This is a genomic window from Granulibacter bethesdensis CGDNIH1 (assembly GCF_000014285.2).
Lineage (GTDB): Bacteria > Pseudomonadota > Alphaproteobacteria > Acetobacterales > Acetobacteraceae > Granulibacter > Granulibacter bethesdensis.
The window spans coordinates 2602501-2660171 of record NC_008343.2 but is presented as its reverse complement, the minus strand read 5'-3'; the positions used below and the strand labels follow the sequence as shown (position 1 = coordinate 2660171).

Annotated in this window: 45 protein-coding genes, 1 tRNA gene and 3 riboswitches (1 of these 49 running past the window's edge); of the genes, 24 read left to right on the top strand and 22 right to left on the bottom strand. The window is 60.7% G+C overall.

What is annotated here, in order from left to right; translation table 11 throughout:
• Positions 1–73: 73 nt before the first annotated feature.
• From GBCGDNIH1_RS24480 to GBCGDNIH1_RS24440, 9 genes are all read right to left on the bottom strand, one after another.
• Positions 74–3046, bottom strand: a complete 2973-nt coding sequence (locus GBCGDNIH1_RS24480; protein ID WP_011633090.1) for a glycosyltransferase family 2 protein — start codon at positions 3044–3046, stop codon at positions 74–76.
• 147 nt (positions 3047–3193) lie between these two features.
• Positions 3194–3562 (bottom strand): hypothetical protein, encoded by a 369-nt coding sequence (locus GBCGDNIH1_RS24475; protein ID WP_011633089.1) that lies wholly within the window; start codon positions 3560–3562, stop codon positions 3194–3196.
• Between the two features lie 253 nt (positions 3563–3815).
• Positions 3816–4067, bottom strand: a complete 252-nt coding sequence (locus GBCGDNIH1_RS24470) for a DUF3126 family protein (RefSeq protein WP_080504554.1) — start codon at positions 4065–4067, stop codon at positions 3816–3818.
• 211 nt (positions 4068–4278) lie between these two features.
• The gene (locus tag GBCGDNIH1_RS24465) at positions 4279–4803 is read right to left on the bottom strand and encodes an NADH-quinone oxidoreductase subunit B family protein (protein WP_011633087.1); all 525 of its coding nucleotides are present in this window, start codon (positions 4801–4803) and stop codon (positions 4279–4281) included.
• A gap of 7 nt (positions 4804–4810) precedes the next feature.
• A complete protein-coding gene (locus GBCGDNIH1_RS24460; RefSeq protein ID WP_011633086.1) occupies positions 4811–6364 on the bottom strand; it encodes a nickel-dependent hydrogenase large subunit in 1554 nt (517 codons plus the stop codon).
• Positions 6361–7758 carry a formate hydrogenlyase subunit gene (locus GBCGDNIH1_RS24455; RefSeq protein WP_011633085.1) on the bottom strand — a complete coding sequence of 466 codons (1398 nt, stop codon included), beginning with the start codon at positions 7756–7758 and terminating at the stop codon, positions 6361–6363. The genes GBCGDNIH1_RS24460 and GBCGDNIH1_RS24455 overlap by 4 nt, the downstream gene beginning before the upstream one ends.
• A complete protein-coding gene (locus GBCGDNIH1_RS24450) occupies positions 7755–8456 on the bottom strand; it encodes a hypothetical protein (protein WP_011633084.1) in 702 nt (233 codons plus the stop codon). The genes GBCGDNIH1_RS24455 and GBCGDNIH1_RS24450 overlap by 4 nt, the downstream gene beginning before the upstream one ends.
• Positions 8453–9379: a hypothetical protein gene (locus tag GBCGDNIH1_RS24445; RefSeq protein ID WP_011633083.1), complete on the bottom strand. Its 927-nt coding sequence runs from the start codon at positions 9377–9379 to the stop codon at positions 8453–8455. The genes GBCGDNIH1_RS24450 and GBCGDNIH1_RS24445 overlap by 4 nt, the downstream gene beginning before the upstream one ends.
• Positions 9376–11466: a formate hydrogenlyase subunit 3 gene (locus tag GBCGDNIH1_RS24440; protein WP_011633082.1), complete on the bottom strand. Its 2091-nt coding sequence runs from the start codon at positions 11464–11466 to the stop codon at positions 9376–9378. Before GBCGDNIH1_RS24440 ends, GBCGDNIH1_RS24445 begins: the two co-directional genes overlap by 4 nt.
• Positions 11467–11694: 228 nt before the next feature.
• Between GBCGDNIH1_RS24440 and GBCGDNIH1_RS24915 the strand changes: the two genes are divergently transcribed.
• Positions 11695–11865 (top strand): hypothetical protein, encoded by a 171-nt coding sequence (locus tag GBCGDNIH1_RS24915; protein ID WP_157692038.1) that lies wholly within the window; start codon positions 11695–11697, stop codon positions 11863–11865.
• 19 nt (positions 11866–11884) lie between these two features.
• Here the strand turns inward: GBCGDNIH1_RS24915 and fhuF are convergent, their stop codons facing one another.
• Both fhuF and GBCGDNIH1_RS24430 read right to left on the bottom strand, forming a co-directional pair.
• The gene (gene fhuF / locus GBCGDNIH1_RS24435) at positions 11885–12643 is read right to left on the bottom strand and encodes a siderophore-iron reductase FhuF (protein ID WP_011633080.1); all 759 of its coding nucleotides are present in this window, start codon (positions 12641–12643) and stop codon (positions 11885–11887) included.
• Positions 12636–13919, bottom strand: a complete 1284-nt coding sequence (locus GBCGDNIH1_RS24430; protein WP_011633079.1) for an MFS transporter — start codon at positions 13917–13919, stop codon at positions 12636–12638. The genes fhuF and GBCGDNIH1_RS24430 overlap by 8 nt, the downstream gene beginning before the upstream one ends.
• Before the next feature lie 46 nt (positions 13920–13965).
• Here GBCGDNIH1_RS24430 and GBCGDNIH1_RS24425 point away from each other — a divergent pair, with 46 nt between their 5' ends.
• The 4 genes from GBCGDNIH1_RS24425 to GBCGDNIH1_RS24410 are packed head-to-tail and all read left to right on the top strand — an operon-like array spanning position 13966 to position 20100.
• Entirely contained in the window at positions 13966–15858 is a 1893-nt protein-coding gene (locus tag GBCGDNIH1_RS24425; protein WP_011633078.1) for an IucA/IucC family protein, read from the top strand.
• The gene (locus GBCGDNIH1_RS24420; RefSeq protein WP_011633077.1) at positions 15855–16901 is read left to right on the top strand and encodes a GNAT family N-acetyltransferase; all 1047 of its coding nucleotides are present in this window, start codon (positions 15855–15857) and stop codon (positions 16899–16901) included. Before GBCGDNIH1_RS24425 ends, GBCGDNIH1_RS24420 begins: the two co-directional genes overlap by 4 nt.
• On the top strand, positions 16898–18775 hold the full coding sequence (locus GBCGDNIH1_RS24415) for an IucA/IucC family protein (RefSeq protein ID WP_125911055.1): 1878 nt from the start codon (positions 16898–16900) through the stop codon (positions 18773–18775). Before GBCGDNIH1_RS24420 ends, GBCGDNIH1_RS24415 begins: the two co-directional genes overlap by 4 nt.
• Positions 18775–20100: a lysine N(6)-hydroxylase/L-ornithine N(5)-oxygenase family protein gene (locus tag GBCGDNIH1_RS24410; protein ID WP_011633075.1), complete on the top strand. Its 1326-nt coding sequence runs from the start codon at positions 18775–18777 to the stop codon at positions 20098–20100. The genes GBCGDNIH1_RS24415 and GBCGDNIH1_RS24410 overlap by 1 nt, the downstream gene beginning before the upstream one ends.
• A 9-nt stretch (positions 20101–20109) precedes the next feature.
• Here the strand turns inward: GBCGDNIH1_RS24410 and GBCGDNIH1_RS24405 are convergent, their stop codons facing one another.
• Together GBCGDNIH1_RS24405 and GBCGDNIH1_RS24400 are read right to left on the bottom strand one after the other, a co-directional pair.
• Entirely contained in the window at positions 20110–20871 is a 762-nt protein-coding gene (locus tag GBCGDNIH1_RS24405) for a CbtA family protein (protein ID WP_011633074.1), read from the bottom strand.
• A 21-nt stretch (positions 20872–20892) separates the two neighbouring features.
• Positions 20893–21114: a CbtB domain-containing protein gene (locus GBCGDNIH1_RS24400; RefSeq protein WP_011633073.1), complete on the bottom strand. Its 222-nt coding sequence runs from the start codon at positions 21112–21114 to the stop codon at positions 20893–20895.
• A gap of 55 nt (positions 21115–21169) precedes the next feature.
• Positions 21170–21307, bottom strand: a riboswitch (cobalamin riboswitch).
• Positions 21308–21339: 32 nt separating this feature from the next.
• On the opposite strand from GBCGDNIH1_RS24400, the gene GBCGDNIH1_RS24395 reads away from it, so the two are divergent.
• The gene (locus GBCGDNIH1_RS24395; RefSeq protein WP_025319300.1) at positions 21340–21936 is read left to right on the top strand and encodes a histidine phosphatase family protein; all 597 of its coding nucleotides are present in this window, start codon (positions 21340–21342) and stop codon (positions 21934–21936) included.
• Positions 21937–21948: 12 nt separating this feature from the next.
• On the opposite strand, the gene GBCGDNIH1_RS24390 is transcribed toward GBCGDNIH1_RS24395, so the two are convergent.
• Together GBCGDNIH1_RS24390 and GBCGDNIH1_RS24385 are read right to left on the bottom strand one after the other, a co-directional pair.
• The gene (locus GBCGDNIH1_RS24390) at positions 21949–24165 is read right to left on the bottom strand and encodes a malate synthase G (protein ID WP_011633071.1); all 2217 of its coding nucleotides are present in this window, start codon (positions 24163–24165) and stop codon (positions 21949–21951) included.
• A gap of 69 nt (positions 24166–24234) precedes the next feature.
• Positions 24235–24326: riboswitch (glycine riboswitch) on the bottom strand.
• Between the two features lie 4 nt (positions 24327–24330).
• Positions 24331–24429: riboswitch (glycine riboswitch) on the bottom strand.
• A gap of 240 nt (positions 24430–24669) precedes the next feature.
• Positions 24670–25086, bottom strand: coding sequence for a hypothetical protein (locus GBCGDNIH1_RS24385; RefSeq protein ID WP_025319298.1), 417 nt, complete (start codon positions 25084–25086; stop codon positions 24670–24672).
• 177 nt (positions 25087–25263) lie between these two features.
• Between GBCGDNIH1_RS24385 and GBCGDNIH1_RS24380 the strand changes: the two genes are divergently transcribed.
• Positions 25264–25740 carry a hypothetical protein gene (locus GBCGDNIH1_RS24380; protein WP_125911054.1) on the top strand — a complete coding sequence of 159 codons (477 nt, stop codon included), beginning with the start codon at positions 25264–25266 and terminating at the stop codon, positions 25738–25740.
• On the opposite strand, the gene GBCGDNIH1_RS24375 is transcribed toward GBCGDNIH1_RS24380, so the two are convergent.
• Both GBCGDNIH1_RS24375 and mobA read right to left on the bottom strand, forming a co-directional pair.
• Positions 25737–26702 (bottom strand): alpha/beta hydrolase, encoded by a 966-nt coding sequence (locus GBCGDNIH1_RS24375; protein WP_011633068.1) that lies wholly within the window; start codon positions 26700–26702, stop codon positions 25737–25739. The genes GBCGDNIH1_RS24380 and GBCGDNIH1_RS24375 overlap by 4 nt on opposite strands.
• Positions 26699–27373, bottom strand: a complete 675-nt coding sequence (gene mobA / locus GBCGDNIH1_RS24370) for a molybdenum cofactor guanylyltransferase MobA (protein WP_043453217.1) — start codon at positions 27371–27373, stop codon at positions 26699–26701. Before mobA ends, GBCGDNIH1_RS24375 begins: the two co-directional genes overlap by 4 nt.
• Before the next feature lie 79 nt (positions 27374–27452).
• Between mobA and upp the strand changes: the two genes are divergently transcribed.
• On the top strand, positions 27453–28103 hold the full coding sequence (upp, locus tag GBCGDNIH1_RS24365; protein WP_011633066.1) for a uracil phosphoribosyltransferase: 651 nt from the start codon (positions 27453–27455) through the stop codon (positions 28101–28103).
• 385 nt (positions 28104–28488) lie between these two features.
• Here the strand turns inward: upp and GBCGDNIH1_RS24360 are convergent, their stop codons facing one another.
• Complete coding sequence (locus GBCGDNIH1_RS24360; RefSeq protein ID WP_043453213.1) at positions 28489–29508, bottom strand: dipeptidase; 1020 nt, start codon at positions 29506–29508, stop codon at positions 28489–28491.
• Positions 29509–29621: 113 nt separating this feature from the next.
• On the opposite strand from GBCGDNIH1_RS24360, the gene GBCGDNIH1_RS24355 reads away from it, so the two are divergent.
• Positions 29622–29698, top strand: a tRNA-Arg gene (locus tag GBCGDNIH1_RS24355).
• Positions 29699–29721: 23 nt separating this feature from the next.
• Here the strand turns inward: GBCGDNIH1_RS24355 and rsmI are convergent.
• A complete protein-coding gene (rsmI, locus tag GBCGDNIH1_RS24350; protein WP_025319292.1) occupies positions 29722–30729 on the bottom strand; it encodes a 16S rRNA (cytidine(1402)-2'-O)-methyltransferase in 1008 nt (335 codons plus the stop codon).
• On the opposite strand from rsmI, the gene GBCGDNIH1_RS24345 reads away from it, so the two are divergent.
• Positions 30714–31934: a penicillin-binding protein activator gene (locus GBCGDNIH1_RS24345; RefSeq protein WP_025319291.1), complete on the top strand. Its 1221-nt coding sequence runs from the start codon at positions 30714–30716 to the stop codon at positions 31932–31934. The genes rsmI and GBCGDNIH1_RS24345 overlap by 16 nt on opposite strands.
• A 110-nt stretch (positions 31935–32044) precedes the next feature.
• A complete protein-coding gene (locus GBCGDNIH1_RS24340; RefSeq protein ID WP_011633062.1) occupies positions 32045–33604 on the top strand; it encodes an ATP-binding protein in 1560 nt (519 codons plus the stop codon).
• A gap of 18 nt (positions 33605–33622) precedes the next feature.
• Here the strand turns inward: GBCGDNIH1_RS24340 and GBCGDNIH1_RS24335 are convergent, their stop codons facing one another.
• Positions 33623–34285: a malonic semialdehyde reductase gene (locus GBCGDNIH1_RS24335; RefSeq protein ID WP_025319289.1), complete on the bottom strand. Its 663-nt coding sequence runs from the start codon at positions 34283–34285 to the stop codon at positions 33623–33625.
• A gap of 233 nt (positions 34286–34518) precedes the next feature.
• Here GBCGDNIH1_RS24335 and GBCGDNIH1_RS24330 point away from each other — a divergent pair, with 233 nt between their 5' ends.
• From GBCGDNIH1_RS24330 to pbpC, 6 genes are all read left to right on the top strand, one after another.
• On the top strand, positions 34519–34971 hold the full coding sequence (locus GBCGDNIH1_RS24330) for an acyl-CoA thioesterase (RefSeq protein WP_011633060.1): 453 nt from the start codon (positions 34519–34521) through the stop codon (positions 34969–34971).
• Positions 34972–35007: 36 nt separating this feature from the next.
• The gene (locus tag GBCGDNIH1_RS24325; RefSeq protein ID WP_043453211.1) at positions 35008–38424 is read left to right on the top strand and encodes an acyl-[ACP]--phospholipid O-acyltransferase; all 3417 of its coding nucleotides are present in this window, start codon (positions 35008–35010) and stop codon (positions 38422–38424) included.
• Positions 38421–38666, top strand: a complete 246-nt coding sequence (locus GBCGDNIH1_RS24320; RefSeq protein WP_011633058.1) for a hypothetical protein — start codon at positions 38421–38423, stop codon at positions 38664–38666. Before GBCGDNIH1_RS24325 ends, GBCGDNIH1_RS24320 begins: the two co-directional genes overlap by 4 nt.
• A 188-nt stretch (positions 38667–38854) precedes the next feature.
• Entirely contained in the window at positions 38855–39166 is a 312-nt protein-coding gene (locus GBCGDNIH1_RS24955) for a hypothetical protein (RefSeq protein ID WP_157692037.1), read from the top strand.
• A 184-nt stretch (positions 39167–39350) separates the two neighbouring features.
• Entirely contained in the window at positions 39351–44330 is a 4980-nt protein-coding gene (locus GBCGDNIH1_RS24310; protein ID WP_011633056.1) for an alpha-2-macroglobulin family protein, read from the top strand.
• 3 nt (positions 44331–44333) lie between these two features.
• Entirely contained in the window at positions 44334–46388 is a 2055-nt protein-coding gene (pbpC, locus tag GBCGDNIH1_RS24305) for a penicillin-binding protein 1C (RefSeq protein ID WP_011633055.1), read from the top strand.
• 81 nt (positions 46389–46469) lie between these two features.
• Here the strand turns inward: pbpC and GBCGDNIH1_RS24300 are convergent, their stop codons facing one another.
• Both GBCGDNIH1_RS24300 and gmd read right to left on the bottom strand, forming a co-directional pair.
• The gene (locus GBCGDNIH1_RS24300; RefSeq protein WP_125911053.1) at positions 46470–46700 is read right to left on the bottom strand and encodes a hypothetical protein; all 231 of its coding nucleotides are present in this window, start codon (positions 46698–46700) and stop codon (positions 46470–46472) included.
• A 73-nt stretch (positions 46701–46773) separates the two neighbouring features.
• A complete protein-coding gene (gene gmd / locus GBCGDNIH1_RS24295) occupies positions 46774–47757 on the bottom strand; it encodes a GDP-mannose 4,6-dehydratase (protein ID WP_011633054.1) in 984 nt (327 codons plus the stop codon).
• A gap of 221 nt (positions 47758–47978) precedes the next feature.
• On the opposite strand from gmd, the gene truB reads away from it, so the two are divergent.
• The 7 genes from truB to GBCGDNIH1_RS24260 form a co-directional block, all read left to right on the top strand.
• The gene (gene truB / locus GBCGDNIH1_RS24290) at positions 47979–48902 is read left to right on the top strand and encodes a tRNA pseudouridine(55) synthase TruB (protein WP_025319284.1); all 924 of its coding nucleotides are present in this window, start codon (positions 47979–47981) and stop codon (positions 48900–48902) included.
• A 35-nt stretch (positions 48903–48937) separates the two neighbouring features.
• On the top strand, positions 48938–49207 hold the full coding sequence (gene rpsO, locus GBCGDNIH1_RS24285; protein ID WP_011633052.1) for a 30S ribosomal protein S15: 270 nt from the start codon (positions 48938–48940) through the stop codon (positions 49205–49207).
• 361 nt (positions 49208–49568) lie between these two features.
• The gene (gene pnp, locus GBCGDNIH1_RS24280) at positions 49569–51731 is read left to right on the top strand and encodes a polyribonucleotide nucleotidyltransferase (protein ID WP_011633051.1); all 2163 of its coding nucleotides are present in this window, start codon (positions 49569–49571) and stop codon (positions 51729–51731) included.
• A gap of 124 nt (positions 51732–51855) precedes the next feature.
• The gene (locus GBCGDNIH1_RS24275) at positions 51856–53268 is read left to right on the top strand and encodes an NAD(P)H-dependent flavin oxidoreductase (RefSeq protein ID WP_043453209.1); all 1413 of its coding nucleotides are present in this window, start codon (positions 51856–51858) and stop codon (positions 53266–53268) included.
• Positions 53269–53394: 126 nt separating this feature from the next.
• Positions 53395–55128, top strand: coding sequence for a ubiquinone-dependent pyruvate dehydrogenase (gene poxB / locus GBCGDNIH1_RS24270; protein WP_011633049.1), 1734 nt, complete (start codon positions 53395–53397; stop codon positions 55126–55128).
• Between the two features lie 155 nt (positions 55129–55283).
• The gene (locus GBCGDNIH1_RS24265; RefSeq protein WP_125911052.1) at positions 55284–56726 is read left to right on the top strand and encodes a carbohydrate porin; all 1443 of its coding nucleotides are present in this window, start codon (positions 55284–55286) and stop codon (positions 56724–56726) included.
• Between the two features lie 64 nt (positions 56727–56790).
• Positions 56791–57671, top strand: the 5' portion of a protein-coding gene (locus GBCGDNIH1_RS24260; RefSeq protein WP_011633047.1) for an NAD(P)-dependent oxidoreductase. It continues 43 nt past the right edge of the window; 881 of the gene's 924 nt are visible here — the first part of the coding sequence; it begins with the start codon at positions 56791–56793; its stop codon lies beyond the right edge, outside the window.

Below are 57671 nucleotides of genomic sequence, written 5' to 3'. Positions count from 1 at the left end.
TGCGAATCGTAAAAAAGGCCAGACAAAAGCGTCTGGCCTTTTTTGTATCCAGGTTTTTTTTGAAAGGATTAGATCAGGCTGGTATGGCGATTGGCGGTTGCCGCTTCTGTTTTCTGGCCGGTTTCGGCGATGCGGTTACAGGAGACGTGATTTCGGAAACCGGCTTTTCCGTCACCCGAACACTGAAATATTTGCAGCCATCGTCTTCACGCAGAACGTGATCCTGCGTCACATAGCTGAGATTGGGGTTATAGAAAGGATCACCGTTTTTCAGGATCGCAGCATGGCGTTGCAGAAGATAATCGGTGTCTTCCGGATGCATCACCTGCTTGGTCTGGCTGCGCGTGGCGCTTTCATAATGGAACAGGACCGTGGTGCCATCATAAAGTACTTTCAGATTGGCTTCCCGGACCCGTAAGCAAAGATCGGTATCGTTGAAGCCAACGCCGAATCTGGGCTCGAAGCCACCCAGTTGATCAAATACGGATTTCCGCATCATCAGGCAGGCTGCGGTCACAGCAGAATAATCTCGTACTGAACTCAGGCTGCAATTATAGCCGAGGTTGCGACGCCCCTTGTCATTCAGATAGGCATCGACAAACTTGAAGGCATGATCGGCAGATTCATTGAATCCCATGATGACGCCCGCATGCTGCACACGCTTGTCGGGATACAGCAGCAATGCGCCGACAGCACCGACATCCTGACGGCTTGCAAGGCTGCGCATACGGTCGATCCAGTTATCTGTGATGGCTTCTACATCGTTGTTCAGGAAGAGGACGAATTCACAATCATCGCCGTGCTTTTTTACGGCTTCATTGTTGATTTTCGAATAGTTGAACGGGCCTTGATACGGCATCACGATATGCCGTTTGGCCAGGGCATGGAAATATTTACGGCTTTCCGGCTCGGTGGATTCATGGTCGACCACGACAATGCGGTAATCCACATCGGGCGGAGTGGTTTTCTCGATAGATTCGACCGCGGTTTTGACCAGATCGGCCTTGTTCTTGGTCGGGATAACAATCAGTACCCTGCCCTGACTTTTCGGCCAGTTGATGCGGAACTGATTGAACCACACACCTTCCTCGACCGTCGCACCGGTTTTCAGGCGATCGAGATGCGCCTGAATGGCTTTCTGCGTGGCCTCCATAACCTGCTGTTTCTTGGAATGGCCGGTGCTGCCGCTATGGGTGCGCCAGCGATACAACACCCGTGGAACATGGGCGATGGTGCGGGCATGTTCGATGATGCGCAGGACGAAATCCACATCCGCTGAAATCGCCATGCTTTCATCCCACCCGCCCAGCTGGTGGGCCAGCTCGCGTTTCAGGCAGAGCATATGCACGATATAGGGGTGGGACAGATAATAGTCATGGGAGAAAGCAGGCCTGCCGCGCACTTCGGCAATGCTGGCAATGTTTTCATCCGTGGTGGCTTCATCGGAATAGATGAAATCGGCCTGTGTTTCTCCGGCTGCTTTCAGCAGATGATAGACGGCATCAGGCTCCAGATAATCGTCATGATCCATGAAGGTGACATATTGTCCGGATGCGGCACGCAGGCCGAAATTCGTGGCCCGGGCAATGCCGACATTGTTACCCGTGCGCAGGATACGAATGCGGGGATCCTGCTGTGCATAGGCCCGCAGGATGGTTTCGACATGCGGCTCGGAAGAGGCATCGTTGATGCACAGAAGTTCCCAATTGTCGCACCATTGAGCGCGGACGCTGTTCAGCGCTTCGATCAGCCAATCCTGTGGTGTATTATACACCGGCATGACGATTGAAAGGCGCACTGGACCGGCCCGATAATTCATCATCCGTTTCAGACGGGGCACTACGGCAGGCGAAACGTCCCGGTGTGGCTGAAGATAACGCAGAATATGCTTGTTCTGCTGTGCAACCCGTGGTGATCCGATCAGGTATTGATCGGTTCCGGCAATACGCACCAGCACGTCCTGTCCGAGAAGGTCGAGCAGCTGTGCACCAATATCGATTTTGAACGCGCAGAGGCCATTATTATATCCGGCGTCCAGCAGATCGCCACGAAACAGTTTGGCTTCCGCGGTGCCGATGATATTGCCGTTGCAGACGGCTTCCACCTTGACCGGTTTTTTCGGATTATCCAGATCAACGGCCCAACCATGGGCGGACATGCCATGCAGAATGTCGAAACAGCCGCGAATACTGGAAGGGGGCGTGGCCTGGAATGATCCATTAATCAGGGTCATTTCCGTTCCGGAGACGACGACGCGTGCCGGAGAGGGACCTTTGAATCCCGGTTTTGCCGTCAGGCTGAATGAAAAGGCGGAATGCCCATCACTGATTCCGGTCTGTTGCAGGTCGGGTCGGAAATCATCTGCGATAATCTGCGACATGACCTCGTTATTGACGATCAGATCCAGTGCCACACGGCGACCGGCCCCGGTCAGATCAATGGCCCAGCCGGATATCAGACCAGTCTGCACCAGATCTACGAAACCGAGCCATCCGATATCCCGTGCGGTGATGGTCACCGGGGTATGAATGACGGCTCCACCAATGCGGATGATGGTGATGATTTTTTCATCCGGGCGGCACATCAGGGAGAGGGGGATGTCGAACGTATAATGGGCGATGCGAGCGGTTTTTTTCTGCCGTATGGCGAAACCGCGTGCGACGATCGTATCGTTTTCAGTGGTCAGATCGACCAGAAGCCGGTCTGCCAGAAAGGCGCTGGCGGAAAAGCGCCCGGTCAGCCGCCCGTCGCTCACGGTATGTTCTTCAGCTTCAAGGCTGTAGAAATCTGCCAGTGAATAAGGGGCATCGAACAGAGACCGTCCGGAAGCGGGATCCAGCAGTTCGAGCGTGTGAAGAATCTGGCACTCCGGCAGGGCAATATCGGCGATGAGGGTGCCGTCTTTGCCGTGCTTGAGGGGGATGGTGGCGGTCAGTATCTGGTCCAGCACGACGGAAGCGAATTCCGGCATTGTGGAGACCAGAAAAGGCTTAAACGTAATATTGAGGCCGGTTTCAACCCGCCTGGCTATGATCTTGCTTGTCAAAATCCGGCCTCATTTTCTTGATTGGCACGAAAACCCCTCCATCAAAAAAGATGGAGGCAGTCAGGCAGGTTTGAAACCATAATATGAAAGTAAAACTCAGAAAGGGACGGAAAAGGAGATTATTTTCTATTCCTGGCATTCCATGCTTTACCGCAGCGGGCGACCTTCCCGGTATCCTCTCAGCAGATAATGGGCGAAGGGATTAATCTGTGCATCCCGGACATCTGGATTGGCAGTCTGGTAGGCTTCGGGGTCGAACGCGGCGTTGGGCTGACGCCCTTCTCTCCAGCCAACGGTAAAGTAATGGTCAACGGGATCAATCCCGGCTTCAGCCACATCAAGGTAACGTGACCGGTAGAAATCCGGATCGAAGATCAGCACGTTCAGAATGTTTTCCACGGCAAGTGTGTCTCCGCCCCGCAATGAAATCACATTTGAGGGGGTTTCCGATGGCGGGGATTGCATGTCGCGAGCATTCTGGAACATTTTTTTCTTTTGCCAGACGGAAATAGCCATGGATTTGGCTCCTATGTTCGCGAACCAAAGAAAGCTAAATTTCCGTTTATTGGCAAGAAATTTCTAATAAAAAACAAATATAATTTTTTGGTTATTATAAGTTGTATTTATAAATTATATGGATTTTTAAAACCTCAGGTTGAATATTGAGTAGTTATTTGTCTTGAGAAGATAAGAAAATTCCGAAAAATGAAGGGGTTTCGTCTTCAGGTAGAATATTGCCCCTGAAAACGAAACCCCGCGTGTCGTATGGTCAGCGTGTTCTGGCTGTTTTGACAGGGGCGGCCTTCGGGGCCGGGGGAAGATCTTCTTCAAGAATGGTCAGGTGCACGGAATAGGAGGTTTCACCATCATCGGTGTCTTTGTGGATCGTGCCGATAACTTCATCCTGAACGGCCACTTCTACGGACAGTCCGGCTTTGGGCGGGACAATCAGTTGAATCCGGTCGGTGCCAAGCAGGCGGCGCAGGTAGGTCTGCACGCGGTCGATATCAGTACGGGTCATGGACATGAAGATCACTTATCGCTGTGAAGGAAAGCGATTTACCCAATCCTGGCCATCAGGGTCCAGCGTGGAAGGATGAAATAGCCCTGTTCCAGCGTCTGTGGAGGATCATGACAGCGTGGGTGGACACCGGAAAGCGGTCGGTACAGCACCGGACCAGGAATGGGTACCACGGATGATGCGACTGATCAGCCGCTGTGGTGGCCAGTTTCTAGAGCGGATCAGCATTGGCTGCGACCAGGGCACGCAGGCCGGACAGGATTGTATCCGCTGCCGGTGGGCTGCCTGGAATGACCAGATCAAAAGGGATCTCTTCCATATTGCCGGTGCTCGCATAGCTTCCACGCAGCAGACCATCCCCTGCGGCTCCGTCACCGACGGCGATGGCCCATCGCGGGCCGGGCATCGCCTCCCATGCCTGATGGATGGCGCTCGTCAGATTGTGGCAGCCATCGCCGGTGATCAGCAGGATATCGGCATGCAGCGGTGAGGTGACAAACCGTAATCCATGACGGGCCAGCAGGCCGGGCGCGGCGCGCAATGCCTCCAGTTCAAGCAGGCAGGCGCTGCCGCCGCCGCTCTCAACGTGCAGGATGGACAGGGCCTGTCCCAGCTTTGGCCGTGCGCTGCTTCTGCGTCGGGCTATCAGTGCGGCGACGGTTTCCGCATGCGGCAGGCTGGCGGTATCATCCCACAGCCCGGGATGGGAGGCACGAAGGGACGGCAACCACCTCATGAGCGCCTCACAGATCAGCCCCGGCGGGCGAGAGCGCGAAAGAAGCCAGTGCCACCCCCAGCCGATCAATGTCGGTGCCGGGGAGAGCGGCCTCAATAGCGGGAATCAGCCGCCATGATGGATCGGCCGCATGGGCAGAGACCACCATTCCGCCTTCGATGCGCAGCCAGTGCCAGCATGCGCCACGGGCCGATTCCACTCCGCCATACCCTTCTCCGCTGGCATTGCCTGTGCCGATCGGCATGGGATTGGCAATCGGTCCGACCGGCAGGGACTCCAGGAACAGCAGTGCCAGTCGCAGACTCTCCTGAATTTCGGCCAGCCGTACCCGCATTCTGGCATCCGCATCGCCATTTTCCAGCACCAGCCTGTGTACCGTGCCATGAGGAGCCTGCTGCCAGGTGGTGCGCAGGTCATGGGGACGGCCTGATGCGCGTCCGGCGGGGCCAGGCACGGCGAGGGAAACAGCATCCGACCCGGACAGGACCGCGCATCCACGGAGACAGGCGCAGAGTCCATGTCCACTCAGGCTGGCAGCCGTTTCATAGCCTTCGATCAGCTCCGGCATGGTGCGGGCGAGGGCCTGCAAGACTGTTTCCAGCGCGGTGCCGTCCAGAAGATCGGTCAGCACCCCGCCAGGAATAAGCAGGTCGATCATCATGCGATTGCCAAACGCCTCCTGAATGGCGCGCAACAGACGCTCCCGCCATGCGGACAGTTTCGCGGCATAGGTGTCGGCTCCTGCGGCGCTGGCCGTGGCGGCAAGGACATGCAGATGGACGGCGCAGCGTTCCAGCTCATTCATCAGGCCACGCAGCAGCAGGGCGCGGGGGGGCGGCTCCAGCCGCAAGGCGGCTTCGGCGGCACGGGCGAAGGCCAGACCGTGGGCGAGCGCTGCATCTCCGGTGATCCGGGCTGCGATCCTGATCGCGTCCCGCAGGGGTTTCCCGCGCATCAGCCACTGGATGCCACGATGAGTATAGCCGAGCCGCCATTCCGCCTGCCGGATGAGGGTGCCATGCAGGTGCAGGCGCAACTGTGCCGGCTCCCGCATCAATGGATGAACAGGCCCGATACTGCGCTCGTGCAGCGCGATATCGGGCCGGGACGAGACAAAGGAGGAGGCGAAGGGCGAGGTCATCCGCCACTCCGCCTGCTCGGGCGGTGGCAAAGGCGGTCCGGGCCGGGGGGAAAGCGGGGCACTTATCGGCCATCTGCCGTGATCGAGCCATGGCCGGCTATCCACGCCGTGCTCGGCCTCATACCCCCATAAATCTCGGATGGCCCGCTCCTGCCATGCGGCGGCGGGACGAAAAGGGGAAAGCGCGGGGAAGCGCCCCCCTTCGATCGGGGTTGCCACCGGCAGGATGCCATGCGCGGTACGATACAAGGCATGGCAGCGCGCCTGATCGGCCCAGAGCGCCAGCAACCCGGCCTGGGGGCTGGCTGCCAGCTCCTGCCAAAGGGAGGCGGTCAGGAGTCTCCGTGCCACGGCATGGGTGGCGGCATCGTGGTGGGTGGCCTCGGTGTCGGCACCTTGCAACAGGGAGTCCAGACTCATTGCGTCACCGCAGCGACGGCAGAGGCGAACCAGCGGGATGGCCCATTCCCAAGCCCCAGCAGGATGCCGGTCAGCAGCAGGATCAGGGCGGGCAGGGTTGCGGTCATATCAAGCGGCAGACAGGCGCGTGAGGGCGGCGGCGGCCTTCGGGTGGGTCGCAGCATCGGAGCCTGACGGAGCAGCGCATAGCCATTGCTTCCAAGCCCGCCCGCCAGCAGCAGGGCCAGAAGAGGATGCGTCAGGGCAGTCCCGGACAGCAGGGCGACCAGTCCCGCGAGAGTGCCACCCGGTAGTCCCGCCAGACTGAAACGAGTGGCGAGTCGCAATGCATCCAACCCGCCATGCCCCTGCGGAGAGGGCGTATGATCGGAGACGGCGCCGACCTGCCGTGCTCGCCCGTCGAGCAGCAGACAGGCGCACAGGGCCAGCAGCCCGAGTGCCGGATAGAGCAGACCATGACTCCCACCCGCCAGACAGCCGCCGCCGAGACAGGAGAGTGGCCCGCTCCAGCGCCATGAAAAGGTGACGCTGGAGCGGATCGCCAGCACCGCACCGGCCAGCACGGAGAGAATCCCCAGCGTGCCATAGATAAAAGGCGGCATGCCCGCCGCGGCCTGTTTCAGCATGAACAGCAGGGCGGCAGCAGGCAGCCCGCCGGTGATCAGCGCTTGTCCCGGCGGTGGCAGGGCGCTGACGGTCTCCCGCAGCCATTGATGCACCGGGGCGAGGCCGGCAGGAACGGCCAGCCCGGCGGCGAGGCAGATCAGGCCCGGCATGGCGGGAACCAGACTGTGCTCCTGTCCGGAGAAAAGATGGCCGGAGGAGGACCCCTGAAGGATGATCAGGCCGAACAGGGACAGCAGACAGGCCATCATACCGACTGTCAGCGTCTCTCCTCGCCGGGACGTGGCCGCAAAGGGGAATAAAGCAGCCAGAACAGTCAGCACTGCCATGGCGATGCTGATCCCGGCCCAGCCTGCCCATGGAGAGGGGGCAAAGGCCAGAAGAATGCCCGCCAATGCGGTTTGCTGCCCGACCGCCAGGATTTTCAATCGGGCGACGGAGATACGCATGGCCGCGACTTCATCCGCGCACCAGCCAAGCCAGGATGTGGCGGCCATCACGCTGATCAGGGCCGTGAGCAACGCTCCTCCCGCAGCCGGATCAGATGCCATGGCGGTCGATGTAGCCCCTGCGATTTCCCCTCCTGCCAGCCCCCCCCCTGCTAACCCTAGCGTCAGACAGGCGGATACCAGACCGGCCCAGGCCGCTCCCCGCCAGCCGGACAGCGCCATGCTCAGGGCGGCGGTCAACAGCGACGGCAGTGGCAGCAGCCATGGCCACCATGCCGGATCGGTCAGAAGGGAAAGCCAATCGGGGGCGTGATCCGTCATGGTGCAGCCTCCGTCTCAGCCCGTGTTTCCCGCCGGCGCAGAAGGCGGACGGCTTCTTCCGTCAGCAGGGCGGGCAGCAGACCCAGCAGGGCATAGAGCGGCATCAGCAGGTGAGTATCCAGCGCATTCATGACCAGTGCGATTGCCAGCCCGGCCTGAAGCAGGGCCGTGCCGAGGAAACCAACCCTGCTATCTCGGGCCAGCCATAGCAGGGACAGCATCCCCATCGTCAGGCTGATGGCGATCACCGTTGCGGGATCGGGCACGACTATGGGTAGAGTCGCGGCGGATACCGGAGCGTGAGAGACAACAGGCGTCACTCCGATGCCGCCGGAGACGACCAGGGCGATAATCAGGCCGGTTCCCATCATCCAGACTGTATCGGGCAGGGTTGACTGACCGGTTTTGAGATCCGGTTCTGATGACAGGGCAGGCGGCCTGCTCCGCCATCTGTGTCCCAGAAACAATCCTGCCAGCAGCGCCGTCAGGGCAACTCCGGCCATGGGCCAGGCCGGGCGATCAGGCAGACTGAAAGCCGTCAACGAGGCATTCACCGCGGCCACGATTGTCACCAGCAAGGCTTGAGCCAGTACCGCCTGTCGCGCGGCCCGAAGCCGGGTGCAGAGCGCGGCGATTATGGCGAAGAGCAGGATCATCGCCAGAAGCGGGATGAAAATGGTGCCGGGTGTGATGGTCATGCCGGATATTGTCCCGCCAGAAGGCACAGGACGGCCAGAAGGGTAAAGACGCTGCCCAGCAGCAGGAACGCAGCTCCCCGTCCAGCCGCCGGAAAAGGCAGCAGCGCCTGCGCCAGACCCAGCAGAGCGGCCAGAAACAGGATTTTGCCGCCCCATGTCAGAATGGCGAGGCCCCAGTGCAGGAGGCCGGCCTGAAGGGAGATCATGCCAAAAGGCAGAAAAACGACCGCCATGACGCTGATCCAGGTCAGCAGACGCAGGGACCGTTCATAAGAAGCCATGGCCAGCAGCGGGCCGGAGAGATGCGGCATGTCATCGGATGGCGTGCGCAACATCCCTGCGCCTGCCAGCGCGGCAAGGCACAGGCCGGGCAGCAGCAGCAATGAGGTCAGCAAGATTCCACCGGACATCATCCCGGTCGTATGCAGGGCTGTCAGGACCGGGTTTCCGCCCAGCATCGTCAGGGCGGAGAGGCTGAGGGTCACAATCAGCTCCATCCACAGACCCTCTCCACCCTGTCGCAGCGTGCCAATGCTGTTCTGGCTCAGCCCCGTATCCATGCTCCCCATCATTCTGGCGATCAGGGACAGTGACAGCAGGCCCAGGATGAGGATGGCGTCGCCTTCTCCGGTCACAGGGCCGTCGATCAGAAAGGAAGGCGTCAGGAAAGCGGCCAGCGCGGTTGCAATCAGGGAGACGCATGGCAGGACCATGAACAGGCTGGTTGCCTGTGCGGGAATGACGATGCCGTGTTTCATCGTCGCCCGGAGCCATGTGTAAGGCGCTGCGGGCGACAGCCAGCCGCCGCCATTGGCCCGGATGCGGATGCTGGTGATGATCCCGGACACCAGCGGTGCCAGCAGGGCCAGCAGCAGGATATGCAGGGCGGGGGAAAAGAAGCTTCCCGAGATACTTCCCGTCATGGCCGTGCCTCCAGAGCGGCCATGGCCAGCAACAGACAGAGCACTGCCAGCAGCCCGAAAGAGGCCCCGGCCGGTATGAAACGTTCTGCCCGGCCCAGCGTGGCTGTCAGCATCATCCACAGCCGTGAAGGCAGGCCGGACAGGGCCGGCGGGATGGGTTTCAGAGGCGGCAGCGGGGCCAGAAAAGTATCGGCCACCGAATCAGGGTCAGGCTGGGTGGCTGGATCGCCGAAGGGCAGCCAGGGCGGCGGCGGCGCATCGCCATCATTCCATGGCACGGCATTGCGGGTCGTGCTGCGTCGCCCGTGCAGGAAGCGCAGCAGCAGGACGGTGCCGCAGATCAATGCCAGCGCGATCCACAGCGGGGTATAGCTCAGCATACTATCGACCTGCGCGCTGATACCGATCCAGCCAGTCCGATCATCCATGGTATGACCGCACAGCGCCGCCAGCGCCCCGTGCAGAAGGTGCAGCACAGGGCCCGGGATCAGCCCTGCCACGATACAGGCCGCAAGCCCTGCCTGCATGGCCCGCAGCCCGGCGGGACGGCGCGGTTCCGTGCTGGCGGCAGCCCGTGGCGCACGGGGGCGGCCGAGAATGGCGATGCAGAGCACGCGCAGTACTGCCACCATCCCCAACGCCGAGGCCAGCGCCGTGGCGACCAGTCCGAGCGTCAGCAAGGCATCCAGACCGGCATCCTGAATTCTCTGGCCGCCGATCAGGGCCTGAACCAGCATCCAGCGCCCGGCATAAAGCGGAGAAGGCGGCAGCATTGCGCTGGCCAGGCAGGCTCCGCCGGTCAGCAGGGCGATGCGTGGCATCCCGATGATGATGCCGCCAAGCCGGTCCAGCATGGTGGTGCCGGCCCCTTCCTCGATCAATGTGGCCCCGGTTGCCAGCACTGGCATCAGCAGGGCGGCGGACAGGACGATGATCAGGGCGGAAGCCAGGGAAAGGCTGGCAAGATCGGGCAGATCAACCGCCATGGCGGCTACGGCCAGCCCACAGCCCAGAATCGCAAGGCCGGTCTGACTGTCCGCCATTCCGGTCACGCAGCGGCCAATGCTGCGTCCCCGCAAGGTGCCGATTCCACCGGCCATGGCCAGAATCGCTCCGGCCAGCATCAGGGGAGTGCTCTCTCCTGGTCCCGCAGCCTCACGCAGGAAGTCGAGTCCCAGCCGTCCGAGCAGGTAAACCGGCACAATCACCTGCAAGGCGGGCCGGACGATCTGCGCCGGAGTGGCGAGGCTCGGTGCCGGGCTGCGCTGTACTGGCAAAGCAAGGGTGATGGCAGCAAGGTCCGGGGCGGTCGGTTCCAACCCGGAAGGGTGCTTCTCCGTCACGATCCGGGATCGCCCGGAGGAAGGCGTGCGCAGGGCAACCATCGTCGTCAGAACGAGGATGGTCAGCAGTAACAGGGCAATCCAGACCAGCGGCCGGGCTGACCCGACGGCCTGTACCGGACCCCCATCTGCGGGAGAGGCGTGCTGCATCAGCATGACCGTAGAGATGATCAGCAGCGGAATTCCCACAATGGCAGCCGCATTCCCCGAATGGGGCGCGGTATGGGCCGGGTTGGACGTGTTCGTTTCCGTGTCAGGGGATGCCCCGTCATGCGTGGGGCAGGCCCACAGGGCAACGAAAAGCAAAGCGATGCCCCCTGCCAGTGTCATGACATCGGCCGCCATGACGGTCAGCATCAACGCGGCTGTTACAAAGGCCAGCCGCGTGGCTGCTCCTCCGGGTCGATCCAGCCCGGTGGCGCTGGCCAGCCCGAGCGCACAAAATCCGGCCAGCGCTGTAAAGGCGGAAAATCCGTCCAGCCCCAGACGCAGGGCAATGGTATCCGATACCAGCGCGGGCAAGGCGCCCCCAACCCATGCTGTTCCATTCCATGAAGCGCCCCCGAGCAGAACAGACAGGCAGGATAGACCCCCCATGGCACACAGCACGATATGGCACAGCACCAGCCGCCTCAGCCGGGCCGGCAGAATCCGACGATCCTGCCGCGGTGGTGCAGCCATCAGCCTTTCCCCCGCCAGTCCCAGGCAGGTGGCGGCGCAGAGCAGGATGGGCAGAATGGCCATGCCTACACCCCTTTACAGGGGCAGGTCGGGCGCGATTGAAAAACGGTGCATGTGATCACCGCAAAAACATAGCCGGGAGCCTCGCCATCACGGAAGCGTCTTCCTGTTGAATTTAGCGGGACAGGGGCCGAGACGGCTATTTCCCTTTTTACCGCCGGTCCAGCAGTCTTTAGTTGCGAATCACTATCATTATCGACATACTCGGCAGATCACCGGCTGGAGCGTGTGATGGAACGCACTTTTTCACTTGGCACTGCCACTCTTGTCAGCCTGATGGCTGCAAACCGGCCAGCTGAGCCACGATTACTGGACGATACTCTGCAGTTTGGCACCCCTGATGCAACAGGGGGTGAGGAGCATGCTCTGGAAACGGCGGCTCATTATCCTTCGCCTTCCTGACAAATGTCTGCGGACAGGATCAATGGCGGTGGCGTTGACCGACCAGCGCGCGGCGCTCTTCCTCCGATAATCTGGGGCAGGTAGAGCAAAGTGTCATGCCCGGCACCTTGTCTCGCAGACAGCAGATCCGGCGCTGGCGCAGCGGAATCGCTTCTCCGTCCAGCATGACGGAAACGGTTCGCAACGGTGCATGCAGCCAGTTCTGGTGTGGAAACCACGGGGTCTGCCGTGGCTCCATGATCAGGGCCTCATATTGTGCGGCCTGATCGGCCAATGATGGCGTTTCGGCCATACGTCGGAACAGGAAATCGGCCATGTTGCCTGCATTGGACCATGCCACGCGTGGAGAAAGGCCGGTGCAGTCCCGCAACGCGATGAACACGCTTTGCATATGTTGCCCCAGCGCGATGGTCATGATCTGCTCAGGCGTTTGACGTGGCAGGGTGGCCGCATCCAGCGCCAGCTGATCCGGGCGATCCTTGAGCAGAACCAGTCCGGGTGGCGCGGTCTGTGCGGGATCGAGAGCGTTGCGTCCGTCCCGAATAGCCAGAATAAACAGCGGCGGCAGCACGGCCCGCGTATAGGCCTTGCTCCAGAGTGATCCGATGGCACGTGGATCGGCGCCTGCCGGCAGGGTTTTGGCGAATCGCTCTACACCGGGGGCCAGTGTCTCCCGCCGTGTCAGCAGGGAAACGTCCACGCCATCTGCCGGAGAAAACCCGGCGGGAGAGGCCATACGCGCCTCGCACCATGCCGCTATGTCTTCGTCTTTACGCATCGCTTGCTATCTGCCGCTCATCGGACAGCTTTGTCCATGATTCCCGGAGCGGGAAAAACGGCAGGATCAGCGGCAGGATCACCAGTGCGGTCATCGCGGGCCATGTATCCCCCAAAGTGAACAGAAAACCGCCCAGCGTGGCTCCCGCAGCATATCCCAGCGTCAGAACGGAGGATAACAGCCCGGAGGCGGCCCCCTGTCTTCCTCCGGCAGCAATGCTGACCAGGGCCGTGCAGGCCGGACCCGATAAGGCCAGCCCTTGCCCGAGCAGACAGACACCGGCCCCGAGACTCCACACGCTCTGCCCGCAGGTCAGACAGAGTGCGGAGAGCCAGATCACGGCTATGCCAACCGCCAGAGTGTGCCGGGGCCATGCGGTCAGCCGGGGAATGACGCTCATCTGGTTTGCCAGCATCAGGGCTGCCATCAGGGCGGTGATCCAGCCCAGCCTGATTCCTGCCATCTGTGCAGTCCAGCCCAGCCTTTGCTGGAACAAGGGGCCAAGCACGAAATGCAGGGTGCCAAAAGCAATGTTGACGATGGCGGCCAATATCAGCAACCGCAGAATCGCCGGATTGCGCCAGCAGGCAGCCCCTGATCGGGGCCGGATGTTCCTATGACGGCTTTCCGGGGGCGGGCGGTGCAACAGGATGCTGCCGAGCGGCAATGGCAGCAGCGCCATGACCCAGAGCGGCATCGTGGCCCCCAGTGGTAAAGTGACCGAGACCAGCAACGGCCCCGCCAGCCGCCCGGCACTGAACCCGGCACTGATGGCTGCAAGTCCCGCCATACGGCCTTGAATTCCGGTCAGATCGGCGACCCATGCCTGTGCCACTGGAAGCAGGCCGCCTGTCGCAATGCCATGTAACAGGCGGCATATCATCAACAGTGAGAGACAGAGTGAGGGGGATAAAGTCCCGTTCATCGCAGCCGATACAATGGCCGCCAGAAAAAGCTGGGCTACGCAGAAAATAGCAAGGCAGACCATCAAAGTCTGTCGTCGACCCGCCCGATCGCTCAGCCATCCGGCCAGAGGCGCACCACCAAGCATGGCCAGCATTCCACAACTGGTAACAATACCGAGTGACAGAACCGATAATCCTGTTTTGGTCGATAAAATCGGCAAAAATGCAATCAGTGATGATTGTGTCAGCCCTACACAGCAGACAAGCGAAGCAAAGCCGAGGCGATCTGCGCACGACAAAGTGATCGCATCGGGCGATGCCGGATCAGCAGGGCTGATGCCCGCAGAGAGGGAGGTGTTCCGGGGTTGCATTTCAGCATTAAATTAGGAATGAATATCAATTGCAATATGCCGCAAGGTGATTCTCCGCAAAGCGGCACGATATGCAACAGAAAGGGAAACGCCTGTGCTGGAAGCCATGGAAACCCGCGATACGTCAGCATGCATTGAACGTCGTCACTTTGAGGCCGGAATGGCGACGACGACATTGCTGAACGGTTTGCTGCGTGAATGGCGCGGCTGGAAAAAGCTCGATCCGCAGGAAGCTGCATCACGATGTGGTGCGCATATGCATTGTCCGGCAGGTGCGATTTCAGTTCCCCTTCTGTTGCAGGAAGGGGAGTTGCTGCTGCCGCTTGCCGCGTCCACTGAAACCGGGCGTTTCAGATTTGCGGGGCCGCCTTTGCTGAGGCGCCATGGTGCCATCCGATCGGTGGATGTGCGTTTGCTGCTGGATCTTCTGCTGGATCACACGGCCTTTGCACAGACGGCATCACTGCCGACCAGGATGACTTTCCGAAAACGCGTGATGGACAGTGCCGAACGTGTCTCAGCCGCCTTGCTCAGTCATCACTATAGAACAGATGATCAGGCAGACAGGGTGCCTGATTTTATCACGGCGGAACAGGGGCTGATCCTGGGTCATCCGTTTCATCCCGCACCCAAATTCCGTGAAGGCCTCTCTGAAAGTGAAGATGCGGCGTATGGGCCTGATCACGGCAACAGCTTCGCGTTACGCTGGTTCGCAGTCCATCCGGATCATATGATTGGCGACAGTGTTCACGTGGCCGACATACAATCCCTGCTGAAAGAGATGCTTGCATCGACCGATGCCGGTCAGGAAGCACTGCATGCCGTTCCGGGAGGCTGGACCTTGTTGCCGGTTCATCCCTGGCAAGCCGGTCATCTTTTGTGCCTGCCCGAACTTGCCAGTCTGCGCATGGAGGATCGACTTCGTGATCTCGGTATCATGGGGCCGCAATTCCGTGCAACTGCATCCCTGCGCAGTCTATGGAGTGCGCAGTCTCCATTGATGATGAAATTCTCGCTTTCGATGCGGATTACCAATTCGATCCGTACAATTTTGCCGCGTGAGCTTGATCGCGGCCTGCATCTGGCGCGTCTGTTGCGTGGTCCGGTCGGGCAGGATGTCTTTGCCCGCTATCAGGGTTTTTCAGTGATTGAAGAACCAGCCCATTTGTCGCTGAAAGGGCCTGATGGGAAGGTTCTGGTCGAAAGCTCCGTTGTATTCAGGGACAATCCTTTTGCCGATCAAGCAGAGGGCGTATATGCGGGTGGTCGTCATGCCGCGATGCTTGCGACGCTTTGTCAGGATGATCTGTTCGACAGGTATGCTCCCAGTAGAATCGGCCATATCATCCGTATGATCGCTACACGCGATAAACGCAGCCAGTCCGATGTTGCGGAGGAGTGGTTTCGCCGTTTTCTCTCTATTCTGATGGAACCGGTACTGTATCTCCATGCCCGTCATGGTGTGATGATGAGTGCCCATCAGCAGAATGTCGTGCTTGGTCTGCGGAATGGATGGCCCGAACAGGCCTGGTTCCGTGATTGTCAGGGCACGGCCATTGCAACCGATATGATCGAGACTCTGCGAACTTACGTGCCAGAGTTGGGACGATGGACAGACAATATCATTGATGCCGCATTGGGGCCGCAGCTGATCGGGTATTATCTGATCGGTAATTCCGTGTTCGGTGTTCTTGATACGCTTGTGCTGGACGGAGTCGCACAGGAACAGACACTTCTAAGTATTCTAAGGAAAAGACTTCAATCCATGAGCGATGATGGGCTGCGTGATCCATCTGTGATTCGCTATCTGCTGGATTGTCCGTCAATCTGGATGAAAGGCAATGTGATGACATATCTAAGGGATGTCAACGAAAACGCCGATACTGCCAGCCCTCTTGCCAGTTATGTATCCGTTCCCAATCCTCTGGTGCAGTCATGAGTGCTGTTCTGGAGCATCCGGCCGAGCGACCGGTTAAGGATATGGAACCGGTCTGGACATTCCGGGATGCTCATGGCCGCTCTGTCATGATCATGGGAGGAGGCGAACTGAGCATACTGCTCAATGGATCTGTCGTCGCCCATACACGCCTTCATTTTGAAGGGGAACTTGCCAGGGCCATCGTCCTCGATTGGTCTGCGCCGGAAAGGGACAGAAATTTTCTGATCTATGTGCTGGCTGATTATGCTTTTTCAGAAGGGGCTGATTGTTTTTCAGTGTCTCTTGAATCAGTCTCTGATCCTGCCGATGCATCATTCCCGCTTCATAAGATACGGGATAACACCGCTTTTCTGTACCGGCAGGGGCATCGTCAGCAACGGGATTTCTGGCAGGCCGGCCCGCCTGCGCATCGCCAGCCGCTTCTGCGTCGTGCGCTCCCGGATGGGCGGGATCATCCGTTACGTCCACCTGCCCCGAAAGGTGTGTTCTATCGAAGGCGTGATACGATAACCGGGCATGAATTAACCTTGCGCGCACTGGATATCGGCCGTGATCTCGAACTGTTCCATATGTGGCAGAACCAGCCGCGTGTAGCCAAATTCTGGGATGAAGCCGGCCCGATTGAAAAGCATGAAGCCTATCTGCGTCGTATGGATGCTGATCCGCATGCATTCTCCGTGATCGGCGAACTGGATGGTGAACCATCGACCTATTTCGAGATCTATTGGGGTAAGGAAGACAGACTCGGCCCGCATTACGAGGCCGATGATTATGATCGTGGCTGGCATGTGCTGGTCGGCGAAAAACGCCATCTTGGGCGCGACCGTACGCTGGCATGGTTCCGTGCCATCACCCATTGCCTGTTCCTGGATGATTGCCGAACCCGAAAAGTGGTGGGTGAACCGAGTGCTGCTCATAGCAATATGCTGCGGCTTTGTGAGGAATCCGGTTACACGCTGGAATACGAGTTCGATTTTCCGCACAAACGTTCGATGCTGATTACCTGCACACGTGATCACTTTTTCAGGGAGTGCATCAGATGATTGTATCGAATGAATTCAACGTGATGCGTGATCGTCAGGATACTCTACGCCATGCCTCCTTGCATGCTTCCCTGTGGCGACGTGTCAATCTGACCTGTCTTGCAAAATCCCTGTCTGAGCTTGCCTATGAGGAAGCATTTCATCCCGAGGAAGAAGCAGGCGGATTATGGATATTCCGCTTTGGTGATGTTCATTACCGATGTGAAGGGGAGCCGCGCATCTGGGGGCAGCTGACAATTGACCCTGATAGTATCATCAGGATTGAAAACGGCGAGGAAAGTCAGGCCCACGATGCTGCACAGTTTTTTGTGGATGCACAGGCTGCACTGGGTATGAGTGATGCAACACTGGCAATGTATCTGCAGGAGCTTTACGCCACGCTGCAAACAGATATGGAACTGCTGAGAAGGCGGGATGGTCTGTCTGCAATTTCCATGCTTGATCTCGACAATGATCGCTTGCAGGCCAGACTGGATGGGCATCCCAAAGCTCCGGCCTCGAAAGGCAGGGTTGGCTGGGGATTGGAAGATCAGCGCGCCTATGCACCTGAATATGATCCTGTGTTCCGCCTGCACTGGATTGCTGTGGCGCGTGAAGCCTGTTTGGGTGGCATGACGCGTGATATCAGTGAAGATGATCTTTTGTCGGAAATGCTGCGTGTCGATGATCTGCGGCAGATCGATCGTATTCTGTTCGAGCGAGGATTCGACAGGATCAGTCATCGGCTGATTCCCGTGCATCCATGGCAGTGGCAGAATTATATTCAGACGCATTTTGCAGCTGATATTGCATCAGGCAGGATTGTACCACTGGGTGAACGGGGTGATCTCTATCGACCACAGCAATCCCTACGGACGTTGGCCAATGCGGAAAGAGCGGCGGCGCATGATATCAAACTGCCGGTCACCATTCTGAATACGTCTGCATGGCGCGGCCTGCCTGGTAAAGGCATTTTGACCGGTGTCGGCCTGTCATCATGGCTGAGCGAATGTGTCGCGAAAGATGCTGTTTTCCAGACTACGAAAGTCCTGATCCTTCGGGATATGGCCGGTTATGCAGTGCCGCAAACTGTATATGGAAAAATTGCTCAGGCTCCCTACCGCTTTCATGAATTACTGGGCGCCGTATGGCGACAGCGCGCGGAGCCATCACTGGCAGAGGATGAGCGTGCCATCATGCTGGGAGCATTACAGGTATGTGGCGGGGATGGCGTACCGTTGATCTCGGCCTGTATCCGTCGTTCTTCCATGCCGTGCGATATCTGGCTGGAGAGGTTGTTTTCTTCTGTCGTGGTCCCGCTCTATCACCTGATGTGCCGGTATGGCGCCGGGTTTATCGCCCATGGACAGAATGTTACGCTGTTATTGAAAGACTGGGTGCCCTGTGGTGTGGCGCTGAAGGATTTGCAGGGGGATTTCGATCTCGTCACGCCTGTCTTGCCGGAGCATGAGACTTTGCCCGAAGGATTGGCTGATCAGGTTGGCAGGCGTCCGGCTGAGCATCTGATTCATCACCTTCAGACGGGCCATTTTGTCAGCGTCCTCCGATTTCTGTCGGATGCTTTGCTGACGCATGACGGATATCCCGAGCAGGCTTTTTATCAGGGTCTCGCCCGTGTCATCCGTCAATATCAGGCACGCTGTCCGGAATTGGCGGGGCGTTTTGAGATGTTTGATCTTTTTACCCCGACCATGATGCGTATCTGCATCAACCGTGCCCGGTTCTCCATCGGGTATGGCGATACGCCGGTAAGGCCGAAACCTGAAATTGGAACGCCTCTCCATAATCCTCTTTATGATGACTGGTCACTTCGCAGCGATTGGAATCATTCCTTACACCAACATGCAGCTTTTCAGTCTGGGAGTATGGCCTGATGACGGATCGTTTTCAGTTTTCTGCCTTTCCGTTACAGGATCTTGCGGCGATCGGGATCGGGCCGTTCAATCTGAGTGTCGCGGCCCTGCTGGATGCTGTGCCGGAGGTGCAGGCGCAGTTTTTTGATCGTAGCCCGCGCTTTGCCTGGCATCCCGGCATGATGCTGCCTGATGTCACTTTGCAGACATCATGGTTGAAGGATCTGGTCAGTGCCGTACAGCCGACCAGCCCGTTCAGCTTTACCTCCTATCTGGTGGCACGGCGCCGGTTTTACGAATTCATCACAGCCGGATTTGAAGGAATCTATCGCCGGGAATTCGATGATTATCTTGGCTGGGTTGCAGCACAGCTTCCATCGCTGCATTTCGGAACCCCCGTTGAGTCGGTTGATTTCGATGGCCGTCACTTTGTGCTGACGCACCGCCATGGAGAAGTCAGAGCGCGCAATGTGTTGATCGGAACCGGGCATCATCCCTATCTGCCGCGCTGGGCGGCTGGTCTGGAAGATATGTGCCTGCATACATCCCGTTTTGCCGAGAAAGACCGTGATTACACGGGTCGCCATGTCATTGTGGTCGGTGGGGGGCAGAGCGGTGCGGAAATCGTGCTTGATCTGCTGCGCCGGGGGCCAGACCGTGTGGGGGGAATCACCTGGATCACGCGCCGGATGAATTTCTCGTCACTGGATGAAGTGGCTTTCAGCAACGAGTATTTTACGCCGGCCTATGTCGCGCGCTTCCATGGGCTGCCGCCTGATCTCCGTGCCCGGCATGTGGCCGCGCAGAAACTGGCCAGTGATGGGGCTTCCCCGACGACACTGAACGAGATCTACCGCGCGCTATACCAGATCCGGCATCTCGATGGCCGACGCGATTTCGTGCGGCTGATGCCATATCGGGAGGCAGAGGCTGCAAGGCGTCACGGAGAAGGGATTACCCTGCATCTGCGTCATCACCTGGATGGTCAGATGGATACGGTCACCGGGGATACGGTCATCTGTGCAACCGGATACAAGGCAGCTGTGCCAGCCTGTTTTGGATCGCTCCAGAAGCGCCTCAAACTGGATGAGGAAGGACGTTACACATTGCGGCCCGATTTTTCTGCTGTCTGGGATGGTCCTGCTTCTGCCCGCATCTTTGTCCAGAATGCAGGACGCCACAGCCATGGGATTGCCGAACCTCAACTCAGTCTGATGGCATGGCGGGCTGCGACAATCATCAACAGCCTGCTCGGCCGGCCGCATTTCGATCTGGAGGAACCGGAACCATTGGTGGATTGGGGAGTGGAGAGGGAGGATGAGACCTCCCGTCTCGCGGCTGAATAAGGGGCTGGGTTAGCGGTTTGTGGGGTGGGATAAGTGTTTTATCTGCCGCTCTGCAAACCAGCCGAAGCCGATACCGATCACCGCCCACAGCACGGCCTGGGTGCCGAAGGAAGCGATCCGGAAATGCCAGAGCAGATCAGCAGGAAATGTCACCGGCACTTCATTGATAACCGGCATGGCACGCCCGATCAGAAGCAGGGCCAGCAGGGCGAAACCGGCCCCGGCCAGCGTGCTGTTCCATCCGCCCCAGCGTGTTGCAAAAAGCTGCCGGATCACGAAGGCAAGCGTCATGGCTGACAAGGAGATCAGCAGCATCTCGAAATACAGGGCAGTGCGTTCGGTGATGGTATCAGCCTGTCCCACGGCAGGGGGATTGGGTGGATAGACCAGCCCCGGTACGAGGCAGATAGCGATAAATCCGCATCCTGCCAGCAAGGCGGACAGGCCACGTGGACCAAGCGGCAGGCGGCCCAGCATGGCGGTAAACACGAGGCTGAACAGACCACCGAAAGCGGCCCCGTACACGGTCACACCGGTCAGCAGCCCCAGCCCGGCCTGAGTGGTACGGGATACCAGTTCAGGTTCGGCCTCTGCTTCCTCCGCTGTCCCGCCGGAGGCGTGATGAGTGTGATGGGCTGCGTGTTCGGCAGCGGCTTCAAAGGCGATGGCGCGGTCCACCTGCGGTTCCCCATACAGATGTGCGAACCCGAACGCGGCAATGCCTGCCAGAAACCCGGCAAACATGCCCCGGATCAACAATGTCCGGATCATGATACGGTCAGAATAATGGCGTCAGTGGCAGGGAAAGCCGAGCAGATGCCGGCCGTCATGCACGAATTCATGGACATACATGCCGGAAATCAGGGAGGTGGCCCCTTCCTCAATGCCGACGAAATACAGTGCCAGTAACATGACCATCCCGAACAGCGTCCAAGGCAGAATATCCCGCAGCGGAACCGGACGAGACAGTGGGGTGGCGGTCGGACGGGGAAGGGTCGAATAAATGGCAGACATTGGGTGGAAACTCCTGACGGGGAAGCGCGCCCCGATGAAACGGCAGGTAAAATGGATAGAGTCTGCAAAAACAGGGTCTGACTTTCAGCCCTCTCAGGCTGATTACAGTGGCGCGACCGCACCGGATTTACACCGGCTTCCATATGTTTACAGTGGACGAACCGTAGAAAATCCCGGCCTTTCCTGTCAATGCAAAGCGTATGTTGCGAAGGGGAGAAGGCTGGGATGCTTCGTCTGATCCTGCTGTGTCATGCCGCGACCGACGCCACGCGTCAGGCGCGCTTTCCAGGCGATGAGCCGATCGAAGAGCGGGAGAGGCGGCGTCTGGCCATATGGAATCCCTCCCTGCCTGCCAGAATGGGGCACCTGTTTCTCTCCCCCGAATTAAGGGTGTGGCAGACGGCAGAGGTTTTGCGCCTGCCTGAACGGGCTGAGCAGACGGAGATAACAGCAACGCTGGCGGATCTTGAGTACGGCACGTGGCGCGGCAGAACTCTGGCCGATTGCGCACAGACCATGGGGGATGCGGTGCAGTCATGGATCAAAGACCCTGATGCGGCGCCGCATGGTGGTGAATCGGTCTCTGCCCTGCTCAGCCGTGTATCTAACTGGCTGGATGGCGTGGCTGAGCATTCAGGTGGGTATGTCATGGCGGTGACGCATCCCGCCGTGATGCGGGCTGCTGTCATCCATGCGCTGGGTGCGCCCGTTGAGGCATTCTGGAGGATCGACATTGCACCCCTCTCCCGCGTTGAGATGAATGCGGGGGGCGGAGGCTGGCAGTTACGCGGGATCATTCCGGCTCATCATGAACCGGAATGATCGGAGCGTTGTTCAGGTCCGGGCTTTGGCCTCTCGACGCCGGCGGTGCAGCACGAACTCTGTATAGCCATTTGGCTGCTCGGTGCCTTTGAAGATCAGATCGCATGCCGCCAGAAAGGCGGGTCCATCGAAGGCTGGTGCGATGGGTCGATAGGCGGGATCGCCCGCATTCTGCCCATCCACCACTACGGCCATGCGGCGCAGTGTTTCTTCGACCTGTTCCCGGCTCACGACACCATGGCGCAGCCAATTGGCGATGTGCTGTGCGGAAATGCGCAGCGTGGCGCGGTCCTCCATCAAGCCGACATTGTAGATGTTCGGTACTTTGGAGCAGCCGATCCCCTGATCCACCCAGCGGACGACATAGCCCAGAATACCCTGAACATTATTGTCCAGCTCATCCCTGATTTCCTGAGCGGTTAGTTTCCCCGCCTCCTCCAGCAATGGCAGGGTCAGCAGAGCATGCAGTGAGGTGCGGGCACCTTCTCTGGCAATGGTCGCCTGCCGTTGCGCCACGTCGATCTGATGATAATGCAGCGCGTGCAGCGTGGCTGCCGTGGGGGAAGGAACCCAGGCCGTACTGGCCCCGGCGCGCTGATGGTCGATTTTCTCGGCCAGCATCGCCGCCATGTTGTCGGGTGCCGCCCACATGCCTTTGCCGATCTGGGCATGGCCGGGCAGACCACAGGCCAGCCCACTATCCACGTTGCCGTTTTCATAGGCCGTGAACCACGCAGTCTGTTTCATGTCGTTCTTACGCAGCATGGGACCGGCTTCCATGCTGGTGTGGATTTCGTCTCCGGTGCGGTCCAGAAAGCCGGTATTGATGAAAAACACCCGGCTGCGGACTGCTTCGATACAATGCGCCAGATTGACGCTGGTCCGGCGCTCCTCATCCATGATGCCCATCTTGATGGTGTTGCGGGGCAGAGTCAGCGCATCTTCCACCGTACTGAACAGCCGCGCTGCCCAGGCTACCTCATCCGGCCCGTGCATTTTCGGCTTCACGATATACAGGCTGCCGGTTCGGCTGTTGGTGATGTGCCTGCCGGGCCGCCCGCGCAGATCATGCAGGCCGATCAGGCTGGTGATGAATGCATCCAGAATGGTCTCCGGCACCTCTGCCCCGTCCAGCATAACCGCATCGGTCATCATGTGATGACCGACATTGCGGATCAGCAGCAGGGATCGACCGGGCAGCGTCAGGCTGCCGCTGCCATCAGGCGTAGTGTAAACCCGATCCTGATGCAGGCTACGTTCGACGGCGGCGCCGTTTTTCTCGAACCTGACCGTCAGGTCGCCGCGCATCAGACCCAGCCAGTTGCGATAGACCTCGACCTTGTCCTCCGCATCGACCGCGGCGACGGAGTCTTCCGCATCCATGATGGTGGACAGGGCTGATTCAAGAATCAGATCGGCAATACCGGCTTTATCATTGCGACCGACGCGATGGTCGCGATCGAACAGGATTTCCAGATGCAGCCCGTGCCTGACCAGCAGAATACGGCTGGGTGCATCAGGCGCGCCGGTATATCCGCAGAATCCGGACTCATCGCGTAGTCCGGTCACATGTCCGTTGGCCAGCGCAATCCGTAACTTACCATTGTGTACCGCATAGAGCATGGCATCGGCATGGCTGCCTTCGGCCAGAGGGGCTGCGATGTCCAGCACCGCGCGGCCATGTCTTATAACCTCGGCTCCGCGTGCCTCATCATAGCCCCGCGTCGCGCTTTGCTGACGTCCGACGGCATCTGTGCCGTATAACGCATCATACAGGCTGCCCCAGCGCGCATTGGCGGCATTCAGAGCATAGCGTGCATTGTTGACCGGAACGACGAGCTGTGGCCCGGCGATATGGGCGATCTCATCATCCACCTGTGCGGTATCGACCTGAAACGCGGCCGGTGGCGGCAGCAGATAGCCGATTTCATGCAGAAACGCGCGGTAGGCGTCGGATTGTGCCGCCAGTGCCGCACCGACGCCGGATTGCGGCAGCGTATGGACGCGGTGCCACTGGTTGATCTCGGCCTGCAACGTATTCCGCTGATTGAGCAGGGCAGCGTTTGCGGGCCCCAATGTGCGCAGGGCGACGGCGAGTGCGGCCCAGAATGCCTCGGCTGTGATGCCAGTGCCGGGCATCGCTTCCTCTTCCACAAATCGATGCAGAACCGGCGCAATCTGAAGGCCGGAGGGCAGAAGGGATCGGGTGGCAAGGGTGATCGCGTTCATCGTGATTCGGTTCCTCGACAGGGGTGGGAACGCGACCGGTCACGTGTCTCCGCGTGTCCGTCGCCCCCGTCTGTCTTGGTGCCTGAGAGCATCACCCGGCTGGCGTTTCCGCAAAAAGCCGGATTTCCCCTTCGGCGGACCCTGCCGGGCCTCTCTCCAGAGTGTCCTGAGCGTGCGGTTCATGGGCCTGAGAGGTTCCCGGGGGGTTGCTCCTTCGGCGGCCATTCTCCGTGAGGAGGGAAAGCACTCTCCCGCACGCCGTCATCAGACAACCTTACTGTGTGAAGGCTGAACGGCACCGTCAATGGAAATTTAAAAAAATCTTATTATATGATTTATAATTTTTATCAATAAAACAGGGTCAGAATCCCGGTCCGATACCGCCGCTGACATAGCCGCCCCGAATCCGACCGTCCTGGCTTTGGAAGCGCCCGGTATGGCAGGCGGTCAGCCCGAACAGAGTCATTGTCAGCATGGCAAGGATGAAAAGGCGGGAAAGCGGCTTCATTTGTCTGCATACATTTCGTTGATCAGTACCAACCCCAACGTGTGACAGGCGGCAGCGATTGCAACCAGAATCAGCCCGTCAATAATCAGCCCTAACGGTGACAGTATATGACCGGCGATGAGGACATCATGGCCGAGAACGGCAGTGGCCTGGCTGATGGCTTCCTGCACATGGTCTTCATGCACGTTGACCATGCCTGCGGCATGCCTGACCGCCAGCCAGATACCGCCGACAACCAGCAGCAATGGCGCGAACAGGGCTGCGATCTGCTCGATCAGCGACAGGAAGAAGTGAAAGGTGCCCCAGATGAGGACGCGCAGGGCATGGGCCATCAGCCCCGGCATGGCACGACCGGCGTCTTCCATGATCTGCGGGGTCTGCTTGTGGTCGAACGGGTTACCGATATCGGACAAAAGACGTCTCCGTTTCAGGGCGGGATCATCGGAGGGGGGGACCCCTGTCGACAGGGGCCGCTTGCTCCGCCGCGACCGCAGGTGGCAATCGGACAGGGGTGGGTCTACGCTAGTCGTGCCTTTCCTGTCGCGCGAAAAAGCGGTTCAAGGAGGCAGGACGGGATGAAGGATACGCGGATGAAACGAGATGGAAGGCGGATTGGCTCTCTGGCCGGGCTGGCCGTCATGATGGCGATCAGCGGATGCTCGACACATTCCACCCCGCCGCGCAATCCGCTGGTGGCTCTGCCGGGACCGTATAAATCGCTGGCGGAATATCGCAGTGATGGCAAAACCTGCCGCGAGAAAGCGGGTGATCCGGCTTTGCTGGCCCGGCTGCCGGCTTCGGAACCAAAGCGGACCTATTCCTATCCGGATTATCTCACCTGCATGCAGGAGCACGGCAATGTGCTCATGGCTGCCGGATATGTGGCCGCCATGATGAAGGCCAAGGCGGCCAGCCAGCAGCCTGCCGCGTCTGCTCAGCCTGCTCCGCCTGCCGCCATGACTCCTCCCATGATGATGGGAGGGGGCATGCCGACCTATTCCGGATTCAACGACTACTATCCCTGGCTGACCGGGGAGGATGTGGTGAACGGGGTCGGTTATTTCTAAAGCCGGCGCAGAAAATCCGCGATCATAGCGACGGTTTCCCCGGCTGCGGATAAATAGCGGCCGATGGTCAGGAAGCCATGGATCTGCCCTTCCAGACGCTGCATCGAGACCGGCACCCCGGCTTCGCGCAGTTTGATGGCATAGTCTTCCCCTTCATCCCGCAGCGGGTCGCACCCGCTGGTGATGATCAGGGCTGCCGGCAGGGCATCATGCCGAGGGGCCAGCAAGGGGGAGGCTCGCCAGTCCCGTATATCGTGCGGTGAGCTGAGATAATGCGTCAGGAAATATCGCATCGCGTCGGATGTCAGGCCGAATCCCTGTCCGAACACGGTGTGGCTTGCCTGCCGTCCTCTCATATCCGTGCTGGGATAGAGCAGGATCTGCTGGCGGATCGGGTGGGGCAGGATGGGCTGGTCCCGTGCCGTCAGACAAAGCACAGCCGCAAGATTGCCACCGGCACTGTCACCGCCGACGGCGATGCGGGCCGGGTCGATGCCCAGCATGGCGGCATTGTGTGCGATCCACGTGCAGGCGGTGATGGCATCATTGACCGCGGTCGGGAATTTATGCTCCGGCGCCAGACGATACCCGACTGAAATAACGGTGATTCCGGCGGCAATGGCAATCTGGCGACAGGGCACGTCATGCGTGTCCAGAGTACCGAGCACCCAGCCTCCGCCATGGAAGAAAACAAATACGGGATCGCCTTCCGAACGTGGCGGTGCGTTGCGGTAAAGCCGCAATGTGATCTCGCCGCCTTCTACGGGACAGGACAGGTCGCGGCACTCGGCAATGGGCGGTGGGTCCGGGTTCAGATGCAGCTGACCACGATCATAGATCGCCCGTGCCTGTTCCGGCGGCATTGTGTGCAGGCCTGGCCTGTCCAGTTGCTGCATACGGGCCAGAAATCCGGCCGCTTCCGGCTGCAGCAGGCTCTGCGGATCGGGAGAGAGATCGGTCATGACGGGAAGGTTGCTCCTGCAAGCCGGGCATGGTCCAGATCGGCTGGAGTGTTGATATTGATGAATGGATCACCCGCTGCGGTGATGGCCCATTCGGCATGAGCCACCGGAAAAGCGGCGGTGAACTGGCCGATGCGCCGCATGCCGTTTTGCAGGGCCTGCGCCAGTGAGTCCTTCAGCATGACAGGCCAGATGCCGATGACGGGATGGGTGCGGTCGCCGGAACGGGCAAGGGCGATTCGGGTTGCTTCCGTTGAGGTCTCGGTCAGACCTTGCCGGGCGCGCCAAAGACGGCGGACCAGATCGGGCGGCAGAAAGGGCGTATCGCCCGGCACGCTCAGCATATGGGTGAATCCATGCGACTCGGCCCATGCCAGCCCTGCCAGCACACCTGCCAAAGGACCGGAAAAATCCGGACTCCTGTCGGGCAGGATCGTGGTCGGCGCCCATGCCGGATAATCCGCCTCCTGGCGCAGAGCCTGCGTCAGACGGGATGGATCGCCATTGGCATTCAGGGCCAGCATGGCCACCTGTGGCCGGATGCGGGCACAGATATGGGCCAGCAGCGGACGGCCATGGAGCAGGCACAACCCCTTGTCGCCACCGCCCATTCTGCGGGCCAGACCACCGGCCAGAACGATGCCGGGTATGGCTGGACCATCATTTGCCATTGTGACTCTGTTCGCTTCCTGTCTGGCGCCTGGCCATACAGACATGCGACGATGCGGCGAAAGCAGCGGGACGGGGTGCATGGACCGGACAGATGAGACCTTCCCGACTCTGACGGTGCTGCGTCACCCGCTGTTGCAGCACAAGCTGACCTTGCTGCGGCGTCATGACACCTCCACCGGAGAGTTTCGCCGTCTGGTGCGGGAGATGAGCCTGTTGATGGGGTATGAGGTCACGCGCGCCCTGCCCGTCGAGGATATCGAAATTGAAACGCCATTGGAGAAGATGCGGTCCCCGGTTCTGACTGGCAAGAAATTGTGTCTGGTCTCGATTCTCCGGGCCGGCAGCGGGCTTCTGGACGGGCTGCTTGAACTGATCCCTGCCGCCCGGGTCGGCCATGTCGGTTTGTATCGTGATGAGGCAACGCTGATACCGGTGGAGTATTATCTGAAACTCCCCGCCGATATTGCCGAGCGGCTGGTGGTGGTGGTCGATCCGATGCTTGCCACCGGAGGGTCGGCGGTCACGGCGATCACGCGGCTGAAACAGGCCGGAGCGGTTCAGATTATTTTTCTGTGCCTGCTGGCAGTACCGGAAGGGGTGCGTCATCTGGCCTCCGCCCATCCGGATATCGAGATCGTCACCGTCGGGCTGGATCGGGAGCTGGATGCGCATGGTTATATCCGGCCCGGTCTCGGGGATGCGGGAGATCGCTTGTTCGGCACGAAATGAGAGCCTAAGGAAAAAAGAGGCTTGACGGGGCTTGTGCCCACCCTTTAAATGCGAATCATTATCAATCGCTATTTCCGGAGGGCGATTGATAAGAGTGTGGGCGATGTTCCCCCATCCGAACGGTGCTGGCCCCCGCTGGTACATCGGTCGTCAGACCGGTTTTCGTCCCGCTCGGAAGGGAGGAACAGATTGATAAGGAGATGTTCTGTTCCGCAAAGCCCCCTGCTCGGCGGAAGGGAACGCCCGGACGGCCTGCCATAAAGGGGTTGGCGCGTCGTCTGGAGGCAAGGGGAAAGCGAGGTGTGGCATGGTTTCCCCTTGCTGTCGGGGCGGTTGGCACGGGAGGGCCAACCGCCCCGATCTGATTCGAAGGGCATGTATTCGTTCAGCCGGCACGCTGCTCCGCGATTCGCAACAGGCGCAGGAAATTGCCGCCCCAGAATGCCTGAATGGCGGCTTCGTCATAACCACGCTTCACCAGCTCGGCGGTCAGGTTCGGGCTGTCCGCCGCATTCCGCCAGCCGGTGATTTCTCCGCCGCCATCAAAGTCGGAGGAAATACCGACATGCGCGATGCCGATGCGACGCACGACATAATCAATGTGATCGACGAAATCCGCGACGCCAACCGTTTCCAGCGTGCCCCCCTTGCGCAGGAAACCGTCCATGGCGGTGATCTGGATCAGCCCCCCCGTGCTTTTCAGCACATCAAGCTGTTCGTCATCGAGGTTGCGCGGATGGTCGCACAGCGCCCGGACACAGGAATGCGTGGCCACGACCGGAGTGGTGGACAGGTCGGCCGCCTGAAGCATGGTCTCTTTCGAGGCATGGCTGACATCGACCAGCATACCCAGCCGGTTGAGGCGCTGGATGACGTCCCGTCCCAGAGCAGACAGCCCGTGATGCTCCGGCCCCTTATCACCCAGTGCCGGAATGGGGCGGGCTGAGTCGGCAATATCGTTATGGCCGTTATGGGTCAGGGTCAGATATCGCGCCCCCAAAGCACGGAACCGGTCCAGCACGGTCAGGTCGGTGCCCATGGCATAACCGTTCTCGACCGCGGGCAGGATGGCGATGGCCTTGTCGCGATGGGCCGCTTCGATGGCGTCGGCGGTATCGACCACGCGCACGGATTTCCCGTGGGAGGCAGCATCTTCGCCGATTCGCCGGATGGTTTCCAGCATGGCCAGCGCGCGGTCGCGGGCAGCGCTGCGGCCTTCATCGGTGCGCGGCCCCTGCGGCACATAGGCCACCAGACATCCGGCGGAGAGAGAGCCACGCTCCATCTTGGGAATGTCGACATGCCGCTTCGGGCTGTCTTCGAACACGCCTGGGCCGTCCGGCCACGGGATGTCGATATGGCTGTCGAAAGTCAGCAGGGAATGATGCAGTGTGTGCGAGTCCATGTCTGGAAGCATCGGCGCTCACCGGACGAAGTCAAGACGGTGCTGCCGTGGGGCGCTGCTTGAGGTGGCGCGGGGTAGCAAGAATTTCAGGATCGGGTATGATGGGAAACACTGTCTCCGTAGCTCAGCAGGATAGAGCACAGGATTCCTAATCCTGGGGCCGTGGGTTCGAATCCCGCCGGGGACACCACTCCCCTCGCTGTCCTCATCGCATCATTTCGACTGCTGCTGAAGCTGTAACGCGCGCGCATAAACCTGCTTGCGCGGCATGGCGATGGCGGTGGCCACCAGGGCGGCCGCATCCTTGACGCTGTGGGTTTCCAGCGCCTGCAACAGGGCGGTATCCAGATCCTGCGCTGTGGCCTGTTCGGCAGGGGCGGGGCCGAGCAGAACGGTGATCTCGCCGCGGGCTTCATGGGCCTGATAATGCTGGACGAGGTCGGAGAGAGAGCCGCGTCGGACTTCCTCGAACCGCTTGGTCAATTCCCGCGCGACGGCGGCGGGGCGATCCCCGAAAACGGCCAGCATGTCGTGCAGGCAGGCTGCCAGCCGGTGCGGGGCTTCGTGCCAGATCATGGTGGCGTTCAGCCCGGCCGCCTCTGCCGCCCGTAAGGTGGTAAAGCCGGTGCGCCGCGCGGCTTCCTTCGGGGCGGGGAAGCCCAGAAACAGGAAGGGATGCGGCGGCAGGCCGGACAGGGTCAGCGCCAGCAGGGCGGCATTGGCGCCGGGAATGCCGGTCACCGGCAACCCTTCCGCGATGGCGGCGCGTACCAGGCGAAATCCGGGATCGGAGACCAGAGGCGTCCCGGCATCCGAGACCAGCGCCAGCCGCTTCCCGGCCCGCATCAGGCCCAGCAGCGCGGGAATCCGGGCTTCCTCATTATGCTCATGCAGGGCTTCCAGACGGCGGTTGATGCCGAAAGCGGTGCAGAGGCGGGTGGTGGTGCGAGTGTCCTCGCACAGGATCATATCGGCATGTCTGAGTGTCTCAATGCCCCGTGCCGACATATCCTGGAGGTTGCCGATCGGCGTGGAGACGAGCACAAGACCGGAAGGTGCAAGACCAGCGGGAAGAGCGCGGGTCTGTTCGTCCGGATCGTCCTGTTCCGTCGTTCGGGCGGGTTGTGCAACAATGGCCGGGTTCTCTGCGTTTGCCTGCCGGGTATGGGCATCGGGCAGGGATGCACCGGTGGAAAGGGGATCGCATGCGGCGTCGGACATTGTCTCTCCTCGTGGCCAGTCTGGCACTGGCGGGGTGCTCGAACACCCTTTCAGGGGTAAGCGGCCCACTCCGTCTCAGCGGTAGCGCAGGGCAAGGTAGCGGTAAACTGGACCATCTGGCGATTCTGTTGCCGCTCTCCGGTCCCGACGCTGCGCGTGGGCAGGCGATGCTCAAGGCGGCACAGCTGGCGCTTGATGTCCCCGGTTCTCCACGTCTGGAGCCGATTGATACGCATGGCACGCCCAACGGGGCGGCACAGGCTGCACAGGCGGCGGTGGCGGGCGGTGCCTACATGATTCTTGGCCCGTTCAGCGCGGCGGAAACAGGCGCGGCGGCAGGGCCGGCACGGCAGGCCGGGATACCAGTGCTCGCCTTTACCTCCAGTCCGGCCCAGGCCCAGCCCGGTATATGGGTGATGGGGCTGACCCCCGATCAGCAGGTAGAGCGGCTGGTGCAGGCCGCACGCGCCCAGGGCAAGACTCATATCGCGGCTCTGTTGCCGAATACCGAACTGGGCTCTGCCATGGGCCGGGCGCTGGTGCAGTTTGCGCCGGATGCCACGGTGCGGCATTACTCCGGCGGAATGGAGGCCATGAACGCCACCGTGCGTGATCTGTCCGGCTATGCCAGCCGCCGCGGGCCACTGGAGCAGAAAATCCGCGAGGCCAAAAAGAATGGTGATCGCAAACTGGCGGCAGAGCTGTCCCGTAATTCCGTTCCGCCACCGCCTTTCGATGCGCTGCTGCTGGCGGATGTCGGAACCCGTCTGGCCGAGATCGGCAGCCTGCTGCCCTACTATGATATCAACACGCCAACCGTGCGTATCATGGGGCCTGCGCTGTGGTCTTCAGAGCGCGCTCGCGCCGGTTCCGGCGATACGTTGAACGGCGCATGGTATGCTGCCCCCGATCAGGCCACGCGCACCGATTATGTGCAGCGTTACCAGACGAAATACGGCTCGGCGCCGTTGGCGTTGCAGGATCTGGCCTATGATGCTGCCTCCATCGCACGGGTCATTGCCAGTGAAGGCAGCGTGTCGGCGGACAGCCTGACCCGGCCGGCCGGATTTGCGGGCGTGGATGGGGTTCTGGTGCTGCATCCGGATGGAAAGGTCAGCCGCGGGCTGGCTCTGTATGAGATCGAATCGGGCAGTCCCAAAATGATCGAACCGGCCCCGCAGACGCTGAACTCTACCGGGAGCTGACGATAGAGCCGGGCGCTGGTGTCATTGTGTTTGAAGTGTCACACGGTGTGACTGCCGCCTGGCGCGTCAATGCGCTAGGCTGACGCCCTGTTTTCATTGAGCCTGCTCCTGTGCCCCTGACTTTTCCTCCTCCCCCTCCGGCGATCAAACCGCCGGGCATGATGTTGTTCTGGCTGACGGCTGCCCGGCTCAGTCTGCCCTTTCTGCTGTTGCTGGGCGGATTGGCCGCGTTTCAGCTTCTGGCCTGGCGGGAGTGTGCGATCACCGCGTTGATCATCATGGCATTGGCCCTGTCGGCAGCCGGATCGCGGGTTATTGAACTGCGAGGCTTGTATACCGCCCTTCGTGCGGGTGACGGCGTGAAGCCGGAAGCGATGAACGATGGTCCGGTGGCATGGGGTGCGCCGCATTGGTTGAGGGCAGAAACCCGCCGTGTAACCGGCGCTTTCGCATTGCAGGTGGCGGCTGCCGATGATCGCGCCCTGCTGAACGAAACGATTGTTGAAAAACTGCCTGATCCGCTGATCATTCTGGACGAGCGCCGCCTGCCTGCGCGCCGTAACGAGGCGGCCCGCACGACTTTTGGCCATGATCTTCCGGCGGTGCTGCGTCATCCGGGTATTCAGGCGGCGGTGACGAAAGCCTATGAAACCCGTACCCGCCAGAATGCCCGTATCGTGTTGGCTGCGCCGATGCAGCGGGAGGTCGAGGCAACCATCCTGCATCTGGAGCCTGATCCTCAGAAAACCGGTAATGCCCTGCTGGTTCTGTCAGACCGCTCGCGGGAGGCGGCGGTTGAGCGAATGCGGGCCGATTTCGTTGCCAATGCCAGCCATGAGTTGCGCACGCCGCTTGCCAGCCTGATCGGTTTTATCGAGACCTTACGTGGCCCTGCCGCCGAAGATCTTCCAGCGCAGGCCCGTTTTCTGGGCATCATGGCAGAGCAGGCGGAGCGGATGAACCGGCTGATCGATGATCTGCTCAGCCTGTCCCGGATCGAACTGATGGAGCACCAGCGTCCGGACCGCCCGGTGCTGCTGAATGAACTGATTGAACGTCAGATCGAGGCGTTCGAGCCGCGCCTTCAGGAGCGGAACATGCGATTGCAGCTGAACCTGCCGCCTCTGTCGAAAGTGGCCGGGGATGCGGATCAGTTGACACAGGTTCTGCAGAATCTGTTGGACAATGCTATCAAATACGGGCGTGACGGCGGAGAAGTCACGATCACCGCGATCGAGACCGGCTTTGAGACGGGCACCCTGACTGCGCAGCCTGATCAGGATGTTTCCCTGAATTCTTACGGCCTGAAACGGCGGGGTGTGCTGGTGAAGGTCGGGGATGATGGTCCCGGTATTGCACGCATGCACCTGCCGCGCCTGACGGAACGATTCTACCGGGTGGACAAGGCACGGTCCCGTGCGGCCAGCGGTACCGGGCTGGGCCTGGCGATCATCAAGCACATCATCAACCGTCATCGCGGGCAGTTATTCATCGAGAGCGAGCAGGGCAAAGGCAGCACTTTCGCTTTTTGGATTCCCGTGTGGGAAAAATCACCGCCCTACATACTGTCCAGAGACAATGATCCAGCTGTCGGGGATTCAGGTAATGGGCTGGCCTCATCCGCTTTTCAGGCTCGTTTGCCCCACCAGGACAGTGCGGTGTCGCTGTAGGCCGTTAGAAAACAAGGATTACAGGATCTCGCAAGCTTCCTTGAATGTCAGACGCGGTGCACGGGGAGGGAGGTCTTCAGGATCGCCATAGCCGAGATTGATCAGAAATTCGCTGCGCCAACCCTGCGGCATCAGAAAAGCGGCATCGACCTTTGCCCGGTCGAAACCCGACATGGGGCCGGCATCCAGCCCGACCGCACGGGCAGCCAACAGCAGATAGGCCCCTTGCAGGGTGGCATTCCGGATCGCGGTTTCTTCAGCCAGTGCCGCGTTATGCACGAACCAGTCGCGGGCATCCTCGTAAGGCCACAAATGCGGCAGCCTATCGTAAAACAACGGATCATGAGCGACGATGACCGTTACCGGCGCCTGCATGGTCTTTTCGACATTCCCGCTGGACAGGGCCGGGCGCAGTTTCTGTTTTGCTTCCGGATGACGGATGAAAACGAACCGGGCCGGACAGGAATTGCCGGATGTCGGGCCGAGCCGGGCCAGATCATAAACAGTGCGCAGGGTTTCATCGCTGACCGGCAACGGTTTCCATCGGTCGAAGCTCCGCCCGTCCCGAAACAGGGAGGTTGCCAGCCTTTCATCAAGGGCAGGCAGTTCCGGGTGGAGGAGGGCATTGGCAGGGTTGTCAGGAGAGTTGTCAGGCTGGGAAGGTGTCGCTGTATCGGTCATGGTACTGCTCATGTCACTGGATCGGATGTGGCAATGGCCTTGCCCTGCCGTCAAGCGGCCTGTCAGCCATGCGATCCGTGAGATTTTTGGCCGTGAGATTTTTGGCGGTTCTGACTCTGGACCGGCATGAAGGGATGCAACAGGATAGGATCGAATAACCCGGTCAGGGGAGAGGGTGCCTCCCTTTTCCTGACCTGTCACCAGGTGACAGCCGGAAAAAAGCGAAGGTTCGAATGTCCGATCCAGACTTAACCTCCTCCTCCCGTTCTGCGGATCCTGAACTGTCCGAAGGTGAAGGCCCGCCCGCCGAGCCGCCGATGATCCGTACTATCGCCATGCCGGCGGATACGAATCCGGCCGGTGATATTTTCGGTGGCTGGCTGATGTCGCTGATGGATATGGCAGCCGGAAACGTGGCCACACGCTATGCGCGGGGCCGCTGCGTCACGGTCGCTGTCGACTCGATCGCCTTTCTGGCGCCTGTGGTGGTGGGTGATGAGGTCAGCCTGTATGCGAAGCTGCTCTCCACCGGGCGCAGTTCGATGCGGATTGCGGTGGAAGCATGGCGACGCCCCCGCGTTGCGGAGGATTATCGCAAGGTGACGCGGGCCGTGTTCGTGTTTGTCGCCATTGATGAAAATCGGCGTGCCCGTCCGTTGCCCACCAGCACTCTCGAACTCGAATAGCGTTTCCGCGCCTGAACCCCGTCAGAGGAGATGACCATGGAGCGCCCGCCCGAGCGGCGTCCGTTGCTGGCCGAGCGGGCCTTTGCGCCGCTGTTCTGGTGCCAGTTTTTTGCGGCGTTCAATGATAATTTTCTGAAAAATGCGCTGGTCTTCCTGATCCTCTGGGGTGTCGGTGGTCACCAGGGTACCCAGCATGGCGGGGAAGCTCTGGTCACTCTGGCGGGCGCGGTATTCATCGCGCCGTTTTTTCTGCTGTCCGGTCTGGCGGGAGAGCTGGCGGATGGACATGACAAGGCCCGTGTCGCCACATGGTTGAAGGCGGCGGAAATTCCGGCGGCGCTTCTGGCCGTGACGGGATTTCTGCTGCACTCTTTGCCTTTGCTGTTTCTGGCGCTGTTTTGCTTCGGTGTTTTGTCCGCCCTGTTCGGGCCGGTGAAATACGCCATTTTGCCCGATCATTTGCCCCAGACCCGTCTGGGGGCTGCGAATGCGCTGATCGAGGCGGCGACTTTCGTTTCCATCCTGCTGGGCACTGTTGCTGGCGGACTGGCGGCAAGGGGGGCACCGCCTGCGGTGTTCGCCGTGCTGGTAACACTGTTTGCCGTGCTCTCCTTTCTGTTTGCGCGGCGTATTCCGGCGACCGGTGTTGCGGTCCCGGGGCTTCGGGTCCGGGCCAATATCCTGGCCTCCACCGGTTCGCTGCTGCGTCAGTTATGGGAAGAAAAGCGGCTGTGGCGGACGGCGCTGATTGCCGCATGGTTCTGGGTATCGGGCGCGGTGGGCCTGTCGTTGCTGGGGCCGCTTGTGAAATCCGTGCTGCATGGCAATGAACTGGCCGTGACGCTGTCGCTGACGGTGTTTTCCATCAGCGTGGCGCTCGGCTCCTTTCTGGCGGCGGCACTGGGCGGCGGACGGATCGCATTGCTGCCTTCGGTGCTGGGGGCGGCTCTGCAAGGGCTGGCCGGTCTCGATCTGTGGCGGGTGATCGCGCATGTGCCGGCGGGTACAGGGCATGATCTGCCGCTCGGCACGTTCCTGCAGCAGCCCGGTGTGCCGCATGTGATGGGTGATCTGGTCCTGCTGGCGGTGTCGGCCGGTCTGATTGCCGTGCCATCCTTTTCCGCCTTGCAGGCATGGGCCGCCAGATCCGAACGAGCCCGCGTCGTGGCGGCTGCGAATATTGTTTCAGCGGGAGGCATGGTCGCTGGCGGACTGGTAGTGGCAGTGCTGCAACTGATGGGCTTGGGCAGCGGGGTGTTGTTCGGACTGCTCGGCATGGCCAGTCTGGTGGTGGCCGGGCTGGCGCTGGCATTTTTGCCTACCAATGCGCTGCGGGATGCGATCTGGCTGCTGTTCCGCATCGTCTATCGGGTCGAGTTGCAGGGGGCTGAACATCTGTCCCGCACGGGTCCGCGTACTGTGATTGCGCTTAATCATGTCAGCTGGCTGGATGCCGTGCTGTCTCTGGCCTTGCTGGAACAGGAGCCGGTTTTTGCGATTGATCGCTCCGTGTCTGAAAAATTTTGGGTGCGACCTTTCCTGCGCTTCGTGCGGGCGTTACCGATCGAGCCGGCGAAGCCGTTTGCCACCCGCACGTTGATCAATGCCGTGAAAGCCGGTGATCCGCTGATTATCTTCCCCGAGGGCCGCATCACCGTCACCGGCAGCCTGATGAAGGTCTATGACGGCGCGGCGATGATCGCGGAACGGAGCGAGGCGGACGTCATTCCGGTCCGGCTCAGCGGTCTGGAATACACGCCGTTCAGCCGCCTCAACCGGAAACAGGCACCGCGTCGCCTGTTCCCCAAGGTGCGGATAACGGCGCTGGCGCCGCAACGTCTGGACGTTCCCGCCGGTCTGATCGGTCGTCGCCGCAGGGAGGTTGCGGGCCGTGCACTGAATGATGTGATGACCGATCTCATCTGGCGCACGACTCCGGTCGATCACACACTGTTCGAGGCGGTGCGACAGGCGGCCTGCCTGCATGGCTGGCGGCGCGTGGCGATCGAGGATCCGGTTACCGGTCCGCTGACCTACAGCCGCCTGCTGACCGGTGCGGCAGTGCTGGGCCGTGCGCTGAGTGTGTATGCCGGGCCGGATGAGGCGCTGGGCGTTCTGCTGCCTAACGCCAATGCAACCGCGGTGACGTTTTTCGCGCTGCAATCTGCGCGCCGGATTCCGGCGATGCTGAACTTCACGGCGGGTGCGGCCAATCTGCTGGCGGCTTGCCGGGCTGCGCAGGTGAAAACAGTGATTACCTCCCGCGCTTTCATCAGTAAGGCCGGGCTGGAGCCGGTGATCGAGGCCCTCTCTGCCAGCCAGCGCATCGTCTATCTGGAAGATGTGCGCGCCGGGTTGAGCAAATGGGACAAGATCCGCGGGGTGCTGACCAAATCCAGGGCACTGGTGCCGGGGCGGAACCCTGATGCGCCGGCGGCTATTTTGTTTACCTCCGGTTCGGAGGGTACGCCGAAAGGCGTCGTGATCAGCCACCGGAATATTCTGGCGAACTCCGCGCAGACGGCGGCAGTGATCGACTTCGGGCGGCAGGATAAGGTGTTCAATGTACTGCCCGTTTTTCACTCTTTCGGGTTGATGGCGGGGCTGGTGCTGCCATTGTCTTTCGGGGTGCCGAGCTATCTGTATCCCTCGCCGTTGCACTACCGCATCGTGCCGGAGCTGATTTATGCCACCAATGCGACCATCCTGTTGGGCACGGACACGTTTCTGATGGGGTATGCGCGTATGGCGCATCCCTATGATATGCGCGCCCTGCGTTATGTCGTGGCAGGGGCGGAGCCGGTAAAAGCCGCGACCCGCCATGTCTATGAGGAAAAATTCGGCGTGCGTGTGCTGGAGGGTTATGGCGTAACGGAGACCTCCCCAGTGCTGGCCTTGAACACGCCGATGCACAATCGTTACGGCACGGTCGGTCGTTTGCTGCCCGGGATCGTGCCGCGTCTGGAGCCGGTGGCAGGCGTCGAGACGGGCGGGCGTCTGTGGGTGCGGGGGCCGAATGTGATGCTCGGCTATCTGCGCACCGATGCACCGGGTGTGATCGAGCCTCCACCGGGAGGTGAACACGATACGGGGGATATCGTCACCATCGGCGAGGACGGCTTCGTGACCATTCAGGGCCGTGCCAAACGTTTTGCAAAATTGGGTGGGGAAATGATCTCGCTGGCGGCGGTGGAGGCTCTCGCCTCCGATCTCTGGCCGGATGCGATGTCGGCGGCCACCTCCCTGCCGGATGGCCGCAAGGGGGAGAGGATTGTGATGCTGACCACGCAGGCCGATGCGTCCAAACAGGTGTTTCTGGCCCATGCCAAGGCAGCCGGTGCCTCTGAAATGATGGTCCCGGCGGTGATCGTGACGGTGGATTCGCTGCCCCTGATGGGCAGTGGGAAAATCGACCATCCTGCCGTGCGGCGTCAGGCGGAAACTCTGCTGTGAGGGGGGTGTATTTATGCCGTGATGGTGTGATCCGGTATGGTGCCCTCCGCACCTCATGTCTGCTGCTGGCCTTTGGTCTGGCGCTGGCCGGATGTGCGCAGAATGGAGGATATGCAGGAGCCGCGTACAAGCCCGGCAATGCCAGCGGTCCGTACGGGATTGATCCGTATGCCGCTGGGGGCAGGAACTGGACGGGTGCACCGGTTCTTCCACCGGGAAGACCGGCTGATCCTCCCCCCTGATTTCTCTTCATACATTCTTTTACGAGAGTGTGGGGTTTGCGTGTGCCCAAAAGGGCTGTCGCATGCTGGAAACTTTACGATCGGTAAACGTTGTAACCCTTACGCTATGCCGCCATGATCTGGCCACTTTATAGGTGTTTGAAGGTGCTATGATGCACTGTACCGCTTTTCGCTGGATGACACGTTGTTTGCTCCTCTCCTCTGTGCTGGTGGTGGGGGCTTGCTCGGATATGGGCGGCTTTGGCGGCTATGGGGGCGGGTATAGCGGGGGATATGGCGGCCCTTACTGGGGTGGCGGCTATCCCGGTTATTACGGCAATCCCTACTGGGGTGGGCCTTATTGGGGTGGTGGCCGCCGCTGGGGTGGTGGGCCACCGCCTCCCCCTCCTCCTGGACCTCCTCCGCCGGGACCACGGCCGGGTCCTCCCCCGGGTCCTCCTCCGGGCCCACCGCCTGGGCCTCCGTCCGCGCGCGGGTCTGCGGGAGTATTCTTTAAATAAGCAGATCATCCCGATCAGAACCGGCGCCGTGAAAAGGGCGCCGGTTTCAGTATTGGCTTACTGATCCCGCAAGGCGGGATAATGCGCGTTCTGGTTTCAGATCGAAATCACGATGTTGCGTCTTGAATTTTGTATCATGATTCTTCTTGCTGCTTTCTGATCGACAGCGCGGAAGGATGAAAAAATGTCTGCCAGGGCTGCAACACATTTCTGGACTGCGGCTCTGTTGGCAGGATTGGCCGCTTCCCCCGCCTTTGGGCAGGAGACATTGCAGTTTCGGGGTGTAGCCCCCGAACAGACAGCCGATAGCTCCGGTCTGTGCCTGAGATTCGATGACAAGCTCTCGACCGAGGCCGGCACCAATGAAGCCGGCTTTTTGAAAGTGTCTCCGGCCGCCCGCATCGTCACCCGCGTGACTGCAAACCGTCTTTGTGTGGATGGCCTGTCGCCGGGGCGCGATTATACCATCACCGTTCTGCCCGGTCTGACGGGCAGCAAAGGGCAGAAGACCAGCCGTGCCTTTACCGTCAAGGCGGCAATGCCTGATCGCGATCCGATGATCGCGGTGGGTGGCAAAGGCTGGATTCTGTCGCGCGCGACTGCCTCCGGTCTGACGATCCAGACGGTCAATACGCGACGGGTGAGGGTCCGGGTGTTCCGCATGGGTGAACGTCTGCTGTCCTCCAAACTGACGAATACGGGGCAGTACGGACGCGATATTGATCTCGGCAAACAGAATTTCTCGGTCTGGGAACTCCGCCGCCTGTTGCAGAGCGACGCGACACAGATCTGGTCCGGCACGATGGATACCGGAACCGGCGCGGCGTCGGAGAAGAACGCGACTGTTGAAACGGCCTTCCCGATTCCCTCCATCATCAAGCCGGAAGAAGCTGGTGCGTATCTGGTCATCGCGGAAAATGCGGATCGCCCGGCGGTTTCTTTGCTGCCGGGAACGGAGGATGGAGCCAGCGACAATGGCGATGTGTATGAAAGCAGCATTGCGGGACACTGGCTGATTGCCACCCGTACCGGCCTGTCCACATGGCAGGGTGAGGATGGACTGACCGTGGTGGCGCGTGCGCTGTCCGATGCGATGCCGCAGGCGGGATTGAGCGTGCATCTGCTCTCACGCGGGCAGGATGTGCTGGCCACTGCGAAAACCGATTCCTCCGGCAAAGCCCATTTCGCCGCGCCATTGCTGGCAGGCACCGGGGCGGCTGCACCGGCACTGCTGATTGCACAGGGCGGGAAAGGGGATATCGCGGTCCAGAGTCTGGAAGGGCAGCCTTTCGATCTGTCTGATCGCGGTGTTTCCGGGCGGCAGCCGCCTGGTCCGATCGAAGCCTATCTTTATGCGGATCGCGGCATTTACCGCCCAGGCGAGACGATCCATGTCATGGCGCTCCTGCGTCAACGTTCTCTGGATGCGGCTGCCTCCATGCCGTTGAGTCTGGTGTTGCGCCGCCCGAACGGGATGGAGGCAAAGCGCATCACGCTGGATGCGAAATCCAGCCCATCTGGCGGATTCCAGCATGATTTCACGCTCCCTGATCCATCCTCTCACGGTAACTGGACGATCGAGGCGCTGACCGATCCCTCCAGACCGCCGGTCGGCACGCTTCAGGTGCAGGTGAGGGATTTCGTGCCGCAGACGCTTGCGGTGACGCTGGATGGAGTGCCGAAGGCAATTGGCCCGGCCCAGCCTATCACCGGCACGCTGACGGGCCGGTTCCTGTATGGGGCTCCGGCGGCCGGGCTGCATGCGGAGGCGCGGCTGGAATTCGCCCCCGACCCCGAACCGGTGCCCGGTCTGAAAGGCTGGCATTTCGGCGTGGTGGATGAGACGGTGGCGCAGAATGCCATGCCGCTCGAACTGCCTGATGCCGATGCGGCGGGGAAGGTGACACTCGATGTGACCCCCAAATTGCCCGATTCTGTTGCCTCCCCCCTGATTGCGACATTGGTGGCTGGTCTGGCGGAGCCGAGCGGGCGGGTGGTGGAGACCAGTCAGCAGATCAAGCTGCGGACAAAACCCCTTCTGATCGGTTTGCTGCCGGAATTCTCCGGCGATCAGGTGAAGGAGGATACGCCCGCCCGTTTCCGGGTTGCTACGTTCTCCACCGATGGCAAGCCGGTGGCCCGCCCCGGCCTGCACTGGGCGCTGGTGGAGGAGGAGCGGCACTGGGACTGGCTGCGTGAAAACGGCAGCCATTGGACGTATCATTATCATGTCGTGGATCGCACGGTGGCGTCCGGCACAGTGGACAGCACCGCGGACGGCAAGACCGGAATCGAGCGCTCCCTGCCATGGGGCACCTATCGGCTGATCGTCTCGGATGAGGCCAGCGGGGCTGTCACCAGCATGAGATTTTCCTCCGGCTGGCAATCCTCCACCGATATGAATGCGGATAGCCCCGACAAACTGGCTGTCTCCACGGACAAAAACACCCTGAAAGCCGGCGAGACTGCCCGGGTGCATATCGACGCGCCTTTTGCCGGCCGGGCGGAGATCGTCATCGCCAACAGCCGGGTGCTGGAAACCCGTGATGTTGCGGTTCCAGCGGGCGGTCTGACAGTCGATGTGAAGGCGGCGGAGGATTGGGGGGCGGGGGCGTATGTTCTGGCAACGCTGTACCGGCCGCTTGATCAGAAGCGTCGGGCGCATGATCCGGTACGGGCGGTGGGGCTTGCCTGGATCGCCACGGATACCTCCGCCCATCGTCTGACCGTTGAGATGAAGGCGCCACAGCAGACATTGCCACGGCAGCACATATGGGTGCCGGTGCATGTGGCACGGCCCGATGGAGGCACCCCGCAATCCGCCTATGTCACGCTGGCGGCGGTGGATGAGGGTATCCTCCAGATTACGAAATTCCACGCGCCCGACCCGCTGGGTGCGCTGGCGGCAAAACAGCGTCTGGGCGTGTCCATGCGTGATGATTACGGCCGCCTGCTGGATGATGGTGCCCGTGTCGGCGCGGTGCATGAAGGCGGTGGCGGCGGAGATGACGATCTGGGCGGGGCCGCCCTGCCGGTGCGCAGCAGCCGGACCGTGGCGTTGTTCCGGGGACCGGTTGCGCTGGATGCGAAGGGCAATGCCACCATTGAACTGGATGTCCCGGATTTTCAGGGTGAATTACGTCTGATGGCGGTGGCCTATGATCCGCAGGCGCTGGGGCATGCGGACGCGCCGTTGACGGTGCGCGATCCGGTGGTGGTGACTCTGGCGCTGCCACGTTTTCTGGCACCGGGCGATGTCGCGCAGCCAGTGTTGCAACTGCATGATGTTGACGGAGCGGCAGGCCGCTACACCGTGAAGATCACGACTCAGGGGCCCGGCCAGGTCAGTGCACAACATGCGCTGGACTATGATCTGAAGCCTGGGGATCGCGTGGCTGATCCGCTCACCCTGACTGCCAGTGGTGACGGCATCCTGACCATGGAGACCGAGGTCACGGGCCCGAACGGATTCCATGTTACCCACCAGGACGAGATTGCGGTACGGGAGCCTCATTTCCCCTTCAGCATCGCCCAGACCGCCCTTCAGACGCCGGGAGAGCTATGGAGCTATGACCCGGTTGCACAGAAAAGCTTCGCCCCCGGCAGTGTGTCGGTTTCTATTGGTTATAATCGCTTCGGCGGCATTGATGTCGCCGGTTTGCTGCGGTCGCTGTACCAGTACCCGTATGGCTGCACGGAACAGTTAGCCTCTGCGGCCCTGCCCCTGCTCTATTTCAATGATCCGACCCTGATCGGCAGGGACGGGAAGGAAAACCGGGCCGTCATTCAGCGTGTGCAGGGAGCGATCGACACCATTCTCGATCGTCAGGACGCATCTGGCCGGTTCGGTTTATGGCATCTGGGCGATAACGGGGCCTCGAATTGGCTGAATATCTATGCCGCTGATTTTCTGGTGCATGCGCGGCAGGCCGGGTTCGATATTCCCGATGCGGCGCTCCGTCGCGGTCTGGCCAATGTTCAGGCCATCATATCCGGCTCCGGCAACGAGGAAAGTGGTTATTATCGCGCCAGCCGGGATGTGACGGTCGTGTATGGTCTTTATCTGTTGGCCCGTTCGGGTGGTCAGGTGGATGCGGCCCTGCTGCACCGTATCAGTGACAGTCTCGGCTGGATGGGTGGCGACAAGCCGGAGCCGGGCAGTGTGACGTTCGAGAACGGCAAACCGGCCCCGGCGATTGCGCTCGCCCAGCTGGCGGGGGCTGCTTCCCTCACCGGCGATACGGAGCGGGCGAAAAAACTGTTCCGGCTGGCGTCCGCCAATCTCAAACTTTCCTCTGTGCCCGGTGAGTGGATGGGGGGGTTCTACTACACGCCGCTGCGTGATCTGGCGGCGCTGATCGCGATTGCGGCGGAAACACGCAATGACGAGCTTGCGACCTCTCTGCTGGCGAGCGTGCAGAACCAGAATCTTCAGCCGGGGAGCCTGAATACGCAGGAAAAGGCATGGCTGCTGATGGCGGCGCATGAATTACAGAACGGCGCGCCGATCAAGGGCGGATCGTTGCTGACGGTGAACGGTGTATCCCGACCGGGGATGTTGCCGATAGCGCTGTCCCCCTCGCCGGAGCAACTGGCCAGCGGATATGCGGTCCGCAATGACACGCAGGCGCGACTTTTCCGCACGGTGACCGTGACGGGAACGCCGAAAGCGTCCCCGAAGCCGATCGAGGCTGGCTACACCCTGACCCGCACCTTGCTGAACATGGATGGATCGCCGGTTGATCCGCAGCGTCTGCGGCAGAACGACCGGCTGATCGTCGCGCTGTCCGGTCAGGTCCGGGATGATGGCAATCATCAGACGGTGCTGGTGGATATGCTACCGGCGGGCTGGGAAATCGAGGCGCCGATGAGTAGCGTGAAAGGATATGAGTTCCTGCAGGATCTGTCTCCGCTGCAAAACTGGCAGGCTCGCGATGACCGCTTCGTGGCTGCTTTCGTGCTGGGGCAGGAGGGGAGTCGCCGCTACGAGGATCACGATGAAGAACATCCCGGCCTGTCATCCCGGGAATTCCGGGTGGCTTATATCGTGCGCCTGGTAACCCCCGGACAATTCACCCGCCCCGAAGCGATCGTCGAGGATATGTATCGTCCGTCCGTCATGGCCCGCACGGAAGCCGGTGTCACGCGGGTTGGTGCGCGTTGACCCATGCGGGGTAAATGGCGGCTGGTTGCGCTGGCGGTCGTGCTGGTGCCGTCCAGCCTGCTGGCGCTTGACGCGGCCTGTCCGCCCGATCTGTCCCGTGCGGGGAGGCTTTCAACGGAGCTGCGCGACTCCTCGGGCGGGATTCTGAACGTTGCCGTGACCTCCGACGGGTTCTGGCGGCTGCGTCCACGCATGGACGGGGTGGCGCCGCTTTACCGTTCCCTGCTGCTGGCGCGTGAGGACCGGTGGTTTGCGTGGCATCCGGGGGTGAATCCCCTCTCTGTATTGCGGGCGAGCTGGCAGGTGCTGCGGCATGGCAGGGTGGTGTCGGGTGGCTCGACCATTGCCATGCAGACCGTGCGCCTGCTGCATCCGGAGTATCACCATGCCCGCAACTGGCGGGGTATTCCCGCCAAGCTGCTGGAAATGGCGCGGGCGGTGCAGTTGCAGGCGCATCTTGGGCGGGAGGGGGTGCTGGCCCTGTATGAGACGCTGGTTCCCATGGGGGGCAATGTCGAAGGGGTGCGCAGTGCATCCCTGATCTGGTTCGGCCATGAACCGGACCGCCTGAGCAGGGAGGAAGCGTCCCTGCTGGTTGCTATTCCGCAAAGTCCGACCAGCCGCCGCCCTGATCGGCATCAGGAGGCCGCCCGTCGCGGTGCCGCCCATGTTCTGGACATTGCGCAGTATGGAAAACCCGATAGTTCTGCTGCCATCTGGCCCGATATGCGCTGGCACAGGTTTCCAGCCTTTGCGCAGCACCTCACCGCTCGCTTCGGGCGTGATGCCGGGCCGGTGGAGACGATGCTGGATCGACATATCCAGTCCGGCACGGAGCAGACCATCCTCAGCCAGATGGAGCAATGGAGCGGCTCCGGTGCCGATATGGCGGCGCTGGTCATCCGCAACAGGGATCGCGCCGTGCTGGCCTATGTCGGAGGCGGCCATTATTTCGGCTCAACCGGGATGGTGGATGCCGGGATGGTGGATATGGTGCGGGCGATCCGTTCACCCGGCTCCACGCTGAAGCCTTTTCTGTATGCCATGGCGTTCGATCATGCGCTGGCGGCCCCGGATACGCTGATTGCCGACGTGCCTTTGCAGGCCAGCACCTATGCCCCGCATAATTTCGATCATCGCTGGCATGGCGATGTCACGGCACGTCGTGCCTTACAATGGTCGCTCAATATTCCGGCGGTGGCCTTGCTGGCGCGGCTCGGCCCGGATCGTTTTCTGGCGGCTCTGCGGGCTGCGGGCATGACGGTTCGGCTGCCGAGAGGGGCTACCTCTGCCGGTCTGTCGCTGGCATTGGGCGGGGTGGGGGTGCGGATGGAGGATCTGGCCGCGCTTTATGCCGGGCTTGCTTCCGGTGGGATCATGGCTCCCCTCACCCTGCGTCGTGACGGTCGGACGGTGGAGAATGGACGGCTGTGCTCTGCGTCTTCTGCTGCGGCGGTGCTGGATAGTCTGCGTGATACCTCCCTGCCCGATGGCGTGGCGAAGCCGGAGCGCCCCATCGCCTATAAAACCGGTACATCCTATGGATTCCGGGATGCATGGTCGGTTGGCGTCTCCCCCCTCTACACGATCGTGGTCTGGAGCGGGCGGAAAGACGGTTCTCCTCGACCCGGTGCGTACGGTCTGACTGCCTCCGGCCCAGTGCTGTTCCGGCTGTTCGATCTTCTGCCACCGGAAGCACCTTTGACGGTGGCAGCCCCGGAACGAAGGGGAAGACTGGGGGCGGGGCTGGCGCGTCTGGGGCAGTCGGTGATGGCGCAGGGGCCGCGCATCCTGTTTCCGCCCAAGGGAGCCGTGATCGACAGCAGTGAGGAGCAGCCGGTCGATCTGCGGGTTGAGAAGGGCAAGCCTCCCTACCGGTGGATGGTGGATGGCCGGACTCTGCCGGGTTCGTTTCCCGGGCAGAGTCCGGTCTGGACGCCATCAAAGGAACAGGATGGGCCGGGTTTTCATCGCCTGACTGTGCAGGACAGCGCGGGACGATCGGATTCGATAGACGTCAGGTTGATGGTGGAGGCGCAGGACGTTGCGGCTCAGTAAAGCCCGATACGAAAAACCCCCGCCTCTGAAAGCGGGGGTTTTGCATATAGCCGGTACCGATCATAAAAGGTACCAACGGGATTATTTGTTGTCGTTCACTTTCTGATCAACCCACTGGCCGGCATTGTTCATGGCCTTGCCGGTTTTGTCGGCGGCGGTGCCGACGGCCTCACCGGTTTTGGTTCCGGCACGGTCCAGCGCGGCCCCTGCACGTTGCATGGGGGCTTCGCGTTCACAGCCGGTCAGTCCGAGCAGGCCGGATGTCGCAAGCAGGGCGGGAATGGTCAGAAAAATCGCGCGGGAAAAGCGCATCGAATAATCTCCTTTAATGAAATCCGTCAGCTCCGGATGGCCGTGAAGCCGGGTCTGACGGGATGCATGCAGGTCAGCGGGCCAGCCTGGCACGATGCCGGGCCAGATCTGCCTCCACCATCTCACTAGCCATATCTTCCAGAGAGGTCTCGGGTTCCCAACCAAGTCGGGTTCGTGCCTTGGTGCTGTCTCCAAGCAACACATCGACCTCGGCCGGGCGCATGAAGGCGGCGCTTGTGACCACATGTTCTTCCCAATCCAGTCCTGCATAGCCGAAGGCGATCTTGCAGAAATCACGGATTGAGGTTGTGCGCCCGGTGGCGACGACATAATCGTCCGGCCTGTCCTGTTGCAGCATCAGATACATGGCGCGAACGTAATCACGGGCATGGCCCCAGTCGCGGGTTGCATCCAGATTGCCCAGTTCAAGCGTTTTCGCCAGGCCGAGCTTGATGCGGGCCACGCCATCGGTGATCTTGCGCGTGACGAATTCGATGCCGCGCAGCGGGCTTTCATGGTTGAACAGGATGCCGGATGAGGCATGCAACCCGAAGCTCTCGCGGTAATTCACCGTCATCCAGTGCGCGTACAGCTTGGCCACCGCGTAGGGGGAGCGCGGATAGAACGGTGTTTTCTCGCTCTGTTTCGGTTCCTGGATCAGGCCGTACATCTCGGAGGAGGAGGCCTGATAGAACCGTGCTTTCGGCGCGGCGATTCGCACGGCTTCCAGTACGTTACCAGCGCCCAGCGCTGTGACATTGCCGGTCAGTAAAGGCTGCTGCCAGCTTGCTGCGACGAAGCTTTGGGCGGCGAGATTGTAGACCTCGTCCGGGGCGTGCTCGCTCAGGATGCGGATCAGGCTGGACAGATCGGTCAGGTTGCCGTCAATCAGCTCCACCCGGTCCAGCACGCCGAGCCAGCGCAGGCGCTCACCGATCACGTCGGAGGAGGCCGAGCGGCGCATCATCCCCAGAACGCGATAGCCCTTGCTGAGCAGAAGCTGCGCCAGATAGGCGCCATCCTGGCCGGTAATGCCGGTAATCAGAGCTGTGGGCATATGCGATAGCGATCCCGTGCAATGGTATTAACTCTTTTGAGCCATAGTATGCGGCAACTGGCAAGTCTGCCTGCAAAGGTCATCTGTGGTGCTCTGATCCCTGTCTGCACATGCCGGATATGGGAAAGCGGGGCATATCCGAACCCGTCATCCCATGTTACAGGCCCGCGGCCGGGCTGCCGGGAGGCGGCCCTTTGGGTGGGCCGGGATAGTTTTTGAGCATGAACAGACGCAGAAAAGGTCGGCCTCTCGATGGCTGGCTGATCATTGACAAGCCGCAGGGCATGACCAGCACCGATGTGGTGAACAGGGTCAAGCGCGGTTTCGATGCCCAGAAAGCGGGGCATGGCGGCACGCTGGACCCGCTGGCGACCGGTCTGCTGCCGATTGCGTTCGGGGCGGCGACCAAGACGGTGCCTTATGTGATGGACGGCACGAAACTGTATCATTTCACCCTGAAAATGGGCGAGTCGCGCGATACAGACGATGCCGAGGGCGCAGTAACCGCCACCAGCACGGTGCGTCCCACCGACGATGTGCTGCGGGCGGCTCTGGAGAGTTTTCGCGGTACGATCATGCAGATTCCTCCCGCCTATTCGGCGATCAAGGTGGCGGGGGAGCGCGCGTATGATATGGCGCGGGATGGGCGTCCGCCCGATCTGCCGCCCCGCCCCGCTCGGGTGGACCGGTTCGAACTGATCGAGCGTCTGGATGATGATCTGGCGGTGTTCGAGGTCCAGTCCGGCAAGGGCGTCTATATGCGCAGCCTCGCCCGCGATATCGCCCGTGCCTGCGGAACGGTGGGCCATATCGCTGCCCTGCGTCGGCTGCGGGTCGGCCCCTTTACGGAGGCGACGGCTATTTCGCTGGACAAGGCGCTGGCTTCCGGCGATACCCCCCATGCTTCCCCGGACCTTTTGCTTCCGGTCGCGACCGCGCTGGCCGACATCCCGGCGCTGGCCCTGACCGAGCAGGAGGCCACCGGCCTTTCCCATGGGCAGGCACTCAGCCTGATTCCGTTGATGGGCCGTATTCCAGACCGGATCGATCCCGATGGTGGATTGGTTCGTGCCATGGCGGGGAGCCGCGTCGTTGGGCTGTGCCGCTTGCAGGATGGCCTGTTGCGGCCTGAACGCATGATGTGACGCGTCCGCTGTAACCTCGAATCATGGAGTGACCGATGTCGATTACCGCAGAGCGCCGTACGGCGCTGATCAGCGAATATGCCCGCGCCGCCAACGATACCGGCAGCCCGGAAGTGCAGATTGCCCTGCTCTCCGAGCGTATCGCCAACCTGACCGAACATCTGAAGACCCACGCGAAGGACTTCCATTCCCGTCGTGGCCTGCTGATGCTGGTTGGCCAGCGTCGTGGCCTGCTGGACTATCTGAAGCGTAAGGAAGTTGCCCGTTATGACGCGCTGATCAAGCGTCTGGGCCTGCGCCGCTAATTCTGGCGTTTCCAACCGGCATAAAGGGGGTCAGCCCAGGCTGGCCTCCGCCGGACTTCTCCACTCCTGATTCTCCGGCAGGACCGGATGCCAAAAGGGATGGAGCAGGGGAGAAACATTCTTTTCTCCCCCCACACACTCTGGATCCCTCTCACCCTGGACAGGGTCGGACGATTAGGATTTGGGCTATCGCGCCTGTTCCTGTAAGAGAGTGACCGAACCGCGCCGGGTGGCGGAATTTGATCGGCGTCTCCGGCTACACGGCAAGCGGCTGCATCCATGCAGGCCGCGATCCCTGTAGCCCGAGCCGCCGGACTCCGCCTCGCAGCGCACTCAAAACACCGCAAGAGACGGAGACTGCATGTTCAATTATTTCCGCAAGGAACTCGATCTGGGTGGACGCACGCTGGTACTGGAAACGGGCAAGATCGCCCGCCAGGCCGACGGTGCCGTTCTGGCCCGGCTGGGTGACACCATCGTTCTGTGTACAGCGGTGGGTGCGAAATCCGCAAAGGCCGGTCAGGATTTCTTCCCGCTGACCGTCAACTATCAGGAAAAAGCTTTTGCCGCGGGCAAGATCCCCGGCGGCTTCTTCAAGCGTGAGGGCCGTCCCAGCGAGCATGAGACCCTGGTCTCCCGCCTGATCGACCGTCCGATCCGCCCGCTGTTTCCGGAAGGGTTCTATAACGAGGTTCAGGTCATCGCCACCGTGCTGTCGCACGATATGGAGAATGATCCGGATATCGTCGCCCTGATCGGTTGCTCCGCAGCGCTGACCCTGTCCGGCATTCCGTTCTTCGGCCCGGTCGCGGCGTCTCGCGTCGGTCTGGTGAATGGCGCATTCGTGCTGAACCCCACCCTTGAGCAGCGCGCTGAAAGCAAGCTGGATCTGGTGGTCGCCGGTACCGCGGAAGGCGTGCTGATGGTCGAGAGCGAGGCCGAAGAGCTGAGCGAAGACCAGATGCTGGCCGCCGTTGAATTCGGCCATAAAGGCTTCCAGCCGGTGATCGATGCGATCATCGCCCTGGCTGAACACGCCGCCCGCGATCCCTGGACCCTGCCCGAGCAGAATCCGGAGCATGTCGCGCTGAAGCAGCGCCTGAACGAGGCTGGCCGCACCCTGCTGGGCAATGCCTATCAGGAAAAGGTGAAGCAGCTCCGTCAGGAGAAGATTTCTGCCGCCAAGAAGCAGATTATCGAAACGCTGGGGATCGGTGGCACACCGGAAGAATCCATCGCCAAGTCGATGCTGAAGGATCTGGAAGCGGATATCGTCCGGAATGCGATCCTCGATACCGGTATCCGCATTGATGGCCGTGACACCCGCACTGTGCGCCCGATCATCGGCGAGGTCGGCATTCTGCCGCGCGCCCATGGCTCCGCGCTGTTCACCCGTGGTGAAACGCAGGCGCTCTGCGTGGCCACGCTGGGCACCGGGCAGGATGAGCAGGTGGTGGACGCCCTGACCGGCGAATATCGCAGCCATTTCATGCTGCACTACAATTTCCCTCCCTACTCCGTGGGTGAGGCCGGCCGTATGGGCAGCCCGGGCCGTCGTGAAATCGGCCATGGCAAGCTGGCCTGGCGCGCCGTTCATCCGGTGCTGCCGGCCAAGGACGCTTTCCCCTACACCCTGCGCGTGGTCAGCGAGATCACGGAGAGCAATGGCTCGTCCTCCATGGCGACCGTATGCGGTTCCTCTCTGGCGCTGATGGATGCGGGCGTGCCGCTGAAGCGTCCGGTGGCCGGTATCGCCATGGGCCTGATCAAGGAAGATCGCGCCTTTGCCGTGCTGTCCGACATTCTCGGCGATGAAGATCACCTCGGCGACATGGATTTCAAGGTGGCCGGAACCGAGCAGGGCGTGACCTCCCTGCAGATGGACATCAAGATTACCTCCATCACCACCGAGATCATGCGCATCGCTCTGCAGCAGGCCCGTGACGGCCGCATGCATATTCTGGGCGAGATGGCGAAAGCGATCACCGGTGCCCGTGGCTCCGTCGCCGCGACGGCACCGCGCATCACCGTCATCAACGTGCCGAAGGAAAAGATCCGCGAAGTCATCGGCACCGGCGGCAAGGTGATCCGCGAGATCGTTGAATTCTCCGGTGCGAAGATCGATATCGAGGATGATGGAACCATCAAGATCGCCTCGACCAGCGAGGAAAGCACCCAGAAGGCGATTGATCGCATTCAGGGCATCGTGGCCGAACCGGAAGTGGGCAAGATCTACAACGGCAAGGTGGTGAAGACCGCTGATTTCGGCGCCTTCGTCAATTTCCTCGGCTCCCGCGACGGGCTGGTGCATATCAGCGAGCTTCAGCAGGGCCGGGTCAACAAGACCTCCGACGTCATCAATGTCGGTGATGTGGTGAAGGTGAAGGTTCTCGGCTTTGATGATCGCGGCAAGGTGAAACTTTCCATGCGGCTGGTTGATCAGACCACGGGCGAGGACATCTCTGACAAGGTCGGCCCCAAGGGTGGCAGAGGCGGTCGCGGTGAGGGCGATCTGGCCGAGTAAGACGTGATTCGGCAGGCTGCCCCGATCAGGAGCAGCCTGCCGGAGACGCTGATTAAGACCGGAAACGGTCAGGATCGGTCAGACCTCCTCCCGGGTTCTGGCAGATTGCGGAAGAGAGTGAGTGATGAAGGCCATTAACGCGATCCGTATGGGCGGTGTTGACGTTCTGCCGCTGGTGGAAGGTGGCAAGGGCATTGCTGTTTCCAACGGACGTTCCTCCGGCTGCTGGGCGTCTGCCGGTGGGGTGGGAACCTTCAGCGCGGTGAACGCGGACAGCCATGATTCCAGTGGCCGGTTGATTGAACAGATCTACCGGGGCCGTACCCGTCGGGAACGGCATGACGAACTGGTTGACTACGCCATTCGCGGCGGGATCGAGCAGGCCCGGCAGGCGCATGAGGAATCCAACGGCCGCGGCCGCATCCACGCCAATATCCTGTGGGAGATGGGCGGGGCGGAGCGGGTGATCACCGGCATTCTGGAAGGCGCGAAGGGTCTGGTGCACGGCCTGACCTGTGGTGCCGGCATGCCGTATCGACTGTCCGAGATCGCAACCCATTTCGGGATTCATTATTATCCGATTGTTTCCTCGGCCCGTGCCTTCAATGCGCTGTGGAAGCGCGCTTACCACAAGGCGGCCAGCCTGCTGGGCGGCGTGGTGTATGAAGATCCCTGGCTTGCAGGCGGCCATAACGGGCTTTCCAACACGGAAGATCCGAACCGGCCGGAAGATCCCTATCCCCGCGTGCTGGCGTTGCGTAACCAGATGCGCCAGTTCGGTCTTGGCGAGACGCCTATCATTATGGCGGGTGGCGTCTGGTGGCTGGAGGAGTGGGAGGACTGGATTGATAATCCCGAACTCGGCCCCATCGCCTTTCAGTTTGGCACCCGTCCTCTGCTCACACGCGAAAGCCCTGTATCCGAGCAGTGGAAGGCCAAGCTGCTGGCCCTGAAGCCGGGGGATGTGTTTCTGAATCCGTTCAGCCCGACCGGATTTTATTCTTCAGCCGTGAACAACCGTTTCATGCAGGAACTCCGCGCCCGCAGCGACCGTCAGGTTGCCTACACGGGTGAGGTGGTCGGCGAGCATACGGCGGTATACGGAGTAGGGCCGCGCAAGCGTCCTGTCTATCTGACCCCGGCCGATCTGCGTCGGGTACAGGAATGGGAACAGGCCGGATTTATCGAGGCTTTGCGCACACCCGATTCCACGCTGATTTTCGTCACCCCCGATCAGGCTGATACAATACAGGCCGATCAGGTGGCGTGCATGGGGTGCCTGACGGAATGCCGTTTCTCCAATTGGAGCCAGCGTTCCGAGAACCATACCAATGGCCGCAAGGCCGATCCGCGCAGCTTCTGCATTCAGAAGACGTTGCAGACGATCGGGCATCACAAGAACGACCCGGACGTGATCGAGGACAATCTGATGTTCAGTGGTCACAATGCCTACCGGTTCGGCACTGACCCGTTCTATGCAAACGGGTTCATCCCTACCGTTAAACAGCTTGTTGACCGGATCATGACCGGTCGCTGAGCCGGATGCCGCTGATCATCCCTCGCTTCGGCGAGGGATTTTTTTGCGCCCAATGAATTTGGAGGGCGCATACAGTGATGGTTTCGTGCATGCTCGATTTCCTCAATCGAAGGAACAGAGGTTTTCATGGCCGAGCCGACAGTCGCGGAAATACTGGCTGAAACACTGCAAGTCATTGGCGTCCGGCGCGTCTATGGTGTGGTGGGTGACAGCCTGAACGCCATTACGGAGGCATTGCGGCGGCGTCCGGACATGGACTGGATCCATGTGCGCCATGAAGAATCAGCGGCCTTTGCGGCAGGTGCAGACTCTCAATTGACTGGCCAGATTGCCGTTTGCGCCGGTTCCTGCGGGCCGGGCAACCTGCATCTGATCAACGGCTTGTATGATGCGCAGCGTTCTCGCACTCCGATGCTGGCGATTGCCGCTCATATTCCGACAGCGGAAATTGGCTCGAACTACTTTCAGGAAACCAGACCGGAAGCGCTGTTCCGGGAATGCAGTGTCTATTGCGAGACGGTCTCCGACCCCGATCAGATGCCCCGCACTTTGAACACCGCGATTCGTGCCGCCATCGGCCATCAGGGCGTTGCGGTGGTGGTGATCCCCGGTGACGTTGCGATGAAGACGGTTCCATCGCCCGTCGTCTCGACGAAAACGGCGCTCTGTCCGGAGCCGCCGGTGACGTCTCCTTCTGAAGAATCGCTCAATGCCCTGACAGCACTGCTGGAGGCGGCGGGTAAGGTCACGCTGATGTGTGGACGCGGCTGTCGCGGTGCGCATGATGAGGTGGTGGCGCTCGCGGAGCATTTAAAAGCCCCTATCGTCCATGCGCTTGGGGGTAAGGAATGGATCGAATACGACAATCCCTATGATGTCGGCATGACGGGGCTGATCGGATTTTCATCCGGTTACTACGCCATGGAATCATGCGACATGCTGCTGATGCTCGGGACTGATTTTCCCTATCGGCAGTTTTTCCCGGAAGAGGCGAAAATCGCGCAGGTCGATCTGCGTCCGGAAAATCTGGGCCGTCGTACCCGGATTGATCTCGGTGTTGTGGGTGATGTCAGTGCCACGATCAGTGCCCTGCTGCCGCGCCTGAAAGCCAAACAGGATACGGCGCATCTGGACACCTGTCGTCAGCATTACCTGAAGGCCCGCAAGGGGCTGGATGATCTGGCCGATGGAAAGGCGGGTCGTCCCCCGATTCATCCCCAGCACGTGGCCCGGCTGATCAGCGAACATGCCAGTGATGATGCTGTCTTTGCCTGCGATGTCGGCACGCCGACCATCTGGGCGGCACGGTATCTCAAGATGAATGGCCGCCGCCGTCTGCTGGGTTCTTTCGCTCACGGCTCGATGGCCAATGCGCTGCCACAGGCGATCGGGGCGCAGGTATCGGCACCGGAACGGCAGGTTGTTTCCATGTCGGGCGATGGTGGTTTCGCCATGTTGATGGGCGATTTCCTGACACTGGTGCAGCATCGTCTGCCTGTGAAAATCGTGGTGTTCAATAATGGCACGCTCGGCTTTGTCGAAATGGAGATGAAGGCAGCAGGATTGCTGGAAAGCGGCGTGGCTCTGGATAACCCCGACTTCGCAGCCATGGCCCGTGCCTGTGGCGTGTATGCGCGCAGGGTCGAGGATCCGGGCAAGCTGGATGAGGCCGTGCGTGATGTTCTGAACCATCCCGGGCCGGCTCTGCTGGATGCGGTGGTCAATCGTCAGGAACTGTCCATGCCGCCGAAAGTCAGCATTGAACAGGTCAAGGGCTTCAGCCTTTACATGCTGCGTGCGGTGATGAGCGGCCGCGGCGATTCCGTGCTGGAGATGGCCCGTACCAACCTGTTCCGTTGATAGTCCATCTGGATACGTCATATGACGTATCCACCCGCCCTGCCTGATTCACTCATCATCACGACAGAAGAACGAATGCGCTTTTCAGAACGCGTCGCGAAAATCTGATCGGGAAGAAAAGTCAGTCGTCCTGCTTCTTTCGGGGGAGACGAGTGATGGTGATGGGTAGGCAGACAGGGCGGCGGGCCGCTGTGACGGCCATTGTAATAATGAATGCGGTGCTGGCCGGCGGCAGTATTGCCCATGCTCAGACATCGGGAGCCTTACGCAAACCGGATGCACAGGGCAATTTCAATCCCCGCGTGGTGGAGGGGCTGACAAAGCCGAGGCTCACACCGGAGGAGAAAAAAGAGGAAATCCTGGCCCCGTTCTCGCGCAAGCTTCGCGAATCCGGGCTGAAGCTGCACGGGACGTTTCTCGATTTCATGGAAGCCAATCCGAGCGCGGGCACCTATACCGGCAATACTGCGAATTCAGGTTATCTGATTGTCGGGGCCGATGCTGACCTGGAAAAAATTCTCGGGATCAAGGGCGGCACGTTCCATTTCGAGGAAACGATTTTCACTCTGCGTTCCAACGTCCTGATCTCGGGGGAGATCGGCGATAACAGTATCGGTTATCCGCCTCCCTATAATCTTCGTCCTAATCAGTTGTCCCTGCTGACCTATGAACAGCATCTTCTGAATGACAAGCTGGTCATCGAAGCAGGCCGCACGCATCCCAACCGGTATTTCGCGGCTCCGAACTGTCAGGTCATCAACAGCTGTTATCAGGATGTTCTTTATATCAATGCCGGCTATATTTCTCCGCAGTATTCGATGTGGGGCGGCAGGGTCAGCTACGCTTTCAGCCCCGGCTGGTATGTGCAGGCCGGGTCTTTCGCCACCAACCCGAATGCGAACAGCCGCAGCGGGTGGGATTGGGGTCTGGAAACGCCGCAGGGAGCGTTGACCATGGTTGAAATCGGCGAGAAAACCGATTTCAGTAATTCAGCCTATCCCGGCAGCTATTCATTGACCGCATTTTACAACAATGCGGATCATAATTCCTTCAAGACTGTCTCCGGTCAGCCGAAAGCCTATTTTCCGGGTGATCCGCTCCGCCAGAGCCACGGTACGCAGGGGCTGGTACTGAATACTCAGCAGACGGTGTGGCGTGCGGATGGCGGCAAAGGTAAAACCCTGACCCCGACCGCGCTGGTGCTGTATAGCGGACTTGGGTTGGGTCTGGATGCAACGGCTCCTATTCAATCCGATCTCTATGTCGGAGCGACCCTGCAGGCCCCTTTCCAGAGCCGTCCCAATGATCGTTTCGGAGTCAAAATCAAATGGGAGAGGATGACGGGTGCGCTGGCCAACTATCTGGCTCAGGCCAATGCGGTGGCTGGTGGCAGCGGCGGTGACTTCTCCCGCGATAAGGCGATTTTCGAGTTGAACGCGCATATCCAGCTTTACTCCGCCGTCGCGTTCGAGCCGGTGTTCGACTACATCGTCAATCCGAACTCCTACTATACGCCGACTGCTGCGAAGCGGCCTCAGGATGGCGTTTATGTGGGTGGCACGTTCATTCTGCCGTTCGGGGCTATGCTGGGTCTGTAAGAGCCGTCAAATTCCTCGTGGTGTGGAGCAGGCGGTAAAAAGCCGCCTGTTGTCATGGTAGAGTATGAAGAACTCTGCGGACCAAGCCCTGACCATGAGGAGACGCGGAATGAAGATCGGATTTCTGGGACTTGGCACAATGGGCAAGCCCATGGCAGCCAATCTGGTGAAGGCCGGCTATCGGGTCAGAGTCTGGAACCGCTCGCCGGACTCGGTCTCAGCGCTGGTGGCCCAAGGCGCTGTGGCCGGGGCGACGCCTCGCGACACCTGCGCGGATGCAGATGTGGTCATCTCCATGCTGTCGGACGATGCGGCCACCCGTGCTGTCATGATGGATGCCGGCGGGCTGGAGGCGATGAAGCCGGGTGCCATCCATATCAATATGGCGACAATATCAGTGGCCTGTGCTGTCGATCTGGAGCAGTGCCATCGTGAAAAGGGTGTGCGCTATGTCTCGGCGCCGGTGCTTGGGCGTGTGAATGTTGCCGAGGCCGGTCAGCTCAACATCCTGACCGCCGGCGAGTCCGCTACCCTGCGAGATGTCCAGCCTGTCTTTGATATTCTCGGCCAGAGAACATGGACATTCGGGGATCGTCCAGAACAGGCCAACGCCGTCAAGCTGGCCGTGAACACCATGATTGCAAGCGCTATCAGTGCGATGGGGGAAGGGATTGCCCTGTCCCAGGGATACGGAATCGCAAAAGCCGATTTTATCGACTTGATCACATCCACGCTTTTTGCGGCTCCGGTTTACAAGGGATATGGGGCCGCCATTGCGGAAAACCGGTATGAGCCGGCAGGGTTCAAACTCTCTCTTGGCCTCAAGGATGTCCGACTCACGATGGAGGCGGCGGAAAATGTCCGTGTGCCACTGCCGATCGCCAGCGTGCTGAGGGACAATCATCTCGACAGCCTCGCCCATGGTGAAGGGCATTGGGATTGGGC

Coding starts and splice junctions, on each gene's coding strand:
- GBCGDNIH1_RS24335 (WP_025319289.1), bottom strand. CDS start 34,285: ATGACCGATACAGCGACACCTTCCCAGCCTGACAACTCTCCTGACAAC.
- GBCGDNIH1_RS24275 (WP_043453209.1), top strand. CDS start 51,856: ATGAAGGCCATTAACGCGATCCGTATGGGCGGTGTTGACGTTCTGCCG.
- upp (WP_011633066.1), top strand. CDS start 27,453: ATGGACCGGACAGATGAGACCTTCCCGACTCTGACGGTGCTGCGTCAC.
- GBCGDNIH1_RS24325 (WP_043453211.1), top strand. CDS start 35,008: ATGGAGCGCCCGCCCGAGCGGCGTCCGTTGCTGGCCGAGCGGGCCTTT.
- GBCGDNIH1_RS24400 (WP_011633073.1), bottom strand. CDS start 21,114: ATGTCTGCCATTTATTCGACCCTTCCCCGTCCGACCGCCACCCCACTG.
- rpsO (WP_011633052.1), top strand. CDS start 48,938: ATGTCGATTACCGCAGAGCGCCGTACGGCGCTGATCAGCGAATATGCC.
- GBCGDNIH1_RS24330 (WP_011633060.1), top strand. CDS start 34,519: ATGTCCGATCCAGACTTAACCTCCTCCTCCCGTTCTGCGGATCCTGAA.
- mobA (WP_043453217.1), bottom strand. CDS start 27,373: ATGGCAAATGATGGTCCAGCCATACCCGGCATCGTTCTGGCCGGTGGT.
- GBCGDNIH1_RS24420 (WP_011633077.1), top strand. CDS start 15,855: ATGAGTGCTGTTCTGGAGCATCCGGCCGAGCGACCGGTTAAGGATATG.
- GBCGDNIH1_RS24345 (WP_025319291.1), top strand. CDS start 30,714: ATGCGGCGTCGGACATTGTCTCTCCTCGTGGCCAGTCTGGCACTGGCG.
- GBCGDNIH1_RS24265 (WP_125911052.1), top strand. CDS start 55,284: ATGGTGATGGGTAGGCAGACAGGGCGGCGGGCCGCTGTGACGGCCATT.
- rsmI (WP_025319292.1), bottom strand. CDS start 30,729: ATGTCCGACGCCGCATGCGATCCCCTTTCCACCGGTGCATCCCTGCCC.
- GBCGDNIH1_RS24465 (WP_011633087.1), bottom strand. CDS start 4,803: ATGAGGTGGTTGCCGTCCCTTCGTGCCTCCCATCCCGGGCTGTGGGAT.
- GBCGDNIH1_RS24450 (WP_011633084.1), bottom strand. CDS start 8,456: ATGACCATCACACCCGGCACCATTTTCATCCCGCTTCTGGCGATGATC.
- GBCGDNIH1_RS24445 (WP_011633083.1), bottom strand. CDS start 9,379: ATGACGGGAAGTATCTCGGGAAGCTTCTTTTCCCCCGCCCTGCATATC.
- pbpC (WP_011633055.1), top strand. CDS start 44,334: ATGCGGGGTAAATGGCGGCTGGTTGCGCTGGCGGTCGTGCTGGTGCCG.
- GBCGDNIH1_RS24475 (WP_011633089.1), bottom strand. CDS start 3,562: ATGGCTATTTCCGTCTGGCAAAAGAAAAAAATGTTCCAGAATGCTCGC.
- GBCGDNIH1_RS24360 (WP_043453213.1), bottom strand. CDS start 29,508: ATGGACTCGCACACACTGCATCATTCCCTGCTGACTTTCGACAGCCAT.
- GBCGDNIH1_RS24410 (WP_011633075.1), top strand. CDS start 18,775: ATGACGGATCGTTTTCAGTTTTCTGCCTTTCCGTTACAGGATCTTGCG.
- GBCGDNIH1_RS24470 (WP_080504554.1), bottom strand. CDS start 4,067: ATGACCCGTACTGATATCGACCGCGTGCAGACCTACCTGCGCCGCCTG.
- GBCGDNIH1_RS24300 (WP_125911053.1), bottom strand. CDS start 46,700: ATGCGCTTTTCCCGCGCGATTTTTCTGACCATTCCCGCCCTGCTTGCG.
- GBCGDNIH1_RS24405 (WP_011633074.1), bottom strand. CDS start 20,871: ATGATCCGGACATTGTTGATCCGGGGCATGTTTGCCGGGTTTCTGGCA.
- GBCGDNIH1_RS24375 (WP_011633068.1), bottom strand. CDS start 26,702: ATGACCGATCTCTCTCCCGATCCGCAGAGCCTGCTGCAGCCGGAAGCG.
- truB (WP_025319284.1), top strand. CDS start 47,979: ATGAACAGACGCAGAAAAGGTCGGCCTCTCGATGGCTGGCTGATCATT.
- GBCGDNIH1_RS24460 (WP_011633086.1), bottom strand. CDS start 6,364: ATGAGTCTGGACTCCCTGTTGCAAGGTGCCGACACCGAGGCCACCCAC.
- GBCGDNIH1_RS24390 (WP_011633071.1), bottom strand. CDS start 24,165: ATGAACGCGATCACCCTTGCCACCCGATCCCTTCTGCCCTCCGGCCTT.
- GBCGDNIH1_RS24430 (WP_011633079.1), bottom strand. CDS start 13,919: ATGCAACCCCGGAACACCTCCCTCTCTGCGGGCATCAGCCCTGCTGAT.
- GBCGDNIH1_RS24915 (WP_157692038.1), top strand. CDS start 11,695: ATGGAACGCACTTTTTCACTTGGCACTGCCACTCTTGTCAGCCTGATG.
- fhuF (WP_011633080.1), bottom strand. CDS start 12,643: ATGCGTAAAGACGAAGACATAGCGGCATGGTGCGAGGCGCGTATGGCC.
- GBCGDNIH1_RS24455 (WP_011633085.1), bottom strand. CDS start 7,758: ATGACGGATCACGCCCCCGATTGGCTTTCCCTTCTGACCGATCCGGCA.
- GBCGDNIH1_RS24395 (WP_025319300.1), top strand. CDS start 21,340: ATGCTTCGTCTGATCCTGCTGTGTCATGCCGCGACCGACGCCACGCGT.
- GBCGDNIH1_RS24380 (WP_125911054.1), top strand. CDS start 25,264: ATGAAACGAGATGGAAGGCGGATTGGCTCTCTGGCCGGGCTGGCCGTC.
- poxB (WP_011633049.1), top strand. CDS start 53,395: ATGGCCGAGCCGACAGTCGCGGAAATACTGGCTGAAACACTGCAAGTC.
- GBCGDNIH1_RS24310 (WP_011633056.1), top strand. CDS start 39,351: ATGTCTGCCAGGGCTGCAACACATTTCTGGACTGCGGCTCTGTTGGCA.
- pnp (WP_011633051.1), top strand. CDS start 49,569: ATGTTCAATTATTTCCGCAAGGAACTCGATCTGGGTGGACGCACGCTG.
- GBCGDNIH1_RS24440 (WP_011633082.1), bottom strand. CDS start 11,466: ATGGCCATTCTGCCCATCCTGCTCTGCGCCGCCACCTGCCTGGGACTG.
- GBCGDNIH1_RS24415 (WP_125911055.1), top strand. CDS start 16,898: ATGATTGTATCGAATGAATTCAACGTGATGCGTGATCGTCAGGATACT.
- gmd (WP_011633054.1), bottom strand. CDS start 47,757: ATGCCCACAGCTCTGATTACCGGCATTACCGGCCAGGATGGCGCCTAT.